33 protein-coding genes are annotated in these 49493 nt (G+C 70.5%); 19 read left to right on the plus strand and 14 right to left on the minus strand.

Features of this window, described 5'->3' with window-relative positions:
- The 7 genes from infB to pnp all read left to right on the plus strand — a co-directional run.
- On the plus strand, positions 1-2477 hold a 2477-nt coding region (gene infB / locus D7V77_RS08285), incomplete at its 5' end, for a translation initiation factor IF-2 (RefSeq protein WP_120575727.1).
- A gap of 121 nt (positions 2478-2598) precedes the next feature.
- Complete coding sequence (locus D7V77_RS08290; protein WP_120575728.1) at positions 2599-3207, plus strand: DUF503 domain-containing protein; 609 nt, start codon at positions 2599-2601, stop codon at positions 3205-3207.
- Positions 3204-3563 carry a 30S ribosome-binding factor RbfA gene (rbfA, locus tag D7V77_RS08295; RefSeq protein WP_120558419.1) on the plus strand — a complete coding sequence of 120 codons (360 nt, stop codon included), beginning with the start codon at positions 3204-3206 and terminating at the stop codon, positions 3561-3563. Before D7V77_RS08290 ends, rbfA begins: the two co-directional genes overlap by 4 nt.
- A gap of 10 nt (positions 3564-3573) precedes the next feature.
- Positions 3574-4437 carry a tRNA pseudouridine(55) synthase TruB gene (gene truB, locus D7V77_RS08300; RefSeq protein ID WP_120575729.1) on the plus strand — a complete coding sequence of 288 codons (864 nt, stop codon included), beginning with the start codon at positions 3574-3576 and terminating at the stop codon, positions 4435-4437.
- A complete protein-coding gene (locus tag D7V77_RS08305) occupies positions 4438-4767 on the plus strand; it encodes a hypothetical protein (protein WP_120575730.1) in 330 nt (109 codons plus the stop codon). It abuts the gene before it with no gap.
- 125 nt (positions 4768-4892) lie between these two features.
- Entirely contained in the window at positions 4893-5162 is a 270-nt protein-coding gene (gene rpsO, locus D7V77_RS08310) for a 30S ribosomal protein S15 (protein WP_120575731.1), read from the plus strand.
- Between the two features lie 375 nt (positions 5163-5537).
- Complete coding sequence (pnp, locus tag D7V77_RS08315) at positions 5538-7694, plus strand: polyribonucleotide nucleotidyltransferase (protein ID WP_120575732.1); 2157 nt, start codon at positions 5538-5540, stop codon at positions 7692-7694.
- A gap of 190 nt (positions 7695-7884) precedes the next feature.
- Here the strand turns inward: pnp and D7V77_RS08320 are convergent, their stop codons facing one another.
- Positions 7885-9261, minus strand: a complete 1377-nt coding sequence (locus tag D7V77_RS08320) for a transposase (protein WP_120575733.1) — start codon at positions 9259-9261, stop codon at positions 7885-7887.
- A 270-nt stretch (positions 9262-9531) separates the two neighbouring features.
- Between D7V77_RS08320 and D7V77_RS08325 the strand changes: the two genes are divergently transcribed.
- From D7V77_RS08325 to purB, 6 genes are all read left to right on the plus strand, one after another.
- On the plus strand, positions 9532-10329 hold the full coding sequence (locus D7V77_RS08325) for a hypothetical protein (RefSeq protein ID WP_120575734.1): 798 nt from the start codon (positions 9532-9534) through the stop codon (positions 10327-10329).
- A gap of 11 nt (positions 10330-10340) precedes the next feature.
- The gene (locus D7V77_RS08330) at positions 10341-11351 is read left to right on the plus strand and encodes a M23 family metallopeptidase (RefSeq protein WP_120575735.1); all 1011 of its coding nucleotides are present in this window, start codon (positions 10341-10343) and stop codon (positions 11349-11351) included.
- 75 nt (positions 11352-11426) lie between these two features.
- Entirely contained in the window at positions 11427-11882 is a 456-nt protein-coding gene (gene dut / locus D7V77_RS08335; RefSeq protein ID WP_120575736.1) for a dUTP diphosphatase, read from the plus strand.
- 113 nt (positions 11883-11995) lie between these two features.
- The gene (locus D7V77_RS08340) at positions 11996-15064 is read left to right on the plus strand and encodes an SUMF1/EgtB/PvdO family nonheme iron enzyme (protein WP_120575737.1); all 3069 of its coding nucleotides are present in this window, start codon (positions 11996-11998) and stop codon (positions 15062-15064) included.
- Entirely contained in the window at positions 15064-16023 is a 960-nt protein-coding gene (locus tag D7V77_RS08345) for an ABC transporter substrate-binding protein (RefSeq protein WP_120575738.1), read from the plus strand. The genes D7V77_RS08340 and D7V77_RS08345 overlap by 1 nt, the downstream gene beginning before the upstream one ends.
- A complete protein-coding gene (gene purB / locus D7V77_RS08350) occupies positions 16020-17333 on the plus strand; it encodes an adenylosuccinate lyase (protein ID WP_120575739.1) in 1314 nt (437 codons plus the stop codon). Before D7V77_RS08345 ends, purB begins: the two co-directional genes overlap by 4 nt.
- A 27-nt stretch (positions 17334-17360) precedes the next feature.
- Here purB and D7V77_RS08355 read toward each other — a convergent pair whose 3' ends face one another.
- Complete coding sequence (locus tag D7V77_RS08355; protein WP_120575740.1) at positions 17361-18317, minus strand: phosphoribosylaminoimidazolesuccinocarboxamide synthase; 957 nt, start codon at positions 18315-18317, stop codon at positions 17361-17363.
- A gap of 78 nt (positions 18318-18395) precedes the next feature.
- Positions 18396-18986, minus strand: a complete 591-nt coding sequence (locus tag D7V77_RS08360; RefSeq protein ID WP_120575741.1) for a hypothetical protein — start codon at positions 18984-18986, stop codon at positions 18396-18398.
- A 51-nt stretch (positions 18987-19037) separates the two neighbouring features.
- Here D7V77_RS08360 and D7V77_RS08365 point away from each other — a divergent pair, with 51 nt between their 5' ends.
- A complete protein-coding gene (locus tag D7V77_RS08365; RefSeq protein ID WP_120575742.1) occupies positions 19038-19778 on the plus strand; it encodes an RNA methyltransferase in 741 nt (246 codons plus the stop codon).
- A 37-nt stretch (positions 19779-19815) separates the two neighbouring features.
- Here the strand turns inward: D7V77_RS08365 and D7V77_RS08370 are convergent, their stop codons facing one another.
- From D7V77_RS08370 to D7V77_RS08380, 3 genes are all read right to left on the minus strand, one after another.
- Positions 19816-20088 carry a vegetative protein gene (locus D7V77_RS08370; protein WP_120575743.1) on the minus strand — a complete coding sequence of 91 codons (273 nt, stop codon included), beginning with the start codon at positions 20086-20088 and terminating at the stop codon, positions 19816-19818.
- Between the two features lie 151 nt (positions 20089-20239).
- The gene (locus D7V77_RS08375; protein ID WP_120575744.1) at positions 20240-21475 is read right to left on the minus strand and encodes a S1C family serine protease; all 1236 of its coding nucleotides are present in this window, start codon (positions 21473-21475) and stop codon (positions 20240-20242) included.
- Between the two features lie 129 nt (positions 21476-21604).
- Positions 21605-21892, minus strand: coding sequence for a hypothetical protein (locus tag D7V77_RS08380; RefSeq protein WP_120575745.1), 288 nt, complete (start codon positions 21890-21892; stop codon positions 21605-21607).
- Positions 21893-22005: 113 nt separating this feature from the next.
- Between D7V77_RS08380 and D7V77_RS08385 the strand changes: the two genes are divergently transcribed.
- From D7V77_RS08385 to D7V77_RS08395, 3 genes are read left to right on the plus strand one after another with little or no spacing between them, the layout of a single operon-like run.
- Positions 22006-23070, plus strand: a complete 1065-nt coding sequence (locus D7V77_RS08385; protein WP_120575746.1) for a CFI-box-CTERM domain-containing protein — start codon at positions 22006-22008, stop codon at positions 23068-23070.
- Complete coding sequence (locus tag D7V77_RS08390) at positions 23067-23645, plus strand: TlpA disulfide reductase family protein (RefSeq protein WP_199733755.1); 579 nt, start codon at positions 23067-23069, stop codon at positions 23643-23645. The genes D7V77_RS08385 and D7V77_RS08390 overlap by 4 nt, the downstream gene beginning before the upstream one ends.
- A gap of 10 nt (positions 23646-23655) precedes the next feature.
- On the plus strand, positions 23656-25494 hold the full coding sequence (locus D7V77_RS08395; RefSeq protein WP_120575747.1) for a DHHA1 domain-containing protein: 1839 nt from the start codon (positions 23656-23658) through the stop codon (positions 25492-25494).
- A 3-nt stretch (positions 25495-25497) separates the two neighbouring features.
- Here D7V77_RS08395 and trxA read toward each other — a convergent pair whose 3' ends face one another.
- The 3 genes from trxA to D7V77_RS08410 form a co-directional block, all read right to left on the minus strand.
- The gene (gene trxA / locus D7V77_RS08400) at positions 25498-25824 is read right to left on the minus strand and encodes a thioredoxin (RefSeq protein WP_120575748.1); all 327 of its coding nucleotides are present in this window, start codon (positions 25822-25824) and stop codon (positions 25498-25500) included.
- 127 nt (positions 25825-25951) lie between these two features.
- Positions 25952-26863: a LysR family transcriptional regulator gene (locus tag D7V77_RS08405; RefSeq protein WP_120575749.1), complete on the minus strand. Its 912-nt coding sequence runs from the start codon at positions 26861-26863 to the stop codon at positions 25952-25954.
- A gap of 48 nt (positions 26864-26911) precedes the next feature.
- Positions 26912-27601 carry an Ig-like domain-containing protein gene (locus D7V77_RS08410; RefSeq protein ID WP_147452013.1) on the minus strand — a complete coding sequence of 230 codons (690 nt, stop codon included), beginning with the start codon at positions 27599-27601 and terminating at the stop codon, positions 26912-26914.
- Between the two features lie 134 nt (positions 27602-27735).
- Here D7V77_RS08410 and D7V77_RS08415 point away from each other — a divergent pair, with 134 nt between their 5' ends.
- Positions 27736-28206, plus strand: coding sequence for an FBP domain-containing protein (locus D7V77_RS08415; protein WP_120575751.1), 471 nt, complete (start codon positions 27736-27738; stop codon positions 28204-28206).
- A 39-nt stretch (positions 28207-28245) separates the two neighbouring features.
- On the opposite strand, the gene D7V77_RS08420 is transcribed toward D7V77_RS08415, so the two are convergent.
- Positions 28246-42090 carry a non-ribosomal peptide synthetase gene (locus D7V77_RS08420; protein ID WP_158624357.1) on the minus strand — a complete coding sequence of 4615 codons (13845 nt, stop codon included), beginning with the start codon at positions 42088-42090 and terminating at the stop codon, positions 28246-28248.
- 257 nt (positions 42091-42347) lie between these two features.
- Positions 42348-44231: an OmpA family protein gene (locus D7V77_RS08425; protein WP_120575753.1), complete on the minus strand. Its 1884-nt coding sequence runs from the start codon at positions 44229-44231 to the stop codon at positions 42348-42350.
- Between the two features lie 196 nt (positions 44232-44427).
- Here D7V77_RS08425 and D7V77_RS08430 point away from each other — a divergent pair, with 196 nt between their 5' ends.
- Positions 44428-45441, plus strand: a complete 1014-nt coding sequence (locus D7V77_RS08430; RefSeq protein ID WP_120575754.1) for a DUF3616 domain-containing protein — start codon at positions 44428-44430, stop codon at positions 45439-45441.
- Between the two features lie 22 nt (positions 45442-45463).
- Here D7V77_RS08430 and D7V77_RS08435 read toward each other — a convergent pair whose 3' ends face one another.
- From D7V77_RS08435 to D7V77_RS08445, 3 genes are all read right to left on the minus strand, one after another.
- Positions 45464-47050, minus strand: a complete 1587-nt coding sequence (locus tag D7V77_RS08435) for a pitrilysin family protein (protein ID WP_120575755.1) — start codon at positions 47048-47050, stop codon at positions 45464-45466.
- The gene (locus D7V77_RS08440) at positions 47050-48417 is read right to left on the minus strand and encodes a pitrilysin family protein (RefSeq protein ID WP_120575756.1); all 1368 of its coding nucleotides are present in this window, start codon (positions 48415-48417) and stop codon (positions 47050-47052) included. The genes D7V77_RS08435 and D7V77_RS08440 overlap by 1 nt, the downstream gene beginning before the upstream one ends.
- A gap of 107 nt (positions 48418-48524) precedes the next feature.
- A partial coding sequence (locus D7V77_RS08445; protein WP_147452014.1) for an NAD(P)-dependent alcohol dehydrogenase occupies positions 48525-49493 on the minus strand: 969 nt, incomplete at its 5' end.

The following is a 49493-nucleotide window of genomic DNA, read 5'->3' on the forward strand; positions in this document are numbered from 1 at the left end:
CTTCCACGTCGACGTCCGCGACGGTCATCTCCCGAGGTCCCGGTTACGTGCAGCGTCCGGGTTCCACGGGCGGGCGTCCTGGTGGGCCGCCGGGCAGCCGTCCGGGTGGTCCGGGTGGTCCTGGCAGCCGTCCGGGTGGGCCTGGCAGCCGTCCTGGCGCGCCCATGCAGGGCCGCCCGGGTGGGCCGCCCATGAACCGTCCAGGAGCGCCCATGCAGGCGCGTCCGGGCCAGATGGGGCCGGTGCGTCCGTCCTCGCCGCCCACGGCCGGCACGGGAGCCCCGGTGCAGCCGACCGGCCCGACCATCATGGTCGGCGGCGTCCCGCACGCCCAGGTCGCGCCCACGCCGGGTGCCCAGGCGCGCCCCACGGCCACCCAGGCCGTGGTGATTTCGCGCCCGCTCATCCAGGTCCGCCGCGTCACGCCCACCACGACCCAGGCCAAGCAGTACCCCATGGCCCCGGGCCGCACGGCGCTGGGCACGGAGAAGCGCGAGTACAAGGTCGTCCCGGATCACCTGGGTCGCGGCCGCGAGCTGGTGGACGTCTCCAAGAACAAGGAGCGTGGCCAGCGCAAGCGCACGGGTCCTGAGACGACCAGCGTGTCCAAGCAGGAGCTGTCGGACATGGTCTGGGGCCGCATCCAGATCCCCGTCCGCGGCAAGAAGCGCAAGCCCACGAAGAAGGGCGCCAAGACGCAGATCACCCAGATGGCCGAGGAGAAGAAGGTCATCAAGCTCCAGGAGGGCATCAGCGTCTCCGACCTGGGTCAGCGCATGGGTATCCGCACCGCGGAGCTCATCAAGAAGCTGATGGGCATGCAGAAGATGGCCACGGCGAACCAGATTCTGGACGCCGACACCGCCGAGCTCATCGCCACCGAATACCACTGGAAGGTCGAGCGCGTCGGCTTCGAGGTGGAGGACTACCTGCCGGAGGTCGCGGCCAAGGCCGAGGACGAGCGTCCCCGTCCGCCGGTGGTCACCATCATGGGCCACGTCGACCACGGCAAGACGAGCCTGCTGGACGCCATCCGCCAGGCCAGCGTGGCTTCGGGCGAGGCGGGCGGCATCACCCAGCACATCGGCGCGTACAGCGTGTCCACCGCGCGCGGAGACGTCACGTTCCTGGACACCCCGGGCCACGAGGCCTTCACGTCCATGCGCGCCCGTGGCGCCAACGTGACGGACATCGTGGTGCTGGTGGTGGCCGCGGACGACGGCGTGATGCCCCAGACCATCGAGGCCATCAAGCACGCCAAGCAGGCGGAAGTGCCCATCGTCGTCGCCATCAACAAGATGGACGTCCCGGGCGCCAACCCCGACCGCGTGAAGAAGGACCTCGCGAGCCAGGAGCTGGTGCCGGAAGAGTGGGGCGGCGACACCATCATGGTGCCCGTCTCCGCGAAGACGAAGATGAACCTGGATCTCCTCCTGGAGAACCTGGCGCTGCAGGCGGAAGTCCTCGAGCTGACGGCGAATCCCTCCCGTCCGTCCGTGGGCGCCGTCGTGGAAGCGAAGCTGGAGCGTGGCCGCGGTCCCGTGGCCACGGTGCTGGTGCAGGAGGGCACGCTCAAGCTGGGCGACGCCATCGTCACCGGCACGCACTACGGCCGCGTCCGCGCCATGAACAACAGCCGCGGCGAGGCGGTGAAGGAAGTGAAGCCGGGCTACTGCGCGGAGGTCGTCGGCCTGTCCGGCGTGCCCACCGCGGGTGACGCCATCAACGTCGTCTCCGACGAGAAGGCGGCCAAGCAGATCGCCGACCACCGCGGCATGAAGGAGCGGCAGACGGAGCTCGGCAAGGTCAGCCGCGAGTCCCTGGAGCAGCTCTTCGCCAAGACGAAGGCGGGCGGCGGTCCCAAGGAGCTGCGCGTCATCATCAAGGCGGACGTGCAGGGCTCGGCGGAGGCCGTGCGCCAGGCGGTGGACAAGCTCACCACGCACAAGGTGCGGGTGGTCATCATCGACGCGGGCGTGGGCGCCATCACGGAGACCGACGTCATGCGCGCCGCCGCTTCCAAGGGCGTCGTGCTGGGCTTCAACGTGAAGCCGGAGTCGGGCTCGGAGGCCGCGGCCAAGGCGCAGCAGGTGACGCTGCAGAGCTACTCCATCATCTACGAGCTCATCGACGGGGTTCGCTTGGAGATGGAGGGCCTCCTGGAGCCCATCCGCACCGAGCGCAAGCTGGGCCGTGCGGAGGTGCGCAACACCTTCAACGTGCCGAAGCTGGGAACCATCGCCGGCGCGGCCGTCCTGGACGGCGTGATGAAGCGCGGCTCGTTCGTGCGCCTCATGCGCGAGAACAAGCAGCTCTTCTCCGGGAAGATGGCGTCGCTGCGCCGCTTCAAGGACGACGTGAAGGAAGTCGCGCAGGGCTTCGAGTGCGGTATCGGCATCGAGAACTTCAACGACCTCAAGGCCGGCGACATCATCGAGGCCTACGAGATCGAGGAGACCCGGCAGAGCCTCTCGTAGTCCTGGAGAGGCGCACTCGACGGACCCCGGGGAAAGGCCCCACCTTTCCCGGGGGATGGACGATGCGACGGCGCCTGGGCGTGGATGACGCGCCCGGCGGCCGTTGGCCTGGGGGACCTCTATGTTCGTCGGAGTCGCACGCCTCACCCTCCAGATTCCGGAGAGCGCCTCGCTGAAGTCCAAGCGGCAGGTGCTCCGCCGGGTGACGGACCGGGTGAAGGCCCGCTTCAACGTGGCCGTCGCGGAGGTGGACGACCAGGACCTCTGGCAGAAGGCGTCGGTGGCCCTGGCCGTGGTGGGCAACGCGCGCGGGCACGTGGATGAGCAGCTGGAGAAGATCATCCACTTCATCGAAGAGATGTACGTCGCGCCGCTGATGGCCCGGGAGACGGAGATCGTCGCCTTCGGGGACACGCTCTACTCGGACAAGGGGCCGGTGGCTGGCGCCTTCCGTGCTCCGGCGAAGGTGCCGGAGCTGGAGGACGAGGACGCCCACCTGTCTCCCGAGGACGCGAACTCGCACTCGGAGGCGGCGATTGCCCGCTTCCTGCGCAGCGACCGCTCGCTGGCGGAGGCGGAGGGGCTGGGTTCGTGGGAGCAGCGGCACGAGGGCGCGGGCCCCGGGCCCGGGACTTCACGACCCACGGGTGAGGGTGGAACGCTGAATCTGGACGACGCGCGGGCCAAGGCCCGGGCGCTGCGCAACCCGCGAGATTGGGAGAAGAAATGACGACGCATTCACGACCCGAGCGCGTGGGGCAGGAAATCCAGGCGGCCATCGGCGCCCTGCTGACGCGCGGGGAATTGCGCGACCCGCGCATCGGCTTCATCACCATCACCGGCGTGAAGGTGTCGCCGGACCTGCGGGTGGCGAAGGTCTTCTATTCGATGCTGGGCACGGACCAGGAGAAGGCGGACACGCAGAAAGGCCTGGAAGCGGCCAAGGGCTTCGTGCGCCGCGAGGTGACGTCCGCGGTCAACCTGCGCGTGTCGCCGGAAATCTTCTTCGCCTTCGACGCGTCCGTGGGCGAGGGCGATAAGATCGACCGGCTCCTGCGCGAGGTGCGCGGCAAGGAAGGCTGGTAGGCCCCGCTTCATGGACGGCGTTCTCGTCATCGACAAGCCCCTGGGCCCCACGTCCTTCGACGTGGTCCGGCAGGTGCGCGGCCTGCTGAAGGTGAAGAAGGCGGGCCACACGGGCACGCTGGACCCCATGGCCACCGGTGTGCTGCCGGTGTGCCTGGGAGAGGCCACCAAGGTCGCCGGCATCATCACGGAGGGCGACAAGGCCTACGACGCCGTGGTGCGGCTGGGCGTGGAGACGGACACCCAGGACGCCCAGGGCAAGCCCACGGCGGAGGCCCCGGTGCCCCCGCTGACGGCCCCGCTGCTGGAGGCGGCGCTCGCCCGGTTCCGGGGCACGTTCGACCAGGTGCCGCCCATGTACTCGGCGGTGAAGGTGGCCGGGAAGCGGCTCTACGAACTGGCGCGCGCCGGGGAAGAGGTGGAGCGGGCCAGCCGCAGCGTCACCGTGCATGAGCTGGTGCTGCGCGACTTCTCCGCGGACCGGCTGACCCTGTCGGTGCGGTGCACCAAGGGGTTTTATGTGCGCACGCTGGCGTACGACCTGGGCCGCGCGCTGGGCTGCGGGGCGCACCTGGAGGCGCTCCGGCGCACCATGAGCGGCCCCTTCACGCTGGCGCGCGCGCTGCCCCTGGGGGACCTGGCGTCCCTGTCTCGCGAAGCGGTGGCCGGTCGGCTGGTGTCGCTGGCGGACGCGCTGACGGACCTGCCGGCGGTCCGGGTGACCGCGGACGAGGCCCGGCGGGTGTTGCACGGCGTCCCCGTGGAGGTCGCCCCCGTGCCCGGCCGGGTGCGGGTGCTGGGCCCGGATGACGCGCTGCTCGCCATGGCGGAAGTGGTGGGCGGACGGCTGCGTTACCAGCGGGTTTTCAACTGAGTGGCCACCCGCACCCATGACATCACCGTGAGCGTGGCCCCGGGCCTTCGCGGCGCCTTCGACGGGCGGCGCGAGCTGTCCCTGGGCGTACCCGCGACGGCGGGCATCGGCGACGTGGTGGAGGCGCTCCTGCGCTTGTATCCCCGTACCCGTCAGTTGTTGGCGGGTGATGGTGGCGAGGCGGGGGGCGCCTATCTGCACGTGGCCCTGGACGAGGCCTCGGCCCGGGAGCTCTCCCCGGGCGGAGGCGGAATTCCGGGCGGTTGCCGGTTGTACGTCTTCGCACTGTCCCGGCCCCCCAAGGGCGGACGGACAGTCGGCGAAGGTTGACCCCCCAGGGGGTGAAGCTTATAAGCGGCCCGCTCGTTAGAAGGACCATGAGGCCGGGTCTGTACCCCTCCGCGGACCCAGGCGGCACGAGCGGTCACCCCGGAGCGGGATTCAGGAAGAAGCCCATGTCGTTGCATCAGGAACGCAAGAGCGAGCTGGTCACGAAGTACCGCACCCACGAGTCCGACACCGGCTCGCCCGAGGTGCAGGTGGCGCTGCTGTCCGAGCGCATCAACATGCTCACCGAGCACTTCAAGACCCACAAGAAGGACCACCACTCCCGCCGCGGTCTGCTGAAGCTGGTCGGTCAGCGCCGCCGCATGCTGGACTACCTCAAGTCCAAGGACGTGGCGCGCTACAAGAAGCTCATCGAGGGTCTCGGCATCCGCAAGTAGTCCTCGAGCAGCACCCGGGGCGCTGGCACACCACCAGCGCCCCATGCATTTGGGCAGCACGTTTCACGGCGAAGGAGTGGGCGAGGGAGAGGTGGAGGCGGGCTCTTTTGGTTTCCGTTCAGACCGGCCGACCCGGAAGTCACGGGTGGGCGGGTGTGATCAGGGATCAAGAGGTCTGGTCCATCCCTCCGGCGCTCCGCAACGGAGCCCGTTTCCGCAGTACAGGCAGCGTTCGTCTGGCATGTGCCTGCTTCAGGCCCTGGCGACCGCTCAATCCCAGAGGGCCCCTTCCGGGCGGCTCCTGCCCCACGCACGTGGGCGGGCCGCGGCTGGCAAGGGTCCTCGCACGCGAAGCAGGCACAGAGGCCACACGACATGTTGAAGAAGAGCGTCAAGATTGGTGAGAACGAGCTGAGCATCGAGACGGGCCGCCTGGCCAAGCAGGCCGACGGTTCCGTGGTGGTCCGCTACGGCGACACCATGCTGCTCGTCACCGCGGTGAGCGCGCGGGAGAAGAAGGACATCGACTTCCTGCCCCTCACGGTGGAGTACCAGGAGAAGCTGTACTCGGCGGGCCGCATCCCGGGCAGCTACTTCAAGCGCGAGGGCCGCCTCACGGAGAAGGAGACGCTGGCCTCCCGCGTGGTGGACCGCTCCCTCCGTCCGCTGTTCCCGGAAGGCTACGCCTACGAGACGCAGGTCATCTCGTCCGTCATCTCCGCGGACCCGGAGAACGAGGGTGACATCCACGGCATCACCGGCGCCTCCGCGGCGCTGTGGGTGTCGGACATCCCGTTCAACGGCCCCATCGCGGGCATCCGCGTGGGCCGCGTGGGTGGTCAGTTCGTGGCCAACCCCACCGCCAAGCAGCGCGAGCAGAGCGACCTGGACCTCGTCATGGCGGTGAGCCGCGAGGCCATCGTGATGGTGGAGGGTGGCGCGGAAGAGGTCAGCGAGGCGGACATGGTGGCGGCGCTGGAGTTCGGCCGTCAGAACGCCCAGCCCGCCCTGGACATCCAGGACCAGCTGCGCACGGAGCTGAAGAAGCAGGTCCGCTCCTACGACAAGCCCGCCACCATCGACGAGGGCCTGCGCAACCAGGTCCGCGAGCTGGCGCTGGAGGGCGTGAAGGCAGGCTACGCCATCAAGGAGAAAGGCGCGCGCTACGAGGCGCTCTCCAAGACGAAGAAGGCGGCGGTCGCGGCGCTCAAGGAGAAGCTGGGCGCGGAGTTCACCCCGCAGGTGGAGAAGCACGCCAAGCAGGTCATCGAGGACCTGAAGTACGACCACATGCGTGAGCTCACCGTGAACGGTGGCCGCATCGGTGACCGTCCGCACGACGTGGTGCGCTCCATCACCAACGAGGTGGGCGTGCTGCCCCGCACGCACGGCAGCGCGGTGTTCACCCGCGGCGAGACGCAGGCGCTCGTGGTCGCCACGCTGGGCACCAGCGAGGACGAGCAGCGGCTGGAGCTGCTCAGCGGCCAGGCCTTCAAGCGCTTCATGCTGCACTACAACTTCCCGCCGTTCAGCGTGAACGAGACCAAGCCCCTGCGCGGCCCCGGCCGTCGCGAGGTCGGTCACGGCGCCCTGGCGGAGCGCGCGCTTCGCAACATGATTCCGGCCAGCGACTCGTTCCCGTACACCGTGCGTCTGGTGTCGGAGATCCTCGAGTCCAACGGCTCTTCGTCCATGGCCTCCGTGTGCGGTGGCACGCTGGCGCTGATGGACGCGGGCGTCCCCATCAAGTCGCCGGTGGCGGGCATCGCCATGGGCCTGGTGAAGGAGGGCGAGAAGATCGCCATCCTGTCCGACATCCTGGGTGACGAGGACCACCTGGGCGACATGGACTTCAAGGTCTGCGGCACGTCCAATGGCATCACGTCCATCCAGATGGACATCAAGATCACCGGCCTCACCACGGAGATCATGAGCCGCGCGCTGGAGCAGGCGCGTCAGGGCCGCGTGCACATCCTGGCGGAGATGGCGAAGACGCTGAGCGCGCCTCGCAAGGAGATCAGCCAGTTCGCGCCGCGCATCACCACCATCCAGATCCGTCCGGAGTTCATCAAGAACGTCATCGGGCCGGGCGGCAAGGTGATCAAGGACATCATCGCGCGCACGGGCGCGGCCATCAACATCGAGGACACCGGCCGCGTGGACATCGCCAGCGCGAACGGCGAGGCGGTGAAGGCGGCCATCGCGATGATCCAGGCGCTCACCCGCGAGGCGGAGATCGGGAAGATCTACACGGGCACCGTCCGGAAGATCGCCGAGTTCGGCGCCTTCGTGGAGCTGTTCCCGGGCACCGACGGCCTCATCCACATCTCCGAGCTGTCCGACAAGCGCGTGAAGAGCGTGTCGGACGTGCTGACCGAGGGCGACGAGGTGCTGGTGAAGGTCGTCAGCATCGACAAGACGGGCAAGATCCGCCTGTCTCGCAAGGAGGCCATGGCCGAGCGCACCGCCGCGCAGGGCACGCCCCCGGCCGCCGCCGCCCCGGCCGCCCCGACGCCGGACGCGAAGGCCTGAATCCGGCCCCCGTGTAGCGGCCCTCCGTGAGGAAGGCCGCGACCGGAAACGCCCCGTCTCCTCCCGCCTCCGGGCGCGAAGGGGCGGGGCGTTGTCATTGCGGGCCTGGGGGCTCTCCACCCGGCGGCGGCGCATGGCTCGAACCTGTCCGACTGGAGGTCTGCGCGGAATAGGGGTGCAGGCTGACTGGCTACTGAGCCTCAAGGGAGGCAGGCGCCTCCAGCACGAAGTAGACGCAAAAAAGCCGGCTGCGTGTCAGCAGCCGGCGGATGTTGTGGGCCAGGAGTTTGAGGAGGACTTCGGCCCGGACGGTGCTGGGGTGGCGGGAGCTGAGACGACGGAAACGCATGTCGTGCTCCACCGAGGCGAACACCGGCTCCACGGTGGCGATGCGCTGGTGGTAGCGGGCCGCGGCCCCCCGTTGGGACATGCGCAGGAGCATGGCCTGGCGAAAGCGTTCGTACTCCCAGCGCACGGTGAGTTTGCGGCGCGGCCTCTGCGTACACCGCGGACGCAAGGGGCAGTCCGCGCATCCGACGCCGAAGTAGGCTTCGCACGCGCCAGAGGTATCGCGCACGGGCCCCCGCATGGTGCGCCCTGCCGGGCACACCACGGCTCGCGTCGAGGGCTGAAACTCGAAGGCCTCGCGCGGGAGCATTCCGGGTTTGTTGGCCAGCGGGCCCGTCGGGGAGGACTCCTTGAGAAGCACATCCACCCAAGCGCGGTTGAGTGCGGCGAAGCGCAGGTCCTCCTCGCTCCAGTAGCCCGCGTCGCCAGCCACCTGAAGCTGCGCGGACGCGGGCAGCCCGGCCTGATGCAGCACCCGCCGCGCCTCCTGGAGGGCCTGGGCCAGGTGGCCCTTGTCATTGCCCGAAGCCGACAGCAGCACTCCCACCACCAGCCGCTGCCGCGCCCCACTGGAGACCCCCGTCACCCGGTGGCCCGGGTGCACCCCATTGCCGGGAAACTGCATCAGCCCCGCGCTGGGGTTGCTGAGCACCACGGTGGCCGCTGCCCGCTCTTGGCACAGCAAGACGGCCTGCTGGTGGCGCTGCACCTGGTCCTCATGGTGCTTTTGCGCTGACGCCGTCAGCAAGCGGACCTCCACCTGGGCCAATGCCTCGAGGCGCTTGAGCGAGTGCCGCTGCACGCGCACCTGACGGCCGCTGGCGTGCGCCCGCAGACGCACACTATCGACGGCCAGGCACTGCTCCTCGATGAGGCCTTCCTGGTAGGCCCACCGGACGGTTTCTTCCATCGCTGCCAGGAAGAGGGGGCCCTGGCTGGCGCGGAAGCGGTTGAGCACGGAGCGGCTGACGCAGTGGCCCGCGCTCAACAGCCGCAGCGCCAGGTCCGTCTGCAGCGCATGCGCCAGTTGCGTGCCCTGGTGCACGCCGACGAGGCTGGCGTACACCCAGAGCGCCAGCAACTCGCGCGGCGCATACCCCTTCTGTCCCAACGCCGAGTACCCCGCCTCCACCCGCCCCAGCTCGAAGCGCTTCACCACCTCTCGCACCTTCCGGGCCAGGTGCTCCCGCGGCACCAGTCGCTCAGCGGCGGCAAGCACCTCGCGCTCCGCTCCCTTGAAGCGCGGAGTCGGGTCCTTTGCGACGCGGCGCCTGCCCCCCTGCTCGGCAGAGGCGCAGGAGGCTCCTTCTTCTGAAGTCATCTCTCTTCTACGGGACCCAGCGGATTGCTTATTCCGCGCAACCCTCCTGTCGGACAGGTTTGGCGCGCCCAAGGCGGGAGCCGGCGGTGTTTTCGTCCTGGCAGGGTGGAGGCTTAAAACCCCGGGAGGGCCTCCCGCGTTGATGGGGGACCGCCCTGGAGGCGCTGCATGCCGGTCCACCCATCCAGCTCCTCGGAGCCTTCGAGCAGCTTCCTCACGGACGTGTCCCGGTTCCTGGGAGCGTTCCGCTGGGCGTTCATGCCGCTGGGCCTGCTCGCGCTGGTGGCGGTGGGCGTGCACGCTGCGGCGGACACGCTGGATGACCGGTTGCTCACGGCTGTGGACCGGTTGGACTCCGCGTTCGATGCGTGGGTGGGCCAGTTCCCCGCGCTCGCTTCCATGGTGGATTGGGTGTCGCTGGAGACGCGCACCCGGCTGGCTCGGGGCCTGGCTTTGGCCTGGGAGCTGGCGGCGGACCTGCTCCTGGCGCTACCGGCGCTCGGCTATCGCGAGACCGAGGCGGCCCGGCCCGTGGAGCCCTGGCGTCCGGTGACGGCGTCCGCTTCGGAGGCCTCGTCGTGGAAGGCGCTGCTGCGGCGCTGTCTGCGGCGGCCCACTCCGATGCGGTGGGTGCGGCCGCTGGCCACCGCGGGCGTGGTGCTCGCGGGCGCATGCACGGTGGCCCGGCTCGTCCAGGGCACGGTGTACCTGTCGTGGCGGCCGCTGTTCGGCGACGTCGCCGCGGACTGGGCGGCCCGGGGGCTGGCGGTGGCGGCGCTGCTCGGGGTGAGCGTGTCGCTGGGCTGGCGTGCGGTGCTGCGCAACCTCCAGCACGCGGACGCGGCGTGTGAGGCGGTGGGCTCGCGGCGGGCGTGGACTCGCGGGCTCTTGGGCTGCCTCATGGTGGCGCCCCTGGGATTGGCGGCGGCTTGGGACGCGGCACCGGTGCTGTCCTTCCTTCGCTGAGGCCCTGACGCATGTTCGCTCGACGCGCCCGGGGACTCTTGGACTTCACCTTCGCGCTGCTCTGCGTCTGGTGCGCGTACCACCACACGCCCGCGGGCGCGCTCTTGCGTCGCGCTGGCGCCTGGGCCTTCAACACGCGCACCACGGCCCGGCCGCTGCTCGCGTACTACGACGGCGTGAGCGGGACGGCCGTGCCCGTGCCGGACGCGCTGCCCGCCGCGCTGCTCACCCGCGTGCCCACGAGCGCGGAGGCGCTGGCGTGGGGGACGCACGCGGCGCTGAAGGCCCTGGAGCCGAAGGCCCGCGAGCCCTCGCTCGCGCTGGCTCGTGAGCTGGGCATCGCTCCGGAGACGCTGGTGGATCCAGCGAAGGGACCGGCGGCGACGCGGCGGATGCTGGACGCGCTCGCCACGGACTTCCCGTCGGAGGAGGCGCGGGTGACGGCGGTGTTCGCCGGGCGGGTGCCCGCGCGCTTCGCGCTGGAGCGGGTGGACGCGGAGGGTGGGGCGCTCAGCCTGGAGCGGCTGGCGAAGCAGCTGCCCCCCGGTTTCGAGGGCTCCTCCGTGGGCGCCGCTCAGGCGCTGGCGCTGTCCACGGCGCTGATGCTCGGGTGGCCGGTGTCGGAGAGCGCCCCGGTGACGAGCCCCTTCGGCTACCGCGTCCACCCCACGCTGCGCACGCGCCGGATGCACACGGGAGTGGACCTGGCGGTGCGCTCGGGCACGACTGTGACGGCGGTGGCCGCGGGCGTGGTGCGCCGCGCGAGCGAGGACTCCGTCAACGGCCGCGTGCTGGTGCTGGACCACGGGCGGGGTGTGACGACGGCGTACTGTCACAACTCGGAGCTGCTGGTGAAGGCGGGCACGCGGGTGGAGAAGGGGCAGGCCATCGCGCTGTCGGGCAGCACCGGCCGGTCCACCGGGCCACACCTGCACTACCAGCTGGAGCTGGCCGCTCGGCCGGTGGACCCGTTCGGGTTCCGCACCGCGCTGCGCATGGCGGACGGCGCGACCGAGCTGTGACAGGCCGGCCACACGACCCGTGACGTCGCCGCCAGGAAGTAGAGGGGGGGCGGGGTGCGTGTTACGGCGGAGGGCATGGACCCCTCGCTGACCGTCCCCGTGCGCCGGGTGCGCTCGCATCCGGACCCGCTGCCCCTGCCGCGCCATGAGACGGAGCTGGCCGCCGGGCTGGACCTTCGGGCGGACATCGAAGGAGAGCGGGTACTCCAGCCCCTGGAGCGGATGGCCGTCCCCACCGGGTTGGCCTTCGCGCTGCCTCCGGGCTTCGAGGGCCAGGTGCGACCCCGCTCGGGGCTGGCGCTCCGGCACGGGGTGACGTGCCTCAACTCCCCCGGGACGGTGGACGCGGACTACCGGGGGGAAGTGCAGGTGCTGCTCGTGAACCTGTCCAACACCCCCTTCACCCTGCGTCGGGGCGACCGGGTGGCCCAGCTGGTGGTGGCCCCCGTGACGGCCACGGTCCTGCGGGAGGTGGAGGTGCTGGAGGTGACTTCCCGGGGGGACGGAGGTTTCGGGTCCACCGGCCGCTAGGGCCCGGCGCGCAACGTCGTTCCTCAACGGCCTCGGAGCGGGCAGAATGGAGCCCCCCGGTCGTCCACCGGGGGGGTCGCCCCCCCGCGGCCCCGTTCCGGAGTTTCACTGCTTTGCTCTGCTACCGCTGCGGCAGCCATGTCCCTGATACGAGTGAAACCTGCGCCACGTGTGGCCAGAAGTTCGACGCGGCCGCGCGTCAGGCAGCGGGGGCGGCGCGCAAGCGAGGCACGGAAGGCGCGCCGTACAAGCCGGGCGACGTCGTCGCTGACCGTTACGCCATCCAGGAAGTCGTAGGGGCGGGGCCTCTGGGCTTCGTCTTCCGCGCGCAGGACCAGGCCATTGACGTGGAGGTGGCGCTGAAGGTCATCCAGCCCCGGCTGGTGCAGCAGCCGGAGGAGCGCACGCAGTTCGCGCTGTCCATGCGGGTGGGCAAGAAGCTCAACCACCCCAACCTGGTGCGCGTGTACGAGGAGGGCGTGGACGGGGACCGGCCCTTCTTCACCATGCAGCTGCTGGAAGGGCTCTCGCTGCGCCGGATGATGGAGCAGCGCGCGGCGAAGGGGCAGCTGTTCACGCTGAAGGAAGTGGAGCCGCTGCTGGCGCAGATGGCGGCGGCGCTGGACGGGGCGCACCGCTTCGGGCCGCACTCGGACGTGAAGCCGGAGAACGTCTTCGTCCTGCCGGACCTGTTGAAGGTGTCGGACTACGGGCTGGGGCTCGCGGTGCCGCACCTGCCCTTCGTGCAGGCGCAGAAGGGGCACCGGGCGGCGGCGTACATCGCTCCCGAGTACGTGAATGGCGCGGAGCTGGACACGCGCATGGACGTGTACTCGCTGGGCGTGTTGATGGGGGAGATGGTGACGGGCCTCCTGCCGGAGGACGGCGGAGTTCCCGAGGTGTCGGTGCGGCATCCGGACCTGCCGCCCGCGTTCGAGTCCCTCTACCGGCGCGCGCTCAACGTGAACCCGCTGGCCCGTCCGAAGTCGGGCGGTGATCTGCACGCGGAGTTCGCGGCGCTGGTGCATCGGCACCCGGCCGCGGCGTCGAGGCAGCGCGCGATGCCCGCGTCGGGCGCACTGCCGCCGTCCGCGGTGGCCGCGCGCGCGGCGAACAAGCCGCTGCCGCCGGTGCCCACGGGCATGATGCCGGTGGCGAGCGCGCCCACGCCGGCCGCGCCCATCCCGGCGGTGGACGACTCGCCTCCGCCGGATGCGACGCAGCCGCTGGACGCGGCGACGCTGGCGGCCATCCTGGGCTCGAACGCGCAGGCGCTGGACTACATCACGGGGCCGGAAGCGCGCTCCGTGTCCGACGCGGCGACGCAGCAGGAGATGCGCGCGGTGGCGCCGGCGGGCCGCAAGGGTGCGGAGGCGGCGGCGCAGGACCCTCGGCTCCTGGGGCAGGCCCCCGACGGGGCGACGCAGCAGGAGGTCCGTGCGGCTTCGCGCCCGGGGGATGAACCGCGCGCGGCTCCGGCCAAGGCCGCCGAGCCGGTGATGCGCATCTTCGCGAAGGCGGAGGAGCCGTCGTTCCCGGCGGATCCTCGCGGCGCCCGCTCCGCGGAGGGCGCGTCCGAGGCGCGGTCCGCTGCCCGTGGAGGCGGTGAGTCCTCTTCCAGCGACGGGCGCTCCAATGGTCGGGGTGAAGCCGCCGTGGGCGAGGGGCGCTCCGGTCGCGGTGAAGCCTCTTCGGGCGACCTTCGCTCCAACGGTCGGGGTGAAGCGTCCAGCGACGGGCGCTCCGGTCGCGGTGAAGCCTCGTCCGGCGATGGACGCTCGGGGCGCGGCGAATCGTCCAGTGACGGGCGCTCCGGTCGCGGCGAGTCCTCCTCGGGCAACCTCGGGTCCAACGGTCGCGGTGAAGCTGCATCGGGTGAGGGCCGCTCCAACGGCCGTGGCGAGGCCGCCGCTGGCGACGCGCGCTCCAATGGTCGCGGTGAAGCCGCCCTGAGTGACGAGCGCTCCGGTCGCGGTGAGTCCTCGTCGGGCGGCGGACGCTCCGGTCGCGGCGGTGAGGCGTCCTCCGACAGCCGGTCCAGCAATCGCAACGCGGATGCATCCGCCACGGAGTCACGGTCCGGCCGTAACTCCGACGACGACGAACCCTCGGAGTCCCGTTCCTCCAGCCGCGGTGGCCGCAACCCTCGGGCCTCGGGCGCGGTGTCGTCGGTGAACTCGCGCGGCTCGGACCCCTCGGGTCCCCGCGCCCCGCGAGCCTCGGCGGCCCAGGGCGCGGTCCGCGCTTCTGGCGTTCACGGCGAGAACTCCACGGGCGGCCGCTCGCGCAAGGGCGAACCCCCGCCGGAAGTGTCGGGTGTCCGCTCCTCGGCGCGCCGGCTGCCGCCTTCCACCTCTGGCCTGCACACGCTTCCCACGACGCGGGCCACGCAGGCGAAGCCGGTCCGCTCCGGCCCCAGTTCGATGGTGTGGATGATCATCCTCGCGGTGGCCGGCATCGCGCTGGGCGCGGGCGGTGGCTACCTCTACCTGCGCCTGCGCCAGGCCCAGGCCGCGAAGAACAGCCCCACGCCCGCCACGCCCGGGACCGCCGCCGCGGGGGACGGCATCCTGGCCACGGGCTCCTGTCCGGCTGGCATGCGCCTGGTGAGCGGCGGCAGCTTCAAGATGGGCTCGTCCCCGGAGGACCTGCAGGCGTCCGGCTCCTCCGACGAAATGCCCATGGCCAGCGTCACGGTGAACTCGTTCTGCGTCGACGAATACGAGTTTCCCAACCAGGCCGGCCGCAAGCCCCGCGTCTCCGCGACGTGGCTCGACGCGAAGGCCGCCTGCGAAGGACTCGGCAAGCGGCTGTGCTCGGAGGAGGAGTGGGAGAAGGCCTGCAAGGGCCCTGGCAACGCGCGCTTCTCCACCGGCGAAGAGCAGGTCCAGACGGCCTGCAACACCGGCACGACGGATGCGACCGCGACGCACACCCTGGCGCAGTCCGGAGCCCAACATGCCTGCCACTCCGGCTACGGCGTGGCGGACCTCTCCGGCAACGTCGCCGAGTGGACCGCCTCCAAGTCCCCCAACTCCAACCCCAACTCCGAGGAGCTGCTCATCAAGGGCGGCGCCTTCGACACGGCCGGCGACACTGCCCGCTGCTCCGCGCGCCGCCGGAGTGCTCCGACGTTGAAGGCCGCGAACGTGGGCTTCCGCTGCTGCCAAGACGCGCCGTGATGACGACGCTCCGGAGGCTCGCGCTCCTCACGCTCCTCCTGCCCGTCGTCGCCCTCGCGCAGGCGTCATCGCGCAGTCCTGTCCGGCCTCGCGTGGTGGCCGTGAAGTCCTCGAGCCTGGCGCCGTACGCCTCCTTCCTCGCCGGCTTCACGTCCGAGGTCCGCGCGGACGTCACCGAGCTGACCCTGGAGGAAAGCCCCACGGAGGCCGCGCGCGTCTTCAAGTCGCTGGCCGCGCAGAAGCCCGCGCTGGTGCTCGCCCTGGGGCCGCTGGCCGCCAACGCCGCGCGCCGCTCGCTGGGCGAGGACGTGCCCGTGCTCTTCGCCATGGTGCCGTACCACGAGAAGTACGGCCTGGAGGCTTCCAACGTCACCGGCATCGCGCTCACCAGTGACTTCGGGCCGGAGCTGGCCGCGCTCAAGGCCGTGGCTCCCGGCGCGAAGCGCGTGGGCATCCTGCATGACCCGCGCTCCTCGGCGGGCGCGGTGGCGCAGGCCCGCTCCGCTGGCGCTGGCCTGGGGCTCACCATCGTCCCGCTGGCCGTGGAGGCGCAGGAGCGCGTGGGCGAGGTGCTGGAGGGCGCGGCGGGGAAGGTCGACGGCCTCCTGATGGTTGCGGACAAGACCGTGGGCAACGCTTCCGTCGTCCAGGCGCTCATCGCCTTCAGTGCCTCTCGCAAGGTGCCGCTGGTGGCGCTCACGGCCAGCCAGGTGAAGGAGGGCGCGACGCTGGCCCTCTCGCCGGCCCCGCTGGCGCTCGGTCAGCAGGCGGGGAGGCTGGCGAATCGCATCATCCTCGAGAAGGTCGACCCCGGCGCGCTGGCGGTGGCGCGGCCCGAAGGCCTGGACCTCTCGTTCAACATCACCGCCGCGAAGAAGTCAGGTCCGTCCTGTGACGTCGCGCTGGAAGTGCTCCGGTTCGCGGCGCGCCGGGACTTTGCCGTGAAGGTCTACGAGTGATTCCACGCTACAGCCGTCCCGAAATGGCCTCCCTCTGGTCCGACGTCGCCCGCTACCGCCGCTGGCGCGACGTGGAGCTCGCCGCGCTGGAGGGCATGGTCGCGCAAGGCCTCGCCCCCAAGGACGCGCTGGCGGACTGCCTCGCCCGCGCCGGTGACTTCACCGAAGCGGACGCCGCGCGCATCGAGGAGATTGAGCGCACCACCAAGCACGACGTCATCGCCTTCCTCACCTTCGTGGAGGAGCGCGTGGGCCCCAGCGCCCGCTGGCTGCACCTGGGCATGACGTCCTCGGACGTGCTGGACACGTCGCTGGGCCTCACCCTGCGCGACTCCGTGGACCTGCTCCTGAAGGGCATGGACCGAGTGATGGCCGCGGTGGAGAAGCGCGCCTTCGAGCACAAGCACACGCTGCAGATGGGCCGCAGCCACGGCATCCACGCGGAGCCCATCACCTTCGGGCACAAGCTGGCCATCTGGTACGACGAGCTGCGCCGGGGCCGCACGCGCCTTCAGCACGCGCGCGACACCATCGCCGTGGGCAAGATTTCCGGAGCGGTGGGCACGTTCGCGCACCTGCCGCCGTCCGTGGAGGAGCACGTCTGCCAGAAGCTGGGCCTCACGCCCGCGCCCGCCTCCAGCCAGGTGGTGCAGCGCGACCGGCACGCGGAGTTCTTCACCGCCATCGCCCTCGTCGGCGCGAGCCTGGAGAAGTTCGCCGTGGAAATCCGCCATCTCCAGCGCACGGAGGTGCGCGAGGCGGAGGAGCCCTTCACGGCGGGACAGAAGGGGAGCAGCGCCATGCCGCACAAGCGCAACCCCATCCTGTCGGAGAACCTCACGGGCCTGGCGCGCCTGCTGCGCGGCTACGCGGTCAGCGCCATGGAGGACGTGGCGCTGTGGCACGAGCGGGACATCTCGCACTCGTCGGTGGAGCGCGTGATTGGTCCGGACGCCACCGTCCTGCTGGACTTCATGCTCCACCGCTTCGCGGGCCTGGTGGAGAACATGCGCGTCTACCCGGAGCAGATGAAGAAGAACCTGGACCTGCTGGGTGGCGTGGTGAACTCGCAGCGCCTGCTGCTGGAGCTCGCTCGCAAGGGCATGGACCGGCAGGCCGCGTACGTCGTCGTCCAGCGCAACGCGATGAGGATGTTCGAGGAGGGCGTGGACTTCCGGCAGGCCCTGCTGAACGACGCGGACCTGCTCAAGATGATGACGCCCGAGGAGGTCTCCGACTGCTTCTCCCCGGGCTACCACACGCGCCAGATGGACGCGGTGTTCCAGCGCGTCTTCGGCCGCGCGAACTGAAGCGCCGCGCGGCTTGGGGCGAGGGGGCTAGAGATAGCCCTTCGCCCGCAGGTGCTCTTCGATGCGCGCGTGCACGTCCCCGGGCGTCAGCACCAGGGACGTGCCGGTGATGCGCTCGTAGGCGGCCACGTACTTGGTGGCCAGGTCCACGCGCACGTCGTCCGGGATGGCGGGCAGCGCGCCGTGGCCGGAGAAGTTCCGCTCGCGGATGAGCCACTGGCGGATGTTCTCCTTGTCCAACATCTTCTGGTCCTCGCCCTTGGCGAAGCGCGCTTCGTACTCGTCCGCCACCCAGTAGCGGCTGGAGTCCGGGGTGTGCATCTCGTCGATGACGTAGAGCTCGTCGCCCACCTTCCCGAACTCGTACTTCGTATCCACCAGGATGAGGCCGCGCGTGCGCGCCCACTTCTGGCCCTCCTGGAACAGACCCCGGGCGGCCTCCGTGATGCGGGCCCAGTCGCGCGGCGTGGCCAGCCCGCGCGAGAGGATTTCCGCCTCGGAGATGGGCTCGTCGTGCTTGCCGTACTCGGCCTTGGTGGACGGCGTGAGGATGGGCGCTTCGAACGCGCTGTCCTTGCGCAGCCCTTCCGCGAAGGGCACGCCGTAGGCAGTGTGCGTGCCCTTCTCGTAGTCGCGCCACAGGCTGCCCGTGAGGTAGCCGCGCACCACCACCTCCACGGAGTAGGGCTGGCAGGCGCGCGCCACGGTGACGTTCGCGTCCGGCACGTCCAGCACGTGGTTAGGGACGATGTGCTTCGTGCGGTCGAACCAGAAGGCCGCCAGGCGGTTGAGCACCTCGCCCTTGAAGGGGATGGTGGTGAGCACGTGGTCGAACGCGGAGAGGCGGTCGCTCGTCACGAGGATGAGCGTGTCGCCCTTGCGGTACGTGTCGCGAACCTTGCCCTTGTAGGGCGTGCCGAGCGACGGCAGGTCCGTCTGGCGAAGCGTGTGGGTGAGTTGCGCGTGGAGGGCGGAGGTGTTCACGTCGGAGGCGCCTCGCGGCCCCGGCCACTGACCGCCGGGAAGGGGCGGGAGCGGGGCCAGCTCATGAGGCGCGCGACTCTACTGGAGGCCCGCCGTCATGGAAGCAGGACCGTAGGCCGTTGCCAGGTAGAGGAACGCCGGGTTGATGCGCAGGATGCCGTCCACGTAGGCGACCGCGTACGGCGCGCCCGCGGCCCGGTCCACCCGCACCGCGCCCTCCGGCTGGATGCCCCACAGTGCCAGCAGCGTGCGCGCCACCAGCTCCGCGGCCTCGCGCTCCGACAGGCCCTGCAGGCTCTCCCGCCGGTCCTCCGGCCAACGGTCGCCCGTCCGCGCGTCGAAGACGAACTGGAGGCCGCTGCCCGCCTCCGGCGGCTGGAGCAGGTCCGCGCGAGGCTCGAAGCCCGGCGCCGCGACGAACTCGTTGCCCTGGATGATGGGGAAGAGCGCCACGCCCTGCGCGGACTGCCCGGCCTGCTGCTCCGACTGGCGCGCGATGTCCCGGAAGAGCTCCAGGCGGACGGACGGGGACTCGAACTCCACCACCTCTGGCGAGCTGCTCAGCGCCTGCCGCGCCGTGAGCGAGGAGCGCACGGGCGCACCCGTGCCATCACACGCGGTGGTGAGCAGGGACAGCGACAGGAGCAGGCCAGGGACCCAGCGACGCATCAACGGGAATATACCGATCACGCCGACGCACCACCAGCTAAACTCCGGTGCATGCGACCAGGTGCGGAGCTGACTGTCGTCCTTCATCAGACCCGTTCACCCGACAACCTCGGTGCTGTCTGCCGGGTCATGGCGAACTTCGGTTTCGAACGTCTCATCCTCTCGGAGCCCGTGGTCCAGGACTTCAGCCTGGCGGAGCGGATGGCCGTGAAGAGCGGCCACATCCTTTCGGGCATGCGCGTCGCACCCACCCTGGCGGAGGCCCTGGAGGACTGTGTGTACGTGGTGGGCACCACGTCGCGCACCCAGGTGGTGAAGCGCGCCCCCCTGACGCCGGAGGACGCGGCGCGGCGGCTGGCGGAGGAGAGCACTCGGGGGCGGGTGGCGCTCCTGTTCGGCGGGGAGCAGCGCGGGCTGTCCGACGAGGACCTCACCCACTGCCAGGACCTGCTCGTCATCCCCACGTCGGACGTGCAGCCGTCCATGAACCTGGCGCAGTCCTCCGCGGTGCTCCTGTACCTCTGCCACCGGCAGGGGCTCACGTCCGCGCCCGTGCTGCCTCAGGAGGAGGAGGCAGGCGCGCGGCTGGGGACGCTCAACGCGCTGAGCGGGCGCATGCGCGCGGCGATGCTGGCGGCGGACTTCCTCAACCCGGAGGCGCCGCAGCACGTGCTGCATGAACTGGAGCGGACGTTGATGCGTGCGCGACTGACCCAGCGAGAGGCGGAGCTGTGGCTCAACGCCTTCAAGCATCTGGGCCGCGCGGTGGCGCCGGGGACTCCCCGCGAGTGAGGCGGGGGGCCGGCGCCACGCGAACAGCCGGGGCGACTTAGGCCGCCGCTTCCTTCTTGTAGGTCTCGGCGAAGTGCTTCTCGCACAGACCGGCCTTGGGGCCGACCTTGGCGCGGCACTCCGGCTTGGAGCACACGCGGTAGCGCGTGTGGGGCAGCTCGCCCTGGCGCCACTTCTTGAAGTGGAAGAAGCAGTAGCTCTTGGCGCGGTAGGGGCGCTTGCAGCCCTCCACGGTGCACGCCTTCTTGCCGTTGCCCTTGGCGGTGCGCGGCCAATGGGTGGGCTTCGTCGTCTGGGTGGCCTCGGCCATGGTACGGACTCTCCTGCGAATCGATGCTTGGAAGACCCGTGACGCCACCTGGGGGTGGATCCGCCACGATGTGAAGGCGGACGGTGTATCGCCGGGTTTCGCGGAACGCAAGGAGCCTGGAGACCCGCCAGGGCCCTGGAGGCCCCATCCGTCAGGGGGCGGCCAGGCCGTCCTCGGCCTTGGGAATGCCTCCGGACCGTCCGGATTGGGTGCGCGGCACCGGGGAGAGCAGCTCCTCCAGCACGGAGCGGGCGCTGGCTGCGCGCTCGCCTGGCGTGCCACCCGAGGCCAGCGTGGACGGCGCCGACTCCACCAGGGGCAGGTCCTCCAGCTTCACCTTCAGTGTCACGGGGCGGCCCAGCCGGCGCAGCTGCAGCCGGATGTGCTGGCCCACGCCGCGCGCGGCCACCTGCCAGCGCAGCGTGTGCGCCCGCGCCACGGACAGCCGGTCCATGTTCAGGATGACGTCCCCGGTGCGCAGGCCCGCGCGGGCGGCGGGGCCGTCCTCCACCACGTCCGTCACCACCACGCCCCGGCCTCGCGGGTTCAGGTTGAACGCCTGCGCCACCTCCGGGGAGAAGTCCTGCACGCTGATGCCCATCCACCCCCGGCGCATGCGCCCGTGGGCCTTGAGCTGCGGAATCACCGTCTTCGCGATGTCGATGGGGATGGCGAACCCGATGCCCTGGCCGGACACGTTGACGGCGTTGGCCACCGCCACCACGTCGCCGTGCAGGTCGAGCACCGGTCCGCCGGAGTTGCCCGGGTTGATGGAGGCGTCCATCTGCAGGTAGTCGAAGTCGCCGTCGCGGCCGTTGGGCGTCACGTCCGTGCGGCCGACGTAGCTCACCACGCCCACCGTCACGGAGTGCGCCAGGCCGAACGGGTTGCCGATGACGACCACCCAGTCCGCGATGCCCACGTGGGACGCGGACGCGAGCTTCAGCACCGGCAGCTTCCGGGGCGCGTCCACCTTGAGGAGCGCGCAGTCCGTGCGCTCGTCCTCGCCCACCACCGTGGCGGGGAACTCCTCCACGTAGCCGTTGGCGCTGCGGATGGAGATGGTGACCTCCGAGGCCCCGTCCACCACGTGCGCGCTGGTGAGGATGTAACCGTCCGGATGGATGATGAACCCGGAGCCGATGCCGCGCTGGGGCTCCTCGCCCGGAGCCACCTCCGCGAGGTCCTGGCGCGTGGTGATGGACACCACGGCCGGCATCGCCTTGCGGGCCACGTCACTGATGTTGGAGTGCTGCCGGGAGACGGCGCGGTTCTGCGCCTCCAGCCACAACTTTCCGGGGGGGCGTGCCGCGGCGCTGCCCGCTGTCCCCAGCGCGCACGCCAGCACCGCCACCCTGATGCCGCCCCCGAACCGCGACCAACCCATGGGCCCCGCCTTCCCACCACCGTCCAACCCAATGCCCCGGCGCAAGCTAGGCACGGGGTGGGGCGGGCGGAAGGGGGAGGCCGGCGATCAGCAACCGGCCCTACGGGGTGCCCGGACGCAACGCGGCGCCTACTTCTTCTTGGCGATGATGTCGTTGATGGCCGCCCGGTCCTCGGCGGTGATGCGCTCGCGCGGGCCCGCCGCGTTGGCGGACTTCTGGGACACGGCGCCCTTCGCGTCGTCCAGCGCGTCCCCCACGCTGCCCTTCACCTTGTCCAAGGTGGAGGGGTTCACGGTGCGCTTCCAGGTGCGCTCCATGTGCTCCAGCGGGGACCGGCCGTCCACGTTGCCCCGCGCCAGGAAGACGCCCAGACCCACAGCGCAGGTCGTCCAGACCAGGAACTTCAACACGCCCATGATTCACATCCTCCTACGTCGTCTTACATCGACCCCGGGCACATGGCGAGTTTCCTGACCTGTCGCTCCTCAGTCGCTGACAGGGGGCCTGGGGGCCCCTAAGGTCCACGCCCTTGCAGCCCGAAGAACTCATCAGGGCCGCCCAGACGCGGGCGGCGGGATTGGACGTGGGGCGGGGGGACGCGGCGCTGGAGCGCGTGCGGGCCCAGGCCTCGGCGTTGTTCGCGAAACTTCCGGAGCCTCCGGTGTACCGGCGGGCGGAGGATCCGTCGCGCAAGGCGGCCCAGGCGCTCCTGCCGGAGATGGAGCGGGTGCTGGCGGAGGCCTTCGCGGTGGCGCGCGAGCCGGCGGTGTCGCCGCTGGTGGACCGGCTGGTGGCGGCCCTGCGCGCGCACGCGGAGGCGCTGGTGCACACCGCGGACGGCCGGCTGGAGGCGGCGGAGCTGGCGTGGCGAAAGGCCCAGGAGCTGGAGCGCGCCGCGCACCCCACGCGTCAGATGGTGGGCCAGCCGCCGCGGCCTCCGCCGGTGTTCGACAAGGACTCCGGCCTGTCGCGCTACGACCCGCGCAACGCGGCCCAGGCGACGGTGAAGCTGGTGTGCCCCAACACGGGCTGCAAGCGCTTGGGGGACTACGCCTTCGTCCCGACGCACGCCTACCACCGCTTCGTCTGCCCGGCGTGCCGGGTGCCCTTCCTGTCCTACTTCGGCGAATTGAAGGGCCTGGAGGTGGAGCACCGGCGCAGCTCCAAGCGCTACCGCTTCACGGTGGATGAGGTGGGCAGCACCGTCAGCACGCGCATCGACTTCGAGGAGGCGGGCGGACAGGAGTTCCCGGCCGCGCGGCGCGACCTGCTGGCCTTCCTCTACACGGAGCAGCGGGAGTTGAAGGTCGTGGTGAACCTCACCAACGGCAAGCTGATGTGGGTGAGCCCCGCGTCGTCGTGCTTCGTGGTGACGGCGGCCTTTGGCGAGGGCGCGCCGGAGCTGGTGGCGTTCCGGGCCTACCGCGATGACGTGCTCCGGAAGAGCCGGCTCGGCCAGGGGTTCATCGACGGGTACTATTATTGGGGCCCTCCGCTGGCGGCGTGGGTGGTGCGCCGACCGCGGGTGCGGGCCGGGGTGCGCTGGGCCCTGACGCGGGTGCACGGCCGCCTGACACGGAAGGAACGCGGATGACACAGCAGGCTGGGACGGAAGGGACGCCGCCGCCGGGCGCGCGCGGGGACAAGGCCAAGACGGCGCTGTCCGTGGTGGCGGTGCTGGGGTTGGCGGCGCTGGCGTTCCTGGGCGTGCGCGAGGCGCAGCGTGCGCGGCTGGTGCCTGACGGGGCGTCGCCGCCGTCCTTCCAGCTGACGAAGCACGAGGGCGGCTCGCTCGCGCTGTCGGACCTGAAGGGGAGCGTGGTGATGCTCGACTTCTGGGCCACGTGGTGTCCGCCGTGCCGCGAGGAGATGCCGTCCCTGGTGAAGCTGGCCAAGGAGTACGAGTCCCAGGGGCTCGTCTTCGTGGCGGCCAGCCGGGACGAGGGCTCCACGGCGTCGCAGGAGGTGGACTACTTCCTCCAGCGCTTCCAGCCGGACCTGCGCCCGTACGTGGTGTACGCGGACGACGACGTGGCGCGCGCATTCCAGGTGAATGCGCTGCCCACGCTCTACTTCCTGGACCGGGACGGGAAGGTCATCGACGCGCAGCGCGGCATGCTGTCCGAGGACGGACTGCGCCGCCGCATCGAGCGCGCACTCAAGCGCTAGAGTGGAGGGCATGACCCTCTACGACGCGGACACGGTCGACGCGTGCGCCTGGCCGGAGACGCCGCAAGCGCGTCTCTCGCGCGACTACTTCGTCCCGCTGATGAAGCGCGGCAGCACCGCCTTCCTCTCCGACCGCACCACCCTGCGGCTGCTGGCGATGGATGACCTGCGCATCCCGCTGGCCATCAACGAAGCGGAGTACGGCAACTCCCCGCTGCATTCGTTGTGGGTGCGCTACATCGGCCTGCCGGTGGCGGCCGTGACGGCGGAGACGTACGGCGCGGCGCGCGCGGTGGTGATGCGCGGGGCCATGCGGACGCTGGGCGGGATGTTGAAGGCGGCGCGCATCGACAAGTGCGTCTACGTGGACCACTGGCTGGTGCTGCGCAACCTGAGCGTGAGCCTGGACGAGGCACAGCTGGAGCGACTCACCGCCTTCCTGGTGGAGCAGTTCCCCGGACACGCCATCGTGTTCCCCGCCATCAACCCGGCGAACGCGTCGCCCCTGCTCAACACGCTGGCCGCGCGGGACTACGGCTTCGTCTACGGGTCGCACACGCGCATGACGCTGCCCACGCACGAGGTCAGCCGGCAGGTGCGCGAGAACCGGCGCCGCGACGGACGGCTGCTGGAGGCCGCGGGCTACCGCATCGTGGACGGGCGGGAGATGCCGGATTGCGCGCCCCGGCTGCGGGAGCTGTACCGGTCGCTCAACGCGGACAAGTACCACTCCACGCTCGACTTCACGGAGGAGTGGTTCGCGTGGACGCTGCGCGAGGGAATCTTCCAGTACTGGCTCGCGGTGAAGGACGGACGCGTGGACGGCTTCTATGCCACGCACGTCAGCGACGACACGGTCTGGTCCCCGCTGTTCGGCTATGACCTGTCGCTGCCGCAGGAGCTGGGCCTGTACCGAGGGCTCGTGCACCGGCTGATGCAGGACGCGCTGGAGGTGGGGCTCACCATCGAGCTGGGGCCGGGGGCGGATCCGTTCAAGAGCCTGCGCGGTTCTCAGCCGGTGCCCCGCTGGACCGCGTATTACGTGAAGCACCTGTCGGGCTTCCGCCAGTACGCGTGGCGCACGCTGCAGCGCTACGTCAACGGCGGGGTGCGGCCCGCGGCGAACGCGATGCTGCGCAAGATTGATGGCGACGGCATCGTCGGCTTCGGACCGCTGACGCTGCCCTTCACGCCGCCCACGGGCCAGACGCCGCGCGAAGCGGCCCGGGCGCTGCGCGAGCAGGTGGACGCGCTGGAGACCTCGCTGGAGTCCGCCGCCCGGCTGGAGGGCGAGGCCCGGCTGCGCGCGCTTTCGCCGCTGTCGGAGCCCCTGCACAACTGGCCGCAGCCCATGCGCCGCGTGGTGGCCTTGCGTGAGCGCCTGACGCGGCTGGAGCAGGAGGCGCGCCGCAAGCCCTCGCAGGCCGTGGCGACTGCGAGCGTGCCTCCCGCGGAGCAGGCCCGGCAGCTGCTCCAGGATGCGACGCGCTGGGGGGACACGGCACTCGTCGCCGCGCATGTGGGCGAGGTTCCGGCCCCGCACCTCAAGGCGTTGGTGGAGTCGCTGCGGCAGGCGACGGGCAGCGTGGGCGTGGTGCTCACCGCCACGCGCGGCGACAAGGTGGTGCTGGTGACAGCCGCGAGCGACGCGCTCCGGGGCCAGGGTGTGGACGCGGGCCAGCTCATGGCCCAGGCGGCGCCGTGCGTGGAGGGCAAGGGCGGCGGCTCTCCGGAGGTGGCCTGGGGCGGCGGCTCTCGCGCGGACGGCATCGAAGCGGCGCTCACCGCGACCCGGCGCTTCGTGGAGTCGCGGCTCGCGGGCGCGGTGCCGTCCGGCGGCGTGGGCTGAGCGTCAGAGCACCTGGCGCACGGCCTCCTCCAGCTTCGCCCTGGGCAGGGCGCCCACCACCTGCTTCACCACCTTCCCGCCCTTGAAGAACAGCAGGGTGGGCATGGCGCGGATGCCGTACTGCTCGGGCGTCCTCGGATGGTCGTCCACGTTGAGCTTGGCCATCTTCATCCGGCCCTTGTACTCGGCGGCCAGCGAGTCGATGACCGGCGCGAGGACCCGGCACGGCGGGCACCACGTGGCGGTGAAGTCCACCAGCACCGGTTCCTCCGACTCCAGCACCTCGCGTTGGAACTCCGCGTCTCCCAGCTCGATGACGTCGCCAGCCATGGGCCCCATCCTTGCGTGAAGGGCGCGGGCCTTTCGTGGGGCCGCGCCTCGTGTCCACGGGATGTAATCGCGGGCGGGTGTGACGACGAGCGCCCCTGGCGGGACGCATTGTTCCGCCAGGAGCCCCCTATTCCTCCTGCCACGGGAGCGCGGCGCCGCGTGCGGACAGCAGCTTCAGGAAGGCGCGCACCTTGAGGGGCAGCTGCCGGCTGCTCGGGTAGACAGCGAAGATGGGCAGGCCCGGGGGCGTGTCGGTTTCGAGCACGGGGACGAGCAGCCCCGCGCGCACGTCGTCCGCCACCAGTGATGCCGCGAGCCGGACGATGCCCAGTCCTGCTCGCGCCGCCGCCTGGCCCGCGCGCTCGCTCGGCACGCGCAGGCGGCCCGTCACCGGTACGGTGCGAGTGCTCCGGCCTTCGGCGAAGAACCACACCTCGTCGGTGCCGGACTCGGCCAGGAGGATGCACTCGTGGGTCGTCAGCGCTTCGGGCGTCCGGGGCGTGCCGTGGCGGCTGAGGTAGTGCGGGCTGGCGTAGTAACCGGTGCGCAGGCGCCCCAGCCTGCGCGCCATCAGTGACGAGTCCGCGAGCGGCCCGGTGCGCAGCGCCAGGTCGTACTCCTCCGCGATGAGGTCCACGTGCGTCTGCGCGAGTGACACCTCCACGCGCAGCCGGGGATGGTGCAGGAGCAGCTCCGCGATGACGGGCGTGAGCAGTTCGCCCAGCAGCGACAGCGTGGCGATGCGCAGCGTGCCCTGGGGCGTACCGCGCGATTCGCTCACGGCGGCGTTCACCTCTCGGGCCTCGGCGACGAGCCGTGCGCAGTGCGCGTGGTACTCGCGGCCCGCTTCCGTGAGGCGGAGCCTGCGCGTGTTGCGCTCGAGCAGCCGGATGCCCAGGCGCTCCTCCAGGGCGGCCAGCCGGCGGCTCACCGTGGACTTGCGCAGGCCCAGGCGCTCCGCCGCGGAGGTGATGCTGGCCGTCGCCACCACCTCCGCGAAGAGCACCATGTCGTCCAGCAGGGGCGGGTTCGCGGCCACGACCGCGAGCCTATGCCCCGGCTGGAGCGGGCGCGAGCCCGCCGTGCGTCAGTCGTTGGCCGCGCCCGCGAGGATCCACGAGCGGACCAGGACGTTCATGCCCGGGTGCTGATCGAAGTACTCCGGCTTGCCCGTGGGCATGCGGTCTCCGCACGCCGTGCCCTCCATCTTCCGTACGAGCGCCGAGTTGTCCGGGTCGCCGGGCATGACGCGCTGGAGGGTGCCACAGGCCTTGGCGGTGACGTTGACCAGGCTCGCGTGGCTGCTGAGCGGAGCAAGGCTCAGGTTGCCGGCCTTGCCGTGGCAGTTCGTGCACTGCCCGGAGTTCCACAGCGACTGGATGTCCGCGCCGTAGTGGGGCACCGACACGGGCACGGTGACGGTCCGCACCACGGGCGGGTTCACGCCATCCGTGACGCTCACGTGGAAGGTGAACGCGGTCTCCGTGCCCACGGCGGGCGAGTACCACTGCGCGCTCTCACCCGTGGTGCCACCCACCCAGGTGCCCGCTGTGCTGGGAGCGACCTGCATCCATGTGTAGGTCAGCGGGTCGCCGTCCGGGTCTCTCGCGGTGATGGTCAGGGTGCCGGTCGTTCCCGCGACCAGTGCCGTGGGTGCGGAGACGGTGTCGCTCACGGTGGGGGGTTGGTTGGGAGGGGAGGAGGCATCATCGCCACAGGCGATGCCTCCCAACCCGATGACCAGCAGGGGCAACAGGATCCGTAGGGATAAGTGCATGGGGGTCCTCGGAACGCGAGTACCCGCCAAGCTGGCATGCGGTGGTGATTTCAACCCAGTGTCCGCAAGGGTTGGACAAAATCAGGCTGACGCACGTTCAGGATGTTCTCGAAGGCAGTCCGTAAGAGCACGCCATGTTCCGAATCGAGTCAGAAAAAGAGTTGCTGCGAGCCTTCCGCTCCAGGGATCGCAAGCACGTCGAACTGCCCAAGGGCACCCAGCTCCCGCTCTTCGTGCGGGACTACCTTTCGTGGGTGGATCCATACGGGGTGCGCGTCTTCCTGGTGTTCGTCGCGCCGGGGAGCAAGCAGCCCACGGGTATCGCCTTCCGCAGGGATCAGCACGGAGACCCGACCCTTGCGCCCAAGATGTGTGACTGGTGCCGGACGCCCACCGTGGCGGAGGTGGGGCTGATCACCACGGATGTCGACTCGAAGCGCAGGGTGGGTGTGATCACCTGCCTGGACCTGCGCTGCGGTGAGCGGCTGGAGTCCATGTCGGACCGGTCCGGTCGCAGCGTCCTGGACGACAAGGCGAGGCTGATGGAGCGCATGGCTCGCTTCGCGAGCGAAGCACTGGGCTTGGAGCCCGGCTCGGCGGATTGAGGAAGCGGGCCCGCGCGTCCGGGCCCGCCCTCCTTCGCGCTACAGCGTCCGCAGGTGGTGGAGGAGCTGCTCCGCCACCGACGATGCGTGGGGCGCGCTCAGCATCGTGTAGTGGTCTCCCGCCACGTCGTACGAAGTCACGGACCCCGTGAGCCACGTGCTCCATGCGGGCTCGTCGGCATCACGAGGCCCCGCGGTGGCCCGGAAGAGGAGCGTGGGGCCCGAGTAGCCACCGTCAGGCACGTAGAGGCGCTGGGCTTCGTAGAACCGCGTGTGCATTTCGAAGAGGCGCTCGGCGGCAGCCAGGTCCAGCCCCAGGTTGCTTCCCTTGAGCTGCTCCAGGACGTACGCGAGGCGTTCGCGCGGCTCCATGCGCCGCAGTTGCTCCAGGTCCAGGGACAGGTCCTGCCAGCGCAGGCCGAGCGTCCGCCCGACGAGCGCCAGCAGTCCGAGCGGGTCGGCTTCCGGACGTGGTTGGGGCGTGGGCACGGTGGAGTCCATCAGGGTCAGCAGCTCCACCCCTTCACCCAGGGCTTGGAGCTGACGCGCCATCTCCAGCGCGACGAGCCCGCCGAAGGACCAGCCGCCCAGCAGGTACGGCCCCTGCGGCTGCACGGTGCGCAGCTGGTTCAGGTAGTCGCGCGCCAGTGCCTCGACGGATGCGGGAGGAAGGGCGCCGCCCTCCAGGCCCGACGCGGACAGTCCATAGACGGGCCGGTCGTTGCCCAACTGGCGGACGAACTCGGAGTAGCCCAGCACGCCGCCGCCTCCGCCGTGAACGAGGAAGAGGGGCTGCTTCTCCGCGGTGCCCGCTTTCAGTCGCACGAGGTTGGCGGGAAGCGGGGTGGTCTCCTGTTGGATCCGCTGCGCCAGTTGCTCGACGGTGCCGTGCTGGAAGAGGGCCGCCATGGGAACCAGGTGCCCGGTGTGCACGCGGATGGAGGCGATCAACCGCAGGGCCAGCAGGGAGTGTCCGCCCAGCTCGAAGAAGTTGTCGGTGATGCTGACGCGAGGCACGCGCAGCACCTCCGCGAAGGACCAGGCCAGCTGCTCCTCCAGGGGCGTGCGAGGCGCGACGTGGCTTCCGGACGCGGAGGCCGCGGACTCGGGCGCGGGGAGGGCCTTGCGGTCGACCTTGCCGTTGGCGGTGAGAGGCAGGGCGTCCAGACACACCATGGCGGAAGGCACCGAGTAGTCGGGCAGCCGCTGCTTGAGGAACGCGCGCAGCTCGGCCACGTCCAGGGGGGTGGGCGCGACATAGGCGACGAGGCGCTTGTCGCCGGGCACGTCCTCGCGGGCCATGACGACGGCGCTCCGCACCGATGGGTGGGCGAGGAGCGCGGCCTCGATCTCCGCCAGTTCGATGCGGAAGCCGCGCACCTTCACCTGTGCGTCCGCGCGGCCCAGGAACTCCAGCACGCCGTCCTCACGCCAACGGCCGAGGTCGCCGGTACGGTAGAGGCGCGCCCCGGGAGTGGAGGAGAACGGGTCGGGGACGAAGCGCTCCGCGGTGAGCGAAGGCTGGCCCACGTAGCCGCGCGCGAGTCCGTCGCCACCGATGAACAGCTCGCCCTGGATGCCCGGAGGAAGGGGCTGGCCGGAGGCATCCAGCACGTACACCTGCGTGTTGCCCAGGGGGCGGCCCAGCGGAGTGGATGCGCCCACCTGGGAGGCATGCGTGAAGCGGTGGCTGGTGGCGAAGACCGTGGTCTCCGTCGGGCCATAGCAGGCGGTGATGGGGACGTTGATTTGCTCCAGCACGCGACGCACGTGGGACGCGGAGATGACGTCACCACCTGTGAGCACCTGGCGCAGCGTGCGCAGCGCGGGCAGATGCGTATCCACCAACTGGGTGAAGAGGCCCACGGTGAGCCACAGCGTCGTCACGCCGTGGTGCACCAGCACCTGCTCCAGTTCATGCGGATCCGTTGGAGGGTGCGCGGGGAAGACGGCCAGCTTCGCGCCATGCAGCAGCGCGCCCCAGACTTCGAAGGTGGAGGCGTCGAAGGCGAGGGGCGCCATGAGCAGCAGCGTCTCTTCAGGTCCGAAGCGTGCGTAGTCGACGCCGAAGAGGGTGCGGAGTACGGCGGCGTGAGGCGTGCCGACACCCTTGGGCCTGCCGGTGGAGCCGGAGGTGAAGTCGATGTACGCGAGGCTCTGCGGCAGGGCGCTCCGTGGAGGCGCATGCGCGGGCATCACGTCGAGAGACAGCTCCTCCAGCACCACGGGCAACAGGTGCTCGTGAGGCAAATTCGACAGGAGCGCGCGAGAGGTGACGAGGACGGGAGGCCGTGCGTCCTCCACCATCGCGGCCAGACGCGAGCGCGGATAGGCCGGATCCAGCGGCACGTAGGCCGCGCCCGCCTTGAGGATGGCGACGAGCGAGACGACCAGCTCCAGAGAACGCTCCAGGGCCACGGCCACGCGCGAATCCGTGTCCACGCCCATCGAGCGCAGATGCCACGCAAGCCGATTGGCGCGTTCATCCAGCTGCCGGTAGGTGAGGCGCGTATCGCCGAACTCAACGGCGACCTTCTCCGGGAAGCGGGTCACCACCTGCTCGAAGACTTCCGGAAGGGTGGAGTCGCGCGGGTATTCGGTCGCCGTCGCATTCCACTCCACCAACACGTGCTGGCGCTCTTCCTCTGTCAGCAGGGACATGGCCGCCAGGGGCGCCTCGGGCCGGGCCACGAGCGCTTCCGCCAGCGTGCGGAGGTGCTCCGCCATGCGCGCGGCCGTGCGCGGCTCGAACAGGGCGGTGTTGTAGACCAGCGCTCCCGTGAAGCCCTCGGGTGACTCCACCAGGCTCAACTCCAGGTCGAACTTGGACGTGGTCTCCTCCACGTCCAACGGGCGCAGCGTCAGTTCCTCCCCGGCCGGTGCAGGCGGAGCGCCGTCCCGCGGTGTGAAGAGCACCTGGAACAGCGGCGCGCGGCTCGGGTCTCGCGCGGGCCTCAACGCTTCCACCAATCGCTCGAAGGGCAGGTCCTGGTGGGCATACGCGCCCAGCGCCACCTCCTTCACCCGGCGCAGCAACTGCCGGAACGAGCCCCGGCGGTCCACCCGGGCCCGCAGCGCCAGCGTGTTCACGAAGAAGCCGACGAGTCCCTCCAACTCCCCCTGCTCACGGCCCGCGATGGGCGAGCCGACGGCGAAGTCCTCCTGTCCCGAGTACAACGCCAGCAGGACCTGCCAGAGCGCGAGCAGCGCCATGAACGGCGTGGTGACCTCCTGCTGGCAGAGGGCCTTGAGTCCCCGCGTGGCGGCCTGTGACAGCCGCACGGACACCTGCGCGCCACGGTAGGTCTGCACGGATGGACGAGGCTTGTCCGTGGGCAGCTCCAGCGCATGCGGCACGCCGTCGAGCTGCTGCTTCCACCACCCCAGCTGCTGCTCCAGCACCTCGCCCTGGAGCCAGCTCCGTTGCCAGGCCGCGTAGTCCGCGTACTGGAGTGCCAGCGGTGACAGGGGCGACGGCTCACCCTTCGAGAACGCGGCATGGAGCGCCCTCAACTCCTCGACGAGGACGCGGTTGGACCAGCCATCCGAGACGATGTGGTGCAGCGTGACGAGCAGCACGTGGCGTCGCGCGGACAGGCGCATCAAGGTGGCGCGCATCAGGGGCGCGCGCGTCAGGTCGAACGGGAGGAGCGCTTCCTCCAGGGCCCGTCGCCGGGCCTCCGCGTCCTGCTCCGCCTCGGGCAGGTGGCTCAAATCCACCTGAGCCATGGACAGCTCCGCATGCGCGTGCGGGTGCTGGACGGGCTCGCCGTCCTCGCGCGCGTGGAACGTGGTGCGCAGGGCTTCATGGCGCTGGACGAGCGCCTGGAGGCCTTGAGCCAGCGCGGCTGCGTCCAGAGGCCCGTCGAGCCGCAAGGCGGCAGGGACGTTGTAGTGGACGCTCTCCGGGTTGAGCCGGTCGAGGAACCACAGCCGCTGCTGCGCGAAGGACAGTGGCAGCGGGCCGTTGCGAGGAACGGGCACCAGCGGTGGACGCCGTGCGCCCTGCTGAGCACGTGAGGCGGCTTCGATGCGTGAGGCCAGCGCCTCCACGGTGGGGGCTTCGAACAGCGTGCGCAGCGGAAGCTCCGCGCCCGTCTCCGCGCGCACCCGCGACACCACCTGCGTCGCGAGCAACGAGTGCCCACCCAGCGCGAAGAAGTCATCCTTCACGCCGACGCGGGGCACGCGCAGCACCTGCGCCCAGATGGCCGCCAGCTTCGCTTCCAGCTCCGTGCGAGGCGCTTCGTACGTGCTGCTGGCCGTCGGCGCTTCCGGTTCCGGCAACGCCTTGCGGTCCACCTTGCCGTTGACGTTGAGCGGCAGTGCCTCCAGCACCACCACCACGCCGGGCACCATGGCCTCCGGTAGGCGCTGACGCAGGTGTGCCTTCAGCGCGTCCACGTCCAGCGTCTCGCCAGACTTCGGCGCCACGTACGCGACGAGCTGCTTCTCCGTGGTCTCGCCCCTCGCCACCACGATGGCTTCCTTCACCGACTCCACCTGTCGCAGCGCCGCTTCGATTTCACCCAGCTCGATGCGGAAGCCGCGCACCTTCACCTGGAAGTCGACGCGGCCCAGGAAGTCGAGCGTGCCGTCCGCAAGCCAGCGCGCCTTGTCTCCCGTGCGGTAGAGGCGCTCGCCCGGAGTGGACGCGAAGGGATGGGGGACGAAGCGCTCGGCGGTCAGCTCGGGGCGGTTCAGGTAGCCCCAGGCCAGGCCCTTGCCGCCGACGTACACCTCCCCGGCGACGCCCACGGGCACCGGTAGCAGGTTCGCATCCAGCACGTACGCGGTGGCGTTCGGGATGGGACGGCCAATGGACACCGGGCCCTCTACTCGCGCGTCCCGGTTCAGGGGCAGCGTGGTGGAGAAGGTCGTGTTCTCCGTCGGGCCGTAGGCATGAATGACCGTCGCGCCTTCAGGGATGCGGGCCAGGTGGTCGCGCATGCGGGGCCACGGCATCACCTCTCCGCCCGCGAGCACCTGACGCACCTCCGACAGGACTTCGCCCTGGTTCAGGACGAGCTGCTCGAAGAGCGCGGTCGTGAGGAACATCGACGTCACGCGGTGGCGGCGAAGCTGTCCGCTCAGTTCCTCCAATGACAGGACATGCGGAGGCGGAAGGACGAGGTTCGCGCCGTGCAGCAGCGCGCCCCAGATTTCGAGCGTGGACGCGTCGAAGGCAACGGGCGCGAACTGGAGCCAGACCTCGTCGGGCCCGAAGCGCATGAAGGTGCTGCCGAGCACCAGCCGGGTGATGCCCCGGTGCGGCACGCAGACGCCCTTGGGACGGCCGGTGCTGCCGGAGGTGAACATGATGTACGCCAGGGCTTCACCGTCCACGCGGAGGTCGGGTGCATGCGTGGGCAACGCGGCGATGACGTCCCGCTGGGCATCCAGCCAGACACGACCACCGGCGGCCGGCAGCAACGGCGCGAACGGCTGGTGGGTCACCGTCACGCGGACGTCCGCGTCCTCCAGCAGGGCCGCGGTGCGCTCCACGGGCGCGTTGCGGTCCACGGGAACGAAGGCCGCGCCCAACTTGAGGATGGCGAGCATCGCCGTCACCAACTCGAAGGAACGCTCGACGGCGAGCCCGACGCGTGCACCCGGGGCGATGCCCTGCGAGCGCAGGTGCCAGGCCAGTTGGTTCGCGCGCGCGTCCAGCTGGGCGTACGTCAGCGAATCATCCCCCAGCACGAGCGCGACCGCGTGAGGCGTGCGCTGTGCCTGCCGGGCGAAGTGGACGTGGACGGGGATGTCCGTGGGGCTGGTGACGGCGGTGTCGTTCCACGCCACGAGGATGCGCTGGCGTTCGTCGCGGGTGAGGAGGGAGAGCTCACCCAGGGGCTGATCAGGCTTCGCGGCCACGGCCTCCAGCAGCGTGCGCAGATGCTCCACCATCCGGGAGGCGGTGGAGGCTTCGAACAGGTCCGTGCGGTAGCTGAGCGCGCCCCGCAGGCCTTGCGCGGTCTGTGCCAGGGCCAGGGTGAGGTCGAACTGCGTGGTCTGTTCGGTCTGCTCCAGGGGCAGGAGCCGCACCGGCTCGGAAACACCAGGTCCGCTCGGCAGCACCAGCGGCTGCGTCGGCGCGTTCTGCAGCGCGAGCACGGCCTGGAAGAGCGGCGAGTGGCTCAGGCTGCGCTTGGGCTGAAGCTCCTCCACCAGCTTCTCGAAGGGAGCATCCTGGTGTTCGTAGGCGGCGAGCGTGGTGGCGCGCACCTGGGCCAGCAGCTGGCGGAAGGTGGCCTTCGGGTCGACGTGCGTGCGCAGCACCAGCGTGTTGACGAAGAAGCCGATGAGCCCCTCCGTGTCCTCGTGCGTACGGCCCGCGATGGGCGAGCCCACGGAGACATCTTCCTGTCCGCTGTAGCGTGAGAGCAGCGCCTGCCATGCCGCCACCAGGGCCATGAAGAGCGTGACGCCTTCGCGTTGGCACATCGCCTGGAGGGACTCCGACAGCGCTCCGGGCAACTGCACGGGCACCTGCGAACCCTGGGGAGACAGGACGCGCGGACGCGGCTTGTCGGTGGGCAGCTCCAGCAGTGGCGGCGCTCCGGAGAGCTGACGGCGCCAGTACGCGAGGTGGTGATCCAGGACCTCGTCCTTCAACCAGTCGCGCTGCCAGGCCGCGTGGTCCGCGTACTGGACCGGCAGGGGAGGCAGCGGCGACGGCTGGCCCGAAACCCGGGCGCCGTACAGCGCGGACAGCTCCCGCACGAGCACGCCCATGGACCAACCGTCGGAGACGATGTGGTGCATGTTCAGCCACAGCACGTGCTCCCCTGCGCCCAGGCGCAACAGCGAGACGCGCAGCAGTGGCCCCCGCTCCAGGTCGAACGGGCGCCGCGCCTCTTCACGCAGCCGCTCGTCCATCGCTTCGCGGGAGACCTCGCCCAGCTCCACCGCCTCCAGGGCGAACGGCACTTCGGCGAGGATGACCTGGGCGGGCTGGCCCTCCTTCGCGATGAAGACGGTGCGCAGGGATTCGTGGCGGGCGATGAGCGCGGCGAAGGCCTGCTCCAACGCGGACACGTCCAGCGCGCCCTCCACGCGCAGGGCCAGGAAGATGTTGTAGGCGGCGCTGCCCGGCTCCAGCTGATCAATGAGCCACAGTCGCTGCTGGGCGAAGGACAGGGGCAGCGGGCCCGTGCGGGACACGGGCACGAGAGGCGGCGCGGGAGGCAGGGCCACCACACCGCGCCTGCGCAGCTCTCGGAGGACCTCCCGGGCCCGGTGGTGAGCCTCCGCCCAGGTCAGGACCTGGCCGTCGTGCTCGACGGCGATCGCGTCGGGATGGCGCAGGGCCTGTGCCTGGAGGAGCCGGTGCAGGGAGGCATCCTCCGCCGTGGCCGCGCCGGTTTCGCTCCACGAGTGGAGCAGGAGCCCGCGCTCCTCGAGCGTGAGCATGGGCAGCGCGGAGAGGCGGCGCTCCGGTGCGTGGAGGGCGCCGGCCAGCAACGCGCGCAGGTGGCCCACCATGCGGCTGGCGGTCGAGGCGTCGAAGAGGTCGGTGTTGTATTCGAGCAGGCCCTTCAGCCCGTCGGCGGTGTCGTTCAGCGCCAGGGTGAGGTCGAACTTCGCGGTGCCGCCCCGGGGCTCCAGCGGCTGGAGCTTGAGGCCCGTGCTCAGGGTCTCCGGCATGGGCGCGTTCTGGTACGCGAGCATCACCTGGAAGAGCGGCGTGCGGCGCGGGTCACGCTCCGGCCGGAGCGCCTCCACCAGTTTCTCGAAGGGCATGTCCTGATGCGCGTACGCACCCAGGGCCACGTCGCGCACGCGGGCGAGCAGTTCGCGGAAGCTCGGGTCTCCGTCCAGCTTCGTGCGCAGCACCAGCGTGTTGACGAAGAAGCCGATGAGCCCTTCCAACTCCGCGTGGTGCCGGCCCGCGATGGGCGAGCCCACGGAGACGTCCTCCTGTCCGCTGTAGCGCGAGAGCAGCACCTGGGACGCGGCCAGCACCACCATGGAGGGAGTGACGCCCTCGCTCCGGCAGAGCGCCTGCATCGCGTCCGACAGCTCGCGAGGGAACTGGAAGGGCACCACCGCGCCACGGAAGGTCTGCGCCGCGGGACGAGGCCGATCCGTGGGCAGCTCCAAAGCCTTCGGCGCGCCGTGGAGTTGCTCGCGCCACCAGCCGAGCTGGGACTCCAGGGCCGCGTCTCGCAGCCAGGCTCGCTGCCAGACGGAGAAGTCCGCGTACTGCACGGGCAGCGGCTTGAGTTGCGGCGTCCGGCCATCCGCGTGGGCGGCATACAGCGTGGTCAACTCCTGGAGGAGCACGCCCATGGACCAGGCGTCGGAGATGACGTGGTGCATGGTGAGCAGCAGCAGGTGGTGCTGCGCGCCCATGCGCACGACGAGGACGCGCCAGAGCGGACCGGCTTCCAGGTCGAAGACCTGCCGTGCCTCTTCGTCGAGGATGGCGCTGAACTCGCGCTCGGCATCAGGCAGCGTGCTCAGGTCCATCCAGCCCGCGGGCAGCGTGGGGGACGCGCTGATGACCTGGACGGGGCCGGACGCCTCTTCCCGGAAGGTGGTGCGAAGGGATTCGTGGCGCTGGGACAGCTCTCGCAGGCCCCGTGCGAGCGCGGGCACATCGAGGGTGCCTTCGAGTCGCATGACGAAGGGGAGGTTGTACGCGGTGCTCGCGGGCTCCAGCTTCGCGAAGAACCACAGCCGCTGCTGGGCGAAGGACAGGGGCAGGCCGCCGTCGCGCGGCACCGGCCTGAGCGCGGGCACGGCCAGGGCAGGGAGCACCGGGCCTTGCGCTTCAAGACGACGGGCAATGGCTTCCACGGTGGGGGCCGCGAAGAAGTTCGCGATGGACAGCTCCGCCTGGAACGCACGCCGGATGCGCGAGAGGATCTGCGTGGCGCTCAGCGAGTTGCCGCCCAGGTCGAAGAAGTTGTCCTCGGCGCCGACCGTGCCCGTCTGGAGAACCTCTTCCCAGAGCGTGGCGAGCAACCGCTCCGTGTCCGTGCGCGGCGGGCGCGTCCGTGCGCGAGTCTGGAAGGTGGAGGGAGCGGGGAGGGCCTTGCGGTCCACCTTGCCGTTGGAGTTGAGGGGCAGGGCATCCAGTCGCCCCATGGCCGAAGGCATCATGAAGTCAGGCAGGCGCTGCTTGAGGAACGCGCGCAGTTCAGCCGCGTCCAGGGACTCAGGAGCGACGACGTAGGCGACGAGGCGCTTGTCGCCGGGCACGTCCTCGCGGGCCATGACGACGGCCTCGCGCACCTCGGGATGAGCGCGCAGGGCGGCTTCGATTTCGGGCAGTTCGATGCGGAAACCGCGCACCTTCACCTGTGCGTCCGCGCGGCCCAGGAACTCCAGCACGCCATCCTCACGCCAGCGGCCGAGGTCGCCGGTACGGTAGAGGCGCGCGCCTGGAGTGGAGGAGAACGGGTCGGGAAGGAATCGCTCCGAGGTGAGCGAAGGCTGGCCCACGTAGCCGCGCGCGAGTCCGTCGCCACCGATGAACAGCTCGCCCTGGATGCCCGGAGGAACGGGCTGGCCGGAGGCATCCAGCACGTACACCTGCATGTTGCTGTGCGGGCGGCCCAGCGGGACGGAGGCGCCCACCTGAGAGGCATGCGTGAAGCGGTGGCTGGTGGCGAAGACCGTGGTCTCCGTCGGACCATAGAAGGCGCTGACGGGGACGCCCAACTGCTCCAGCACGCGGCGCACGTGGGACGCGGAGATGACGTCACCGCCCGTGAGCACCTGGCGCAGTGTGCGCAGCGCGGGCAGGTGTGAATCCACCAGCTGGGTGAAGAAGCCAATGGTGAGCCACAGCGTCGTCACGCCGTGATGCACGAGCACCCGCTCCAGTTCATGCGGATCCGTTGGAGGGTGCGCGGGGAAGACGGCCAGCTTCGCGCCATGCAGCAGCGCGCCCCAGACTTCGAAGGTGGAGGCGTCGAAGGCGAGGGGGGCCATCATCAACAATGTCTCGTCGGGCCCGAAGCGTGCGTAGTCGACGCCGAAGAGGGTGCGGAGTACGGCGGCGTGAGGCGTGCCGACACCCTTGGGCCTGCCGGTGGAGCCGGAGGTGAAGTCGATGTACGCGAGGCTCTGGGGCAGGGCGCTTCGCGGAGGCGCCTGCGCAGGCATCACGTCGAGAGACAGCTCCTCCAGCACCACGGGCAACAGCTCCTCGTGAGGCAGGTTCGACAGGAGCGCGCGAGAGGTGACGAGGACGCGAGGCCGTGCGTCCTCCACCATCGCGGCCAGACGCGCGCGCGGATAGGCCGGATCCAGGGGCACGTAGGCCGCGCCCGCCTTGAGGATGGCGACGAGCGAGACGACCAGCTCCAGCGAACGCTCCAGGGCCACGGCCACACGCGAATCCGTGTCCACGCCCAGCGAGCGCAGATGCCACGCAAGCCGATTGGCGCGTTCATCCAGTTGCCGGTACGTGAGGCGCGTATCTCCGAACTCGACGGCGACCTTCTCCGGGAAGCGGGCCACCACCTGCTCGAAGACTTCCGGAAGGGTGGAGTCGCGCGGGTACTCGGTCGTCGTCGCGTTCCATTCCACCAGCACCCGCTGGCGCAGCTCCGCCGTGAAGGGCATCACGGTGTCGCGTGGCTGCGCGACGGCGCGGGCCTCCCACTCGCGCGCGACGTCCTCCAGCGGAACCGTGGGCGCGGGCCGCGCACGGGCCTCCTGTGGCTTGAGCGGTGCCGGGACCGGCTGCCCCTTGCCCGCGAGCGCCTCGTCGATGAGACGGGCCACTGCGTCCAGCGTGGGAGTTTCGAACAGGCGCCGGAGGGGCAACTCCACCGAGAAGGCCTGACGGATCCGGCTGAGCGCCTGCGTGGCCAGCAGCGAATGGCCGCCCAGGTCGAAGAAATGATCATTCGCCCCGACGCGCGTCACGCAGAGCAGCTCCTGCCACAGCCCCGCCAGGCGCTGTTCGGTGGGCGTGCGAGGCGCCACGTACTCCCGAGAATCACCCCCCGCCAGGTCCGGAGCCGGCAGCGCCTTGCGGTCCACCTTGCCGTTGGTCGTGAGCGGGAGCGTGGCCAGCACCACCACGGCCGACGGCACCATGTACTCAGGCAGGGCGTCCTTGAGGGCCGCCCGCAGCGCGCTGCTGTTGGAGTCAACGCCATCGCGAAGCACGACGTAGCCCACCAGCCGCTTGCCGCCGGGCCCGTCCTCGCGCGCTACCACCACCGCGTCCCGCACGGGCGGCAGCTTCGCCAGCGCGGTCTCCACCTCACCCAGTTCGATGCGGAAGCCACGCACCTTCACCTGCGCATCCGCCCGGCCCACGAACTCCAGCGTGCCGTCCTCGCGCCAGCGCACCACGTCGCCCGTGCGGTACAGCCGCGCTCCGGCTTCACCGGAGAAGGCATCCGGCACGAAGCGCTCGGCCGTCAGCGCGGACCGGCCCGCATAGCCTCGCGCCACGCCCACGCCGCCCAGGTGCAGCTCGCCCTTCACTCCCACGGGCACGAGCCCGCCCCGGGCATCCAGGACGTACGCGCGCACGTTGGCCAGCGGTCGGCCGATGGACGGCACACGTCCGTCCGCAGTGCACTCGGTGAGCGTGGCCATGACGGTGGCTTCCGTGGGGCCGTACGTGTTGATGAACACGCGGCCCGGAGCCCACCGCGCCACCACTTCCGGAGGCAGCGCTTCACCGCCGGAGATGACGGTCCGCAGCGCGGGCAGTCCTTCAGGGGCCGTGGCCGCGAGCGTCGCTGGCGTGAGGCTGATGACCGTCAGGGCCTCGTCGCGCAGCAGCTTGCGCAGCGGCTCGCCGGGCATCAGGTCTTCCAGCGGTGCCAGCACCAACGTGGCCCCGCTGCACAGCGTGGTGAAGATCTCCTCCACCGACAGGTCGAACGAGAGGCTGGCGAACTGGAGGACGCGGCTGCCCGGCCCGATGCCGTAGGCCGTGGCCTCATGCGCGACCAGGTTGCACACGCCACGGTGCTCGATGGCGGTCCCCTTGGGCATGCCCGTGCTGCCAGAGGTGTAGAGCACGTAAGCGAGATTCCGGGGGCCCACGCCGGAGTCCGGAGCCAGCACGCTCTCCCCCGCGAGCCCGTCCCGCTCCACATCGAGGCACAGCGCACGGGAGCGCGCTCCCTCCGGGAAGCGCTCCAACAGCGGAGCCTGCGTCACCAGCACGGAGGCGTCGCTGTCCTCCAGCATGAAGGCCAGCCGCTCCCGAGGCAGCATCGGATCCACGGGCACCCACGCACCGCCCGCCTTGAGGATGCCAAGCAATCCCACGGCGACGTCCAGTGAGCGCTCCACGCTCAAGGCCACCCGGGCCTCAGGCCCCACGCCCCGGCGGCGCAGCGCATGAGCGAGCTGGTTCGCGCGGGCATCCAGCTGCGCATACGTGAGCGCCTGTCCCAGGAACCGCACGGCCACGGCCTCGGGCGTGCGCTGCGCCTGCGCCTCGAAGAGCGTGTGCAGGCAACGGTCCTCCGGGAAGGGCGCGGCTTCACCGGCCCACTCGCGCTGGACCCGCGTCGCTTCGGCCGAGTCCATCAAGGGCAGCTCGGAGACGCGCCGGCCCGGATCCGCGACCACGCCTTCCAGCAGCGTGCGCAGGTGCGCGAGCAGCCGCTGGATGGAACCGGGCTCGAAGAGGTCCGTGTTGTACTCCGCCGTGAGGCGCATGCCCTGCGGCACCTCCATGGCGATGAGCGACAGGTCCGTCTTGCTGGTGCGGTTGTCCACCGGCTGCGCGTCCAGGACGAGCCCCGGCAATCGCAGCGGCGGCAGGGGCGCGTTCTGCATCGTCAGCGCCACCTGGAAGAGGGGATTCACGCTCAGCTGGCGCTCCGGCTTCAGCGCGTCCACCAGCTTCTCGAAGGGCACGTCCTGGTGCGCGTAGGACTCCAGCGTCGTCTCGCGCACGCGGCCGAGCAGCTCGCGGAAGGACGGCTGGCCGGACAGGTCCGTGCGGAAGGCCAGGTAGTTGGTGAACAGGCCGATGAGCCCTTCCAACTCCGCGCGGCCACGGCCAGCCACGGAGGTGCCCACCACCACGTCCTGCTGGCCGCTGTAGCGCGACAGCAGCACCTGGAAGCCCGCGAGCAGCACTCCGAAGAGCGTGTTGCCCTCCGCGAGCGCGAGCGCCTTCAGCGACTCCACGAGCGCGACGGGCAGCACCGCGTTGATGCGCGCGCCGCGCCCGGAGAGGACCGCGGGGCGGGGCCTGTCGGTGGGCAGCTCCAGCACCGCGTCCGGATCCAACCGCTCACGCCAGAAGCCCAGGTGCGACTCCAGCACGTCACCGCGCAGGAACTCACGCTGCCAGGCCGCATAGTCGGCGTACTGCATGGGCAGCGGGGCCAGCGGTGACGGCTTGCCTTCCGCGAGCGCCGGGTACAGCGCGCTCAGCTCGCGCACCAGCACGCCCATGGACCAACCGTCCGTGATGATGTGGTGCAGCTTGAGCAGCAGCACATGCTCCAGCGCATCCATCCGGTACAGCACGGTGCGCAGCAGCGGTCCCTTCTCCAGGTCGAACGGCTGGCGCGCCTCGTCGGTGATCAGCCGGATGGCCTCCGCCTCACGCTCCGACGCGGGCAGCGATTGGAGGTCCACCAGGGGCAGCGCGAGCTCCAACGCGGGCGCGATGTGCTGCAGCGGCCGGCCGTCCTGTTCGACGAAGGTGGTGCGCAGCGGCGCGTGACGCCGCACCAGCGCCTGGAGGCTGGCGTGCAGCACGGCCACGTCCAGCACGCCGGAGAACCGCACGCGGACCGGGATGTTGAAGGCGGCGCTGCCAGGGCTCAGGCGGTCCTGGAACCACATGCGCTCCTGGCTGAAGGACACCGGTGCATGCGTGGGCCGGACCTTGCCGCGCAGCAGCTCCGCCAGCCGCGCGCGCTTCTGCTCCGGGGTCATCCCCGCGCCGTTACCTTCTGTTTCAAATGTCCTCATGTTTCGAGAATAACTGGTCAGCGAGGGGTACTGGGTGAAACTGACCCTCGGCGATATTCCCGATTATTTCCGACGCGGCGCACTCGACAGAACGCGTCGTGCGGGTGGGGAGACGAGGCCTGGAAGCGGGGCATTTTGCCCCGGGCCTTCAGTCATCCCGTAAAACAACAAATGTATCGATTTGGGACGGCCCTGGTGCCGGGCCGTCCCAAGGGTCCGCGTTACTTCTTGCCGGCCGGTGTGCCCGTTCCAGGCGCGGGAGTCGCGGGAGGCGCGCCCGGTCCGGGAACCGGCTCGGTGCCGGGCGGCGGCGGCTGGCCGTGGGGGACGATGGTCTCCTTCGGGCCGGATTCGAGCTCCGACTTGACCAGCTTGAAGTCCACGCGCCGGTTCTTTGCGCGGCCGAGCGCCGTGTCGTTGGTGGCGATGGGCCGGTCGAACCCGAAGCCCTGCGACGTGAGGCGCTTGCGGTCGATGCCCTTCTTCGTCAGGTACTCGAGCACCGACTTCGCGCGCCGGTTGGACAGGTCCACGTTGAGCGCACGCGAGCCCTTGTTGTCCGTGTGCCCTTCAATCTGCACGGGCCCCAGCGTCGGGTTCTTCGCGAGCACCGTCGCCACCTCATCCAGCAGCGGGTACGACTGCTTCTGGATGACCGCGGAACCCGTCTCGAAGAGGATGTTGCCCTTGATGCGGATGCGGTCCGACTCCACCACCACGTAGGGCGGAGCGTCGTACGGGCAGCCGTTGTTCTCGGGCGGACCGGCGACGTCGGGGCAGTCGTCCTCGCCGTCCGGAATCTCGTCGAAGTCCGTGTCCGGGCAGCCGTCGAAGTCCTTCAGGCCGGGCACCAGGGGGCACTTGTCCAGCGGGTCGATGACGCCGTCGCCGTCGGTGTCCTTGTCCGGCTCCACCGGGCAGCCCTTGTTCTCCTTGGGGCCGGGCTTGTTGGGGCACATGTCGTCGCCGTCCGCCACGCCATCGCCGTCGTTGTCCGGATCCGGGCAGCCGTCGAAGTCCTCGAAGTCGTCCTTGTCCTCGGGCTGCGTGGGGCAGCGGTCGCGCACGTCGGGCACGCCGTCGCCGTCGGAGTCCGGGCCCTCGTCCTTGAAGGTCTTGTCGTAGCGCAGCGCCAGCATGACCCGCAGGGCCTCACGGCCGTAGCCGGTGGTGACGTTGAGGCCGCGGCCCACGTCCAGCTCCACGCCCCAGTCGCCCCACACCTTCGCGCGGGCGCCCACCAGCAGCTCCCACGGCGACTTGAGCGAATCCGCCTGGTCGAAGTTGAAGGGGCGCGCCAGCGGCGTGCGCAGGTGCATTTCCGCGGTGGCCTTCACCTCGCGCAGCCGGCTGATGTCCGGCAGGTCCACGATGCCGCCCGCGCCCAGCGTCAGCTCGTCGTCCACGCGCAGGTTGAGGTACTGCGCCGCGGGGCGCAGCAGCACGCCCGCGTTGCCCAGCACGCGCACGGGCCCCAGCTTCTTCTCCACGGCCAGGCGCGGGGCGAACACCACGCCGCTCTCACCCGTGAAGCTCTGCGCGCTGCCGGTGGGCAGCCGCACCTCCGCCACCAGCGCGAGCCCCAACGGGAAGCGGTCCGGATTCAACAGGCTCACGCGAGGCAGCACGCGGATGTCGCCCAGCGTGGTGCCGCTCACGCCCGCGGCGCCAGGGAAGTCCGGCGCGTTCAGCGCGTCACCCAGCAGCGAGAAGTTGTCGCCCTGGATGAGCGTGACGGGCAGGTCCACGCCCAGCTCCAACCGCTCCAGCAGCTGGTAGGAGAACAGCAGGTGCGCGTCCAGCCGGTACGGCAGCAGGTTCCCCAGCTTCTCGTCGCCCAGCTTCAACGCGAGGATGCGCCAGTTGAAGTCGAAGAGCAGAGCGCCCCGGTAGCTGCCCACCGGTTCCACGGTGGCGCCTTCCAGGCCGATGCCGCTGGACTGCGCGGCCGTCGGTTTCACCGGGACGGCGTCGAAGCCTCGGGAGAAGGGGTCTGGTTGAGCGTGGGCCGCTGCCGTGGTGAGCAGCAGGCCCAGGAGCGCGAGTCGCAGGGCCGCGCCGCACGCGGACCGGCTCCACGAAGGTTCGGAGTCGGGGCATTGCATCCTGAGGCTCTTAGCACCCACCTCCCCCCGCCGGAAGAAAACCCACCCCCGCGGTGTGAGCTACAGCCCCATGCCATTTATACAAACCCCGATCATCTCGGATCCGCCGTGTGTCTTGTTGCATACGACACATTTCACGCGGGACCCCTGGGTTCCCGGCGCGCGTGACGCTGTGCGAGCAGCGAGAAGAAGGGCCATGAAACGCTGGCTCCTGTGGGGATGTGTCCTGGTGGCGGGCTGTGGCACCCGCGAGGCGAATGTGCGGCGCGACGCGCTGCACGCCGCGCCCGCGAACACGGTCGTCTTCGAAGGCAGCTGTGACGCGTCCGGCGCGGTGGAGCTGGGCCAGGGCCTGTTCGTGGTGGCGGACGACGAGGACAACATCCTGCGCGTCTACGATGCGCGGAAGGGAGGCCGTCCGCTGCGCACGGTGGACTTGTCGCCGTCGCTCGACCTGCCGGTGAAGAAGAAGCCGCCAGAGACGGACATCGAAGCGGGCTCGCGGCTGGGCAACCTGGCCTTCTGGCTGACGTCGCACGGCCGCAACAGCTCCGGCAAGAAGCAGCCCGCGCGCCTGCGCTTCTTCGCCACTGGCGTGGAAGACCCCGAGCACGTGCAGCTCGTAGGGCAGCCGTACACGCAGCTGTTGGAGGACCTGCTCGCGGACGCCCGGCTCGCGCCGTACGGGCTCGCGCAGGCGGAGCCGCTGCCGCCCAAGGAGCCGGGTGGGCTCAACATCGAAGGCATGACGGCGATGCTGGACGCGCCCGGGATGCTGATTGGTTTCCGCAGCCCGCTGACGCAAGGCAAGGCGCTGGTGGTGCCGCTCTTGAACCCGGAGGCGGTGGTGCGCGACGGCGCGACCGCGCGCTTCGGTGAGCCCCGGCTGCTGGAACTGGGCGGATTGGGCATCCGCTCGCTGTCGTCGTGGCGGGGGCGCTACCTCCTCATGGCGGGGGCCACCGCCTCCGAGGCGAAGTCGCGCCTGTTCACCTGGAAGGGCGGAGCCGACGCGCCGGTGCCGGTGACGTCGGTGGACCTGTCCGGCGTGAACCCGGAGGCGTTCTTCACGCCCGACACGTCGGAGGACATCCTGCTGCTCAGCGACGACGGCACCGTGCAGGTGGACGGCGTGGAGTGCAAGCGCCAGAAGGATCCGGCGCTCAAGCGCTTCCGCGGCGTGTGGACGGCGTTGCCGGAAAGCCCCTGAGCGCCGGAAGGGCGCGCGGACGTCAGCGCTCCATGAACCCCGACGCCGGGACAATCTGCACGGCGTCCGGACGCACCGGCAGCTTCTGCTGGATGATGAGCTCATCCAGCTTGAGCAGCTCCGGCGGCTTGGGCGACGCGTAGGTGATGGGCGAAGGCGCGCCGGACTTCAGCTTCTCCGCCAGCCCCTGCGCATCCTCCGTGACGTACACGAGCGCCAGCTTCTCCGGCGCCAGCTGCCGTTTGACGGCGGCCTGCACGGACTCCGGCGTCATCGTCGTCAGCGCGGAGCGGTAGGCGTTCAGGAAGTCAGGCGTGCCGTAGTAGAGCGAGTCGATGGCGAAGCCCAGCCGCCGCTGGTCGGTCTGCTCCCACAGGCGCGTGTAGCCCTGGAGGAAGCCGCGCACCAGGTTGAAGCGCTCCGGGGTGAGGGGCTCCTTCGACATGCGCTCCAGGAAGAACACCGCGCCGCGCGTGGCGAACACGCCGTTGGCGGGCACCACGGGGCGCAGCCAGATGGACACGTCCTGCTGGGTGCGCACCAGGTTGGTGCGGTTGAAGGTGCCGTTGCCCCGGTCCTCGATGAAGTGCTCGGCGTAGGCGTAGTCGCCGTAGTTGAGGCCGCGCTGCTCGCGAAGCTCGTTGAAGAGCACGCCGATGAACTGGCGGTGCTCGCCCAGGTTCGACAGCGCGAACGCCACCGGGAAGAAGTCCGGGTCACCCCGGCGCATCGGCGTGACGAAGCCCATGCTCACGGCGGTGGAGAGCGTGGGCTTCTGGAGGATGAGCGTGCGCCCCGCGGAGGACTTCACGGTGGGCAGCTCCACCCGGGGCGCGCCCTTGGCGGGCAGCGCGCTCAGGCGCGACGTCATGGTCTGCTGGAGGTTCGCGTCCACCGGGCCCGCGAGCCCGATGACGAGCCGGTCCTGCGTGAAGACGCGGCGCGCGTGCGCCTTCACGTCCTCCAGCGTGAGGGACTGGAGCCCCTGCACGGTGCCGCCGGTGTAGTGGGCGTACGGGTGCCCCGCGTAGATGAGCGCGTCCAGGCCCACCTTGCCGAGCGTCTCGTCGTCCTCGCTGCGCAGGCCGTTGCGCACGGCATTGAGCGCGTTGGCGCGCAGGCGCTCGAACTCCGCGGGGTCGAAGCGCGGCTGGAGCAGCGTGTCCGTGAAGAGCAGCAGGAACGCGGGCAGGAAGTCCTGGTGGACGCGGCCGGAGAGGGTGGTCATCTCCTTGTCGGTGAAGACCTTGAGCTCGGCGGCCATGGGGTAGAGCGCTTCCAGCAGCTGCGCGGCGGTGAGCCGCTGCGTGCCGCCCTCCGCCATCAGCTTCGCGGTGAGGGCGGTGAGGCCCTCCTTGCCCTTCGGGTCGTCGATGGAGCCCGTGTGGAAGACGAGCCGCAGGCTGACGATGGGCGTGTCCGCACGGGCCTGCACCACGAGGTGCATCGGCGGCGGCTCATTCAGCGGCACCGCGGGCACGGAGCCCGGTTCGGGAGGCGGCGTGGGCGTCGGAGTCGGGGGCGGTTCCTCGGGAGGCTTGTGGTGGGCGCAGCCGGCGAGTGACAGCGCGGCGGCCAGGACGAGCGACACGATGGCGCGGGTCTTCATCACGGCGTCCCTCCGGCGGCGACGGCCTTGGGGGTGAGGGTGAGGACGGTGAGGTTCTTGTCCTCGAGGTACTTCCTCGCGAACAGGGTGATCTGCTGGGGCGTCACGCTGCCCAGCTGCTTCAGATAGCTGGCGAGCGCGTCGGGGCGGCCCATCACGCCCGCGTAGAGGGCCAGGTCGATGGCCACGTCGCGCGGCGTCTCCAGGTCCATCAGCAGGCCATAGCGCAGGTGGTCCTGGATGGCCTTCAAGCGCACGCCGTCCACCGGGGCGCCGGCCACGGCCGTCACCTCGCGGCGCAGAACGGCGTCCACGTCGGCGCGGAACTTCTCGTCCTGCAACGTGGCGTCGATGGGGAACAGGTACGGGTCGCGGTGCGGCGTCGTGTAGACGTTCAGCGACTCGACGTACTGCTTCTCCAGCACCAGTTCCTTGTACGCGGGGCTGGTGTCGCCCACGAGGTACTCGGCGAGGATGGTCTGGATGGCGGCGTCGGCCGTGTCCGCGCGGGCGGCGGGCGTGTGCCACGCGAGCACGTGGCGCGGCTGCGTGGGCTGCGGCCAGTCCACGTGGACGGTGCGCTGACTCGTCTGCGGGGGCTCGGTGGGGATGATGACGCTGGTGGGCTGGCGCTGCCATCCGCCGTAGGCCTTGGTCACCTGCGAGACGACCTGCGCGTCGTTGAAGTCACCCACGATGAAGAGGGTGGTGTTGGCGGGCGTGTACCAGCGCTCGAAGAACGAGCGGCTGTACGCGTACGCCTTGGGCATTGCTTGAATGTCTTCGTAGAAGCCCAGCGTGGTGTGCTGGTACGTGTGGCGGGTGAAGGCCGTCTTCGCCAGGGCCTCCTCCAGCTTGAGGTCCGGGCCCGCGGCGTTCTTGTGGTACTCGCCCAGGACGGCGAGCGCCTCCGTCTGGAAGGCTGGCTCGGAATACTCCAGGTTCTGGAAGCGGTCGGCCTCCAGCGCGATGAGTTTCTCCAGGCCGGCGGTGGGGCCGTACACCTGGTACACGGTGATGTCGTCGGTGGTGAACGCGTTGTCGTCGAAGCCGAAGCCGCCGAGGATTCGCTCGCGCTGGCCCTCCGGGTTCGCCTTGGTCCCCTTGAACATCATGTGTTCGAAGAAGTGGGCGAAGCCGGTGCGGCCGGGCTCCACCTCGTTGCGCGAACCCACGCGCACGGCGGTGACGTACGCGACGATGCCGGGAGAGTTGAACGGCACGCGCACCACGGTGAGCCCGTTGGGCAGGCGCGTGGTGTTCAGCGTGTAGGGGAAGAAGCGGGAGGCGTCTGGAGGCTGCTGCGCGGACGCCGGCAGCGCCGGCATCATCAGGAGCAGCAGCAGGAGGGGCAACAGGCGGCGCATGCGCGGACCCTTTCGGTGCTGGGAACGCGCGGGACGTTACGCCGGAGGTAGGCCCGGGGTGGGTGGCTTTCTGTCGGCGCATGTCACCTGTGCGCCAGAGCCACGCCTCACAGGGTGATGACGATCTTCCCGAAGTGGCCGCCGGACTCCATGTACTGGAGCGCTTCGCGAGCCTGGGCGAAGGGGAAGACGCGGTCGATGACGGGCCGGGTCTGTTCCTGGGACATGGCCTTGAGCATGTCCTCGAACATCTCGCGGCTGCCCACGTAGGTGCTGACGACACGCAGGTGTTTGGCGCTGGTGGCGGTGGTGTCCGGCTTGCCGGGGGCGCCGGTGAGCAGGCCGATGAGCGCGATGTGGCCGCCCTCCTTGGTGGCCGCGATGGAGCGGGGCAGCGTGCCCGCGCCACCGACCTCCAGCACATGGTCCACGCCCTGGTTGCCGGTGAGGGTGAGCACGGCCTCCTCCCAGTCCGGAGTCTGGCGGTAGTTGATGAGCCCCTGCGCGCCCAGCTGCTTCGCGCGCTGGAGCTTGTCGTCCTGGCTGGAGGTGATGAGGACGCGGGCACCAAGGATGCGGGCGAACTGGAGGGCGAAGATGGACACGCCGCCGGTGCCCTGCGCGAGCACGGTCTGACCGCGCTTGAGGCCGCCCTGGGGGACGAGCGCGTTCCAGGCGGTGACGGCGGCGCAGGGGAGGGTGGCGCCCTCCTCATAGGAGAGCCAGTCCGGGAGGAGCACCAGCCCTTCGGCGTCCACGCAGACGTATTCAGCGAGGACGCCGGGGACGCCGCCACCGAGCGCGTGGGCGACCTTCTCCGGGGTGCGTTCGCCGTCGGTCCAGACCTGGAAGAAGGTGGGGGCGACGCGGTCGCCGACCTTCACGCGGGTGACGCCGGATCCCACGGCGACGACCTGGCCGGCGCCGTCGGAGCAGGGGATGAGGGGGAGCTTGAGGCCGGGGTAGGTGCCGCGGGCGATGATGAGGTCGCGGTAGTTGAGGGAGACAGCGTGGATGCGGACGAGCGCCTGGCCGGGGCCCGGTTGGGGCTGGGGCGCGTCCACGAGGGTCCAACT

This window comes from Corallococcus sp. CA041A, from assembly GCF_003612075.1.
GTDB lineage: Bacteria > Myxococcota > Myxococcia > Myxococcales > Myxococcaceae > Corallococcus > Corallococcus exiguus.

Coding starts and splice junctions, on each gene's coding strand:
- D7V77_RS08390 (WP_199733755.1), top strand. CDS start 23,067: ATGACACAGCAGGCTGGGACGGAAGGGACGCCGCCGCCGGGCGCGCGC.
- D7V77_RS08440 (WP_120575756.1), bottom strand. CDS start 48,417: ATGCGCCGCCTGTTGCCCCTCCTGCTGCTGCTCCTGATGATGCCGGCG.
- rpsO (WP_120575731.1), top strand. CDS start 4,893: ATGTCGTTGCATCAGGAACGCAAGAGCGAGCTGGTCACGAAGTACCGC.
- D7V77_RS08330 (WP_120575735.1), top strand. CDS start 10,341: ATGTTCGCTCGACGCGCCCGGGGACTCTTGGACTTCACCTTCGCGCTG.
- D7V77_RS08435 (WP_120575755.1), bottom strand. CDS start 47,050: ATGAAGACCCGCGCCATCGTGTCGCTCGTCCTGGCCGCCGCGCTGTCA.
- D7V77_RS08365 (WP_120575742.1), top strand. CDS start 19,038: ATGCGACCAGGTGCGGAGCTGACTGTCGTCCTTCATCAGACCCGTTCA.
- D7V77_RS08430 (WP_120575754.1), top strand. CDS start 44,428: ATGAAACGCTGGCTCCTGTGGGGATGTGTCCTGGTGGCGGGCTGTGGC.
- D7V77_RS08370 (WP_120575743.1), bottom strand. CDS start 20,088: ATGGCCGAGGCCACCCAGACGACGAAGCCCACCCATTGGCCGCGCACC.
- rbfA (WP_120558419.1), top strand. CDS start 3,204: ATGACGACGCATTCACGACCCGAGCGCGTGGGGCAGGAAATCCAGGCG.
- D7V77_RS08290 (WP_120575728.1), top strand. CDS start 2,599: ATGTTCGTCGGAGTCGCACGCCTCACCCTCCAGATTCCGGAGAGCGCC.
- trxA (WP_120575748.1), bottom strand. CDS start 25,824: ATGGCTGGCGACGTCATCGAGCTGGGAGACGCGGAGTTCCAACGCGAG.
- D7V77_RS08425 (WP_120575753.1), bottom strand. CDS start 44,231: ATGCAATGCCCCGACTCCGAACCTTCGTGGAGCCGGTCCGCGTGCGGC.
- truB (WP_120575729.1), top strand. CDS start 3,574: ATGGACGGCGTTCTCGTCATCGACAAGCCCCTGGGCCCCACGTCCTTC.
- D7V77_RS08360 (WP_120575741.1), bottom strand. CDS start 18,986: ATGCGTCGCTGGGTCCCTGGCCTGCTCCTGTCGCTGTCCCTGCTCACC.
- D7V77_RS08380 (WP_120575745.1), bottom strand. CDS start 21,892: ATGGGCGTGTTGAAGTTCCTGGTCTGGACGACCTGCGCTGTGGGTCTG.
- D7V77_RS08420 (WP_158624357.1), bottom strand. CDS start 42,090: ATGACCCCGGAGCAGAAGCGCGCGCGGCTGGCGGAGCTGCTGCGCGGC.
- D7V77_RS08410 (WP_147452013.1), bottom strand. CDS start 27,601: ATGCACTTATCCCTACGGATCCTGTTGCCCCTGCTGGTCATCGGGTTG.
- pnp (WP_120575732.1), top strand. CDS start 5,538: ATGTTGAAGAAGAGCGTCAAGATTGGTGAGAACGAGCTGAGCATCGAG.
- D7V77_RS08415 (WP_120575751.1), top strand. CDS start 27,736: ATGTTCCGAATCGAGTCAGAAAAAGAGTTGCTGCGAGCCTTCCGCTCC.
- D7V77_RS08375 (WP_120575744.1), bottom strand. CDS start 21,475: ATGGGTTGGTCGCGGTTCGGGGGCGGCATCAGGGTGGCGGTGCTGGCG.
- D7V77_RS08345 (WP_120575738.1), top strand. CDS start 15,064: ATGACGACGCTCCGGAGGCTCGCGCTCCTCACGCTCCTCCTGCCCGTC.
- D7V77_RS08325 (WP_120575734.1), top strand. CDS start 9,532: ATGCCGGTCCACCCATCCAGCTCCTCGGAGCCTTCGAGCAGCTTCCTC.
- D7V77_RS08395 (WP_120575747.1), top strand. CDS start 23,656: ATGACCCTCTACGACGCGGACACGGTCGACGCGTGCGCCTGGCCGGAG.
- dut (WP_120575736.1), top strand. CDS start 11,427: ATGGACCCCTCGCTGACCGTCCCCGTGCGCCGGGTGCGCTCGCATCCG.